The organism is Shewanella sp. SW24 (assembly GCF_025653395.1).
Classification (GTDB): domain Bacteria; phylum Pseudomonadota; class Gammaproteobacteria; order Enterobacterales; family Shewanellaceae; genus Shewanella; species Shewanella oncorhynchi.
This window is the reverse complement of the sequence record NZ_JAKKSH010000027.1, coordinates 1-57,671: the sequence shown is the minus strand read 5'-3', so window position 1 is coordinate 57,671 and position 57,671 is coordinate 1. Positions and strand designations below refer to the sequence as shown.

Below are 57,671 nucleotides of genomic sequence, written 5' to 3'. Positions count from 1 at the left end.
TATCGCCAATGCGTACCTCAGAGGTAACTGCGTCTGTTCCTTCGTTAGTACCGCCATTAATGGCGATATGCGAGTGTTCATCGACTATGCCGGCGGTGAGGTGTTTACCTGTTGCATCGAGGACTTGATAACCTGATGGTGTACTTAATTGTTGGCCAATTTTTTCGATGCGGCCATTGGCCATCAAGAGATCAGCATGTTCGAGAATGCCTTGCTTATCCGATGTCCACAGGGTGGCATTTTTGATGTGCAGCTTCTCCACCTTAGGTGCTTCGCTCAGTCCGTAAGCAACGTTAGGGAAGGTGAGGTGACTCACTAGGCTCGTGTTGGCTTCATTCTTGGGAGCATGATTGCTTGCTTGGTCTGCTTTTTTGAGCTTTGCAGTTTGAGTCATAGCGACACCGGCAACATTTGTAGTGCGACTTTTTGCATCGACCATACGACCTTGAATGCCGTCATCGGCCATCCACAGCGTAAAGCGGCTAAGGCCATTAATGCCTGCGGCGCTCAAATCGGCAGTAAAGCTCAATCTCCCGTTATCATCTAACTTAAGTTGAGTGAGTAAGATACTTTGTTCGCCACTGCTTAAATTGCCTTGGATGTTGGGTTTATCACTTTTACTTTCATCATGTAGCGATAAATCTAGCGTGAGGTTATTGAGGCTTAATTGGTAATCTCCCAGTAATCGTGCTTGGGGAAGTGAGCGCAGACTTTGCTCCTGACCTTGCAACCAAACACTGTAGATCTGGCCATCTTTAAAGATATTGCCTTTAGTGATAACAAAGTCAGCCATATAACCGGGCGCGAGTTTACCGGTAAAGTCGGCGGTGCCTGTCATCTCTGCGGCTTGGGTGGTGAGTGCCGCGAGAGCGTTTTCTTCACTTAAACCTTGGGCAATGGCTTGGCGTAGGCGCGGCCAGAAGGCATCGGTCTTAATCCCAAACTGCGTTAACGCAAAGGGGATTCCTGCGTTAGCTACCGCCGCAGGGTTGGTCGGTGCACGTTCCCACTGTCTTAAATCCGCCAGTGATACTTCACGATCAGCGTCATCTGTCCCGACATCCGGTGCCTGCGGATAGTTTAAAGGCAAGATCAACGGATAGTTCAGCGCCTTTAACTCATTGATGCGTGAGTATTCTTGACCATTACCAAGTAGGTTGGCTGGCAGTTTATGTTCTTTGAGTAAATGGGCTGCACGTAATTGGTCGTTGAGATTTTTGGTTTCAAAGATAATTTGCTTATCGGCTAAATTATCTAAACGCTCAAAGGCGATATTAAATTCGACTTGATTGTTTATTGCGCCATTGGCAGGTTTGTTTTTATTTTGGTTATACCAATTTGCATCGGCAAAGGTTTGCCTAATAAGTGCAATGCTGCCCATTAATGATGAGGGATAATCTTGTTCAGACGAACCTTTATCAAATGCCATAAAAGGTTGACTGCGGGCGCGATAAATCACTTCATTAGCCGTTTTGTCCGCTAATGAAAGGCTGACACCCGTCCCACGGAAGATACCGTCGAGTTTGCTACTTTGCACACTGGTGAAACCATTATTAATCCACTCTTTTGCGCGTTCTTTATTGGGGTAAACGTAATTAAACCATTCTTTTTCAGAATGAATTGCACCATTTTCCGCATTACCACCGATACGCTTTATATCATAGACGGGGCGAGTGAGCTTAAGTTTGGGATATTCGAATTCAATCCCATAATCGGTAAAAGGATCGATAAATCCGGGATAAATTGTATAACCACTCAAATCGATTCTAAATGCGCCAGCGGGAATGTCGTTGTGCTCAATAATGGCTTTAATTTGATTATTTTCAATTAATAAAGTGGCATCGCTTAAACGCTTTCCCGGGGCAATAATTAATTCAGCATGGGTAAATGCAGTGAGTTTACTGGATGTTGTTCCAGTATTGAGTTGGGCAAATGTTGTTTGTGATACTAAGCTAGCGATTATGCTGCAGCTTATCATTATCTTATTGTTTATCTGCATTATTTTATTCAATCGAGTGAGGGTGAACAAAGAGTAACTGAAAGCAGATGTAAATACTAAGGCTGAATTGTAACGTAATTTGAGCGGGAGTGAGGTGCGGAATTAACGGCTGTTGTTTAAGTTTGAAACGATTGATGGATATAAAAAAGCTCGCAATTAATGCGAGCTTTTATGCAAACTTGTGTTGGCAAATTAGCGCCATCACACTTGGTTGGATTAGATTAAGAAATCTTCCATAGAACGACCTTTGTTGATCTCGTTCTTAAATACGGTAGGCATACGGCCTTGGCCAGTCCATTGAACCATTTCACCGTCAACTTCAATTTGGTATTTAGCTGGACGAGGAGCGCGTTTCTTCGCAGCAGCTTTAACAGCTACGCCACCTAAGTCATCAATTGATAAACCAACGGCTTCCATTTGTTGACGGATTTCTTCAATCTTAGCATTACGAGCTGCCATGGCTTGTTCTTCTTCCTCAGCCATAGACTCGCGTTCTACTAAAATTTTATCTAATTTGTCGGCTAAATCACGTAACTCTTCAACGCTAAGTTCTTTTACTGCAGCTTTAAAACGACGGCCGTGAGTTAATATCTCTAAAAATTCGCTCATATCTATTTTCGTCCCACTCTATTTTTAATACAGGATAATGGTGAACAACACCTAAATGATAGAAACTAATATAGCTCGAATCAAATAAAATTATGCGTTTTAAGGAAATTAAATATTATTTATTTTTTGAACTTTTCTTATTCCCTCAAATAAGTGTCCAAAAAAGTGGCCGTTGCAGCGGATTAAAAAATACAAACAGGCGTTTGACTTTGGTTGACGTTAACGTTAACAGGACGTAAAGTTGCTCTATCCTGCATTGGTATTAACCAATGTTTTGTCCATGTACATGAAAGTGTAGGAAGGAAACCCTATGAAAGTATTGGTGCCCGTTAAGCGCGTTGTTGATGCCAATGTGAAGGTCAGGGTCAAAGCTGACAATACAAGTGTTGACACTGCAAACCTAAAAATGGCGTTGAACCCTTTTTGTGAAATCGCAGTAGAAGAAGCGGTTCGTTTAAAAGAAGCGGGTAGCGCTACTGAAGTGGTTGTTGTCAGTATTGGTAATAAAGCCGTGCAAGAACAACTGCGTACCGCGCTTGCATTAGGCGCAGATCGTGCAATTCATATCGATACTGAAGAAGAGCTCGTGCCAGTGTCTATCGCCAAATTGCTCAAAGCGGTACAAGACAAAGAACAAGCAGAGCTGGTGATTTTTGGTAAGCAATCCATCGATGGTGATAATAACCAAACTGGCCAAATGTTTGCCGCGTTAATGGATATGCCACAGGCGACCTTTGCTTCAGAAATCAAATTAGAAGCGAATACATTACAAGTCACCCGTGAAATTGACGGCGGCATGCAAACTCTCAAATTACCTTTACCTGCTGTCGTGACCGCCGATTTACGTTTGAACGAACCCCGTTACGCTTCATTGCCTAACATAATGAAAGCCAAGCGTAAGCCATTAGAAGTATTTACTGTGGCAGACTTAGGCGTGACGTTAAAGAGTCACCAAACGATTGTGAAGGTCACTCCGCCAGCTGAACGTAAAGCGGGCATCATGGTAGCGTCGGTAGCTGAGCTAGTTGAAAAGTTAAAAAATGAAGCGAAGGTGATCTAAATGGCCATTTTAGTATTAGCTGAACATGATAATGCTGCACTGAAACTCGATACGGCAAAAATTGTTACCGCCGCCCGTGCCATAGGCGATGAAGTACATGTCTTAGTTGCGGGTCACCAATGTGGCGCGGTTGTCCAAGCGGCGCAGGCACTACAAGGTGTTAGCCAAGTACTCGTTGCTGATGCCAGCGTGTATGAAGCGCATTTAGCGGAAAATTTTGCCAAATTGCTGGTGGACTTAGCGCCAAACTATGGTCACATTCTGGCCTCGGCTTCAAGTTTAGGTAAGGACACGCTTCCGCGCGTTGCAGCATTATTAGATGTCGCGCAAATCTCAGAAGTTATTACCGTCGTCAATGCCGATACCTTTGTGCGCCCTGTGTATGCGGGTAACGCCTTAGCGACAGTGCAAAGCCATGATGCCATTAAAGTGATAACAGTGCGCGCCAGTGCGTTTGACGCTGCGCCAGAAGGTAACAGTGCAGCTGTGACGACACTTGATAAAGTGTTTGAAGCGAGAACTCAGTTTGTTTCTCAATCGCTGACAGTTTCTGCCCGTCCAGAGTTAGGCAATGCTGGCATTATTGTATCTGGTGGCCGAGGCATGGGCAGTGGTGAAAACTTCGGCATGTTAGAGCAACTTGCTGACAAGCTCGGTGCAGCAGTTGGCGCATCACGCGCCGCAGTTGACGCAGGTTTTGTGCCTAACGATTTACAAGTAGGTCAAACCGGTAAAATCGTTGCGCCAAACTTGTATATTGCCGTCGGTATTTCTGGCGCGATTCAACATTTAGCCGGCATGAAAGACGCTAAAGTCATCGTTGCAATCAACAAAGATCCTGAAGCGCCGATTTTTCAAGTTGCCGATTATGGACTCGTTGCTGATCTGTTTGAGGCGGTTCCTGAGCTGATTACAAGTCTCAGTTGATTTTATCTGTGATCTAGGTCACATTAAGTGGCTTTGCGGTAGCATCTGCTAAGCCGCTTATGTTTTTATGTGCCTCACGCCCGTGCAAGGGCGTTCTTAGAAGTAGAGGCGCGCCAAATATTAGTAGTGATCAGTAGGGTGATTCCGTTGATCGATTGCGAAAGGATTTGGTGCCGAAGTGGTTCGATTTATCACGATCAACTGCTGGGGTTGTACCTAATAGGTGCAGCACTGCCATAGTATTTTCCGATATGGATTTTGGGAATAGTTACTATGGAGCGCTACTGATAGGACAGGTGACCTTGGGTATCTATTGCCTTTTCCCACCAGTTCAGTCGCCCTCCATTCGTATTTAACGAAGATAATAATCAATGACTGTTATGAATTATGCCGATTCGGCACTTTCCTTGTTGCCGCCTGCGGTGGCTATCGTGTTGGCGATCTTGACTCGCCGTGTACTGCTTTCTTTGGGGTTAGGTATTTTAATTGGTGCTTTATTGCTCAATCAATTTTCACCTTTAGCAACGGGTGAGTTTGTATTTAATGGCGTTAAAGGGCTTTTTTGGACTGATAAAGGTCTAAATTCGTGGAACTTATATATTCTCGGTTTCTTAATTGTACTGGGAATGATTACAGCGTTAATTACCGTAAGTGGCAGCGCGCGGGCTTTTGCCGATTGGGCTCGTTTACATATACGTAATAAACGTGATGCTAAACTATTGACCATGTTTTTAGGTTGCGTAGTTTTTATTGATGATTATTTCAATAGTTTAGTTGTTGGTTCGGTCGCTCGACCTGTTACCGATCGTTATTATGTTTCCCGTGCTAAGTTAGCTTATTTATTAGATTCTACTGCCGCGCCTGTGTGCGTTATTTCTCCAGTTTCGAGCTGGGGCGCTTATATTATCGCACTCATTGGCGGGATATTAACTGCCCATGGTTTTGCTGATACGGGTCATTTGAGTATTTTTATTCAAATGATCCCAATGAACTTTTACGCAATCTTCTCCTTGTTATTATTACTTTTTGTTGTCTTTATGGGATTAGATGTTGGGCCAATGCGTGAGCATGAGCTCAATGCCCAACGTGGTAATTTATACGATGAGTCTAAAGGATTACCGCCTGGGGCTAACGCGGATTTACCTGAAGCCGAAACCGGTAAGATTTTAGGTCTATTTCTGCCGATTACCGTGTTGGTATTTGCAACCCTCTATTTTATGATTAACAGTGGCGCTCAAGTACTCGCGGCGGAAGGGATTGAATTTAATATTATTTCTGCTTTTGAGAAAACCGATGTCAGTTCATCACTTTTCTTTGGTGCATTAATTGGTCTAGCGGTTTCGCTGATATTGAATTTAGTGCAAGGCGTTGAGAAATTGATGATAGTCAAAGGTATAGTGCAGGGCGCTCGCTCTATGCTGCCGGCGATTTACATCCTGTTATTTGCTTGGACAATCGCAGGTGTGATTGGTCAACTCGAAACCGGTAAGTTTATGGCGAGTTTAGCAACAGGAAATATTCCGTTCGCGTTTTTACCCGCCTTAATGTTTGTGCTAGCAGGTATTACCGCGTTCTCAACTGGTACTAGCTGGGGTACGTTCGGGATCATGTTGCCGATTGCTGCTGATATGGCGATGGGAAGTCACACTGGCATGATGTTGCCTATGCTTGCCTCTGTGCTGGCGGGTGCTGTATTTGGCGATCATTGCTCGCCGATTTCCGACACGACTATCTTGTCGTCTACGGGCGCCAGTTGCCACCACATCGACCATGTGGTGACTCAGCTACCTTATGCACTCATTGCGGCGTTTATTAGCTTAGTGGGTTATGTGGCACTTGGATTTACCGAGTCTGTTGTCGCTGGTTTAGTGGCTTGTAGTGTGGCATTTGTGATCAGTATTATCGTACTTAAAATCAAATCTAAAGGCGCAATTAGCTAGACGTTAATTGAAACCTTTCACTGCAAACGTTCACGACAAATAAGTCAAAATAAATCAGCCAGCATTATGCTGGCTGATTTTTTTGGTTAAGGCTGAGTTTGTCTTTATCTATAGCCTATCGCATTAAGGCTATCAACTCTTAGCTTAGCGTGCTTGATCTAGACCGCGGCGTTTAAGTAAGCCTTCTGTGGTGGGTTCTTGTCCGCGGAAGTTTTTGTAGGCGTCCATTGGCGCTATGCTATTACCCACTTCACGGATCGTTTTGCGGTACTTCATGCCGATTTCACGATTGAGCCCGCCTTGGGTTTGTACATAGGCAAACGCATCCGCCGCTAAAATCTCACTCCACATATAAGCGTAATAACTTGCCGAGTAACCGCCGGGGAAGGCGTGGGCAAAATAGGTCGACTTATAACGCGGAGGTACGGCACTAATGTTTAAGCCGTGCTTTTTCAAAGCATTGGCTTCAAAGGTTGGTACATCTTGCAGCGGGGTATCTGGGCTTAATGAATGCCATTCCATGTCTACTAATGCAGCGGCCATGTATTCCAGTGTGTCAAAGCCTTGGTTGAAACTGCCAGATTTCAGTAGTTTTTGCAGCAGTTCATCGGGAATGGGTTTGCCCGTTTCGTAGTGTTTCGCGTAGTTCGCTAACACTTTTGGATGGGCTGCCCAATCTTCTTCAAACGTCGATGGAAATTCGACAAAGTCGCGTGAAACCGAGGTACCCGCCAGACTTGGATAAGTCACTTTAGAGAACATGCCGTGGGTGCCGTGACCCATTTCATGGAACATAGTGGTGACTTCGTTATAGCTGACGAAGGTGGGTTGACCTTCGGGCGCTTTCTTTATGTTCATCACGTTGACGACCACAGGTTTAGTGCCTTCGAGGAAGGATTGACCGACGAACGAACTCATCCAAGCGCCACCACGTTTACCTTCACGGGCAAAATAGTCGGCGTAGAAAATGGCCATGCTTGAGCCATCGGCATCAAACATTTCGTAGGCTTTCACATCGGGATGGTAAACCGGTAAATCTGGGCGTGGTTTTAAGGTGACGCCATAGAGTTCTTTGAGTGTGTAGAATACGCCGTCTTCGAGCACACGGTTAAACTCGAAGTATGGGCGAATGCTATTGGCATCGAGGGCGTATTTTTCTTGGCGAACTTTTTCTGCGTAAAACTCCCAGTCCCACGGTGCCAGTTCAAATTTCCCACCGGTTTTAGTGATCATGGCTTGAATGTCGGCCGCTTCTTTCTCTGTGTTAGCAACTACCGCAGGCACCATTGAACCAAACATGCTGTAAACCGCTTCGGGTGTTTTGGCCATTTGCGGTGCTAATCGATAACTTGCCCAGTTTTCATAGCCTAATAGTGTTGCGCGCTCGGCTCTGAGTTTCGCTAAACGAGATACGAGTGACGCAGTTTCGTTTTCACCAGTTAAGCCACGGTTCGCTGAGGCTTCCCAAATACGCTGGCGTAGCTCACGGTTTTCCAGTGATGCCAACACAGGTTGGCGAGTGGTGTTGGTGATGTTAATCAGATACTTGCCATCGTGACCGGCCGCTTTGGCATCGTTCGCGGCTGAAGCTATTTCACCGTCGGTTAATCCAGCAAGTTCACTTTTTGAATCCACCACAACGGCGATTTCTTTGGTTAAGCGTAATAAACGCTGAGAGAACTCATTCGTTAGTGTTGATTGTTCTTCATTTAACGCGCGGATTTTAACTTTTTGTTCATCGGTAAGTTTAGCGCCAGCCATGATAAAGCGTTGGTGATACACCTCAACCAAACGCACGGCTTCTGGGGTTAACCCTAAGTTGGTGCGGTCGTTATAGATGGCTTCGATACGGGCAAATAGCGCTGGGTTTAAGTTGATATTATCTGAGTGGGCCGCCATTTTTGGCGCCATTTCGCCTTGGATTTTACGCAGTTCTGGATTGCTGTTTGACCCTGCTAAATTATAAAACACGCTTGATGCACGGTTGAGTAGGGCGCCGCTTTTCTCCATAGCCACAATCGTATTATCGAAGGTTGCTGCTGCCGGATTATTGGCTATTGCGAGAATTTCTTGGTACTGCTCTGCCATGCCTTGCTCTAGGGCTGGCGCGAAGTGCTCATTCTTAATGAGGCTAAAATCGGGTGCTTGATATTGCAGGTTACTGGCTTGGAACAGCGGATTTTGGTTTTGTACCGAGATAACGTTAGGTGCTTTAGTTTCTGTGCTGCTGCAACCTGCCATGAATCCGGCGGTGAGAGTGGCGCCGATGGCGATGGCAATAAAACTTTTACGCATAATTGAGTGACTTCCTTTGAATTGTTGTTTTTTAGGACTGTAACGTTAGTAACTTAAATAGGGCTGAAAATGGCTTGTTATCGGGAATGTCTAAGTAAAAAAGGAGCCTCGCATTAGCGAGACTCCTTTGGCTATTTCCTTGCAGGGAAAATAGGTACCGCTTTTTACTTACTTCTTAATCACGCGATGATGAGATGATTAATTAGCGAGTAAACTTGTGGTATTTATCAATACCAGAACTTCTACCTGTGTCATGACATACTGCACAGGATTCAGAGGTCGGTTGTTTAAACCAGTCAGCAACCTTTGGTATGCTGATTTCACCACCGTTGCTTGCCATATGCGCCTTAGCTGAATCGCTAGTGTGGCAGGCATAACAGTTAGCGGTGACTGGGCTTGTCATTTTGCTACCTGGCTCAGCGATGTATTGATTTGGCACTTTGCTTAAATCAATCGCTTTTTCATGACAGGCAACGCAGCTAGTAGAGGCTTCAATCGCGCCTGCACCGTTAGCGGTTTGCGCTTGAGTTCCATCAGCTTTAACTTCACCGACTTTAGCGCCATTACCCCAGTGCCAGCTGTGCACCATAGGACCAAAACCTGCGCCTAAGGCTGCTGAAGTACGTTCCATGCCGTTGTCATGGCAGGCGATACAAGCTTTACCACCTTCATCGAAGGCACCATTTTTGTGGAACGCAGTGGCATCGTTGTGACAAGTAGTACAGCTGTTAGTACTCGCTATCTCACGACGTTCGAAGCCAGAGACCTTTTGAGTGGTGACAGGGTTAACGACATCTGAGTAAGCCGTAAAGGATATGCCCATAGAACCATCATAACCTGTCGCTCTTAGGTTGCCATTACTTTGGTAGCGTTGCTTGCCATCATATTCCATCCAACCAGCGGTACTGAATGTCACGCGGGCAGAATAAACATAGTTAGCATTCACTGCGCTGATATCTGTCAGTAAATGACAGATATTTTTAGTGCCGTCAGTGTTGTAACCATAGTAGTAGTTAGTACGGTTACCTGGGCGACCCACTAAGCTGCCATTTTCATAGGAATGTAAATAAGCGCCCGCATAAACTACGGGTTTCTTAGCGTCATATACTAGCGGGCTAGAATAGTTAAAGTTGTCTTTAATGCTAAAGACGTTACCATCGGTGTCTTTCACTGTCAGCGTTGTACACCAGCCTGGGGCGGTTACTGCAGCCGCAGCACCTGTCGGCGCATAGTGGTCTGTCTTGGTAGAAATATCATCTACTTTAACAGGTGTTGATAGACTCAATTTATACTTAGCGCGAATCGCTTGGCGTTCGGTTATACCCGCTTTGCTTTCGTGCATAATGCGCAGATCCGCACCATTACTTGGGATAATAGCCCCTGGTACGCCACCACTGTCATGGCAATCAATACAACCTGGTCCAGCTACGTTGATGTTTTTAGGTGCTTCAACGTGACAAGATGTACAGTTTTGTACTGAAAAGTCTTTAGTAAAATCTTGGTGATTGATATGACCAATTTTAGATAGGGTGTTTGTCGCATAGCCACCCGTAGAGAAACCTTCAGCATTGACAACTGCGCGGCTAACTGAGCCGTGACACACTAAACAGCCTTCCACGAAGGTGACTTCGCTGTCCATGCCAGTAGCGACATAGCTTGCATGACGACGAGGACTTGTTGAGTAGTCGATATGGCAAGAGTAACAACTATCAGTTGTGGTTGAATGGGTGCCTTCAGGTTTGTTAACGACCAGAGGTTTAGAGGTCGCAATACCATTATTACCACCGACACGTAACCAAACGATACCTTCAGTGCTTGGATTAACCCCTTTCATTGGTACTTTAAATTGGTAATGACCATCAGCTAAAGCGGTCAATTCAGCACCGACGGTTGCTTGAGTTGCTTCACCGCCAATATGGACGTTATCTGTAACACCATTTTTATCAGCTTCGGTGCGGTTAGTGATGAAGCCTTTATCTGTTAGTGCCGCCACTTTGGCTTGAGCATTTAACAGTCCGTTGATTAGGTTATTGTTTTGATCTGTAATTTCAAATTCGTAAGTGATACTGCCTTCGCCAAAGCTATAGTTGATCACTTTGACGTTAGTCATAGTAGAACTGGTGACAGGGGGCGGTGTTCCAGGCTCACCGGGTGTTCCAGGTTCACCAGGTGTTCCAGGGATACCGGGCGTTCCTGGTGCTCCATCTACACCATCTTTACCATCATCGCCACAGCCAACAAGGGCGCCAGTTAGTGCTAAGGCAACTAAATATGCCAGTTTTCTAGAGGTGAAAATTCTCATCATAATCTCCATTTGATCCAATATGCGAATAAAGGACGGAGTGGAGCACTAAAGTTTGCAGGGTAGATTAGTGCTTTGACCGTTGGTCTCAATTTGCAAGCTATCGAATACTTTTCTTTTTTTAATTGAGCACGTTTTGTCTCGAATGAAATATTACTGTTAAATTTGTGTTTGTTTTTTGAGCGCAAGCCCATTTATACCTATTACTTTGGAGGTAGATCGCACTTTTTAAATTTAACTTTTACTAATTTTTCCTTATGAAACAACATTTAAGTTTCAGTTAAGCTTTCATTAACAATTGAACGGCATCGGGGCGTTTTTTATGTTTTTTGCAGGGAAGAGTATTAAATGAAGTGGACTAGAAATATTTCAGGAGGCGATTGGGGATTAAAATGATTGATAAGTTGGTGTCATTGCAGAATTTCATGATAAAAGCTTAGCGGCTGCTAGTGTTCTGATGTGAAGCGCAATGTTAGACTAGCGCTCAATTTGGCTCTGGTAGCAGACGCGTAAGCGATAACGTTTTTAAAGGGTATAAGTCTTGGCTCAATTGTATTTTTATTATTCGGCAATGAACGCGGGTAAATCCACTTCCCTATTACAGTCATCCTATAACTACCGTGAACGCGGTATGAATACTTTGGTCATGACAGCCTCCATAGATGACAGATATGGCAAAGGTAAAGTGGCCTCACGTATTGGCATTGAAACCGAAGCACAGGTATTTAGTAGCCAAGATGATTTGACTCAAATGATTAGCGATGTGCATCAAGCGACGCCATTAAGTTGTGTGCTGGTGGATGAGTGTCAGTTTTTGAGTAAAGAACAGGTTAAGCAGCTGACGCATGTGGTCGATAATATTGATATTCCTGTACTCTGCTATGGCCTAAGAACGGACTTTCAAGGCGAACTTTTTAGCGGCAGTCATTATTTATTAGCTTGGGCCGATAAATTAGTTGAGCTGAAGACTATTTGTCATTGTGGGCGTAAGGCTAACATGGTGGTGCGTCTTGATGGTGAAGGCAAGGTGATGCGCGAGGGTGAGCAAGTGGCGATTGGCGGTAATGAAAGTTACGAGTCTGTTTGTCGCAAACATTTTCGTGAATTTATCTGGGATGCGCATGAATATGTGGGATGAGGCTGAGTTAATAGCGTGTAATTATTGAGCGACTCATTCTTTTTATGCGACTTAAATTAGCTCGTTTTGTTTTTAAGTCATACTGTCTGTTGCCTTAATCGCTGAAAATACCTTGATATCAACAAATTAATATTTGGCAAAATGTACTATCAGCTTAACATTAGTATTGATTAGTGGCGGTTGTGGGTCACAGGCCCCCTTCTTTACAGTGAAGTTAGGTTTGATAAAGTTGGGTACTAAGACTAATTAATAGAGCCGGATAATGGCTAGATGAGTTTGATATCTTGCTTGACTGAGTGGCAACGGATTTGCTGAGTTGCATGAAAGATGAATATTTTAGTGTTTTTTTGGAGCTGTTTTGCCTAATTCCACATCAGAGATGAAGTTCGAAAATTATCGTCCTCGTCCACCACAACCTGAGCCTAAAGCTAAGGTTAAGCCGCCGCGTAAAGCCAGATCAAAGGGCAGGGTCTGGTTCTTATTTTTTATTCTGATTTGCTGCGCTGCATTGCTGATTGGACTTGAGGTTAAAACTTCGTTTTACCAAGCAAAATTCATCAATCAATATGCTAAGACGCTCACCTATGAATTAGAAAGCTCACCGAGCCAAGCGGTTATTTATCCTAGTTATGGTCCTTTTGATGAGCGCCATGGCTACAGTAAGTTACCTCAGTATATTGATAGGTTATTGCAACGGAATTTTCAGGTAACGCAACAAGTGGCGTTTTCGCCAGCGTTGCAGGAATACGCTCAACTTGGATTTTTTCCGCCTTACCATGAAAAGGCTCAATCTGGGTTGACGCTGCTCGATTGCCGCAATACTGATTTATACGAATTTGCCTATCCTAAACGGGTTTATCAGGACGACGATAAGATCCCCAATGAAATCGTTAATACTTTACTGTTTATTGAAAACCGCGAGTTATGGACGACGGAAGAGAAACTCAATCCTGTGATCGACTGGCCACGTTTTGTGGTGGCAGGCATGAGCCAAATTGCTGAAATGGTTGGTATGAATGTCTCTACCGCGGGTGGCAGTACACTTGCGACTCAGATTGAGAAATTCCGCCATTCTTCCCAAGGTTTAACCTTGAGTATTAAAGATAAGTTACTGCAAATTGGCTCGGCCAGTGTGCGCGTGTACCAACAAGGTGAAAACACTGAACCTGCTCGTAAGCGCATCGTTCAAGATTACCTGAATACCGTTCCATTATCTTCGGCGCCAAATCATGGTGAAGTTCATGGTATTGGTGATGGACTGTGGGCGTGGTTTGGTACCGATTTCGATACTGCAAACAAGCTGTTAGCATCGCCGCAGATCAAAGGTAATGCCACCAAGCGCGGACAAGTATTCCGACAAGTGGTTGCCTTGATGATCGCCCAACGTCGTCCGTCTTACTATCTATTGCAAGGTCATGAAGATCTTGAAAACTTAGTCGATAGCCATATCCGTTTACTCGGCCAGTATTATTTGATTGATCGTGGCCTACGTGATGCTGCACTCGCGCAGAAATTGCAGTTTAAGGTCGCCAAGCCGCAGCGTAATACCCAATCTGGCGCAGATAAGGGCGTGAACACAGTTCGCATTCGCACCGCAGGCATGTTAAATGTGGGGCTGTATGATTTAGACAGGCTCGATTTGACGGTCAATAGTAGCTTACACAGTGACTTACAGCAGAAAGTCAGTCACTACTTACGCAGTCTGGCGCAAGTGCCTACCGCGGAGCAAGTGGGTCTGCTTGGCGAACGGTTACTCGACCCAAGTCAACTGCAAAACGTACTGTATAGCTTTACGCTTTATGAGCGCACTGATACCGCCAACCGAGTTAGAGTGCAGACGGATAGTACCGATCAGCCTTTTGATATTAACGAGGGCAGTAAGTTGGAATTGGGCTCAACCGCTAAATTGCGGGTGATGGCGACCTACTTAGAAATCATTGCCGAGATCCACGACAAGTATTCCAAGAAACATGGGATTGAATTGGAATCCATCATTATCGAACCAAGGGATCATTTAACACGTTGGGCGATTGATTACTTGATTTTGAATCCCGACAGACGTTTAGACCGCATGTTAGATGCGGCGTTACAGCGAGAATATTCGGCCTCAACTAGTGAACAGTTTTTTACCGGTGGTGGGTTGCATGTGTTTAATAACTTTAAAAAAACAGAAGATTTAAAAACGCCAACACTTTACCAAGCCCTGCAGGATTCGGTTAACTTGCCGTTTGTGCGCCTCATGCGCGATATCGTGAATTACAGCAGTAGTATGCAAAACGAGGGCAATATGGCCCAGTTGCTGCGTAATGATAAAGATCCGCGCCGTGACGAATATCTGCGGGTATTTGCTGATAGAGAAGGTAATACCTTCGTTACTAAGTTTTATCGCAAGTACAAAAAAGTGGCTGCGAATGAGCGTTTCGACATGTTTTTTGACGGTTTGTCCCAGTCGGAGCAGCAGTTGACGGCGGCGTATCGCTATTTACTGCCCGATGAACCTATGGCGGCATTTAAGGCTTTCTTGAAGCAAAGATTGCCGCAGGTAAGCTATACCGATGGTCGTATTAAGAGCTTATATAACAAGTACGGTCCGGATAAATATAATTTGCCAGATCAAGGCTATATCGCACGGGTGCATCCTTTGGAATTGTGGGTGCTGGATTATCTTAATCATAATCCTGATGCCAACTTGAACGATGTTAAGCAGGCGAGTGAAGCACAACGTCAAGAGGTTTACCGTTGGTTGTTTAGGACGCGGCATAAAAACGCTCGTGATGTTCGAGTGCAAGTGATGCTTGAAGTTGAAGCCTTCCTCGACATACATCAACGTTGGGCGCGTTTAGGTTATCCCTTTGATTCTATGGTGCCATCCTTAGGCTCAGCGCTGGGTAGCTCGGGTGACCGACCCGCAGCCTTAGCCGAGCTGATGGGCATTATTCAAAACGACGGCTATCGTTTGCCCACAGTGCGTATCAATCAGCTGCATTTCGCCGCAGATACGCCCTATGAAGTGAGATTACAGAATCAGAACACCCAAGGTGAGCGGGTAATGCGCCATGAAGTAGCACAAGCCTTAAAAGCGGCGCTGGCGAACGTAGTGCAAAACGGCACCGCACGTCGTTTAAAGGGCATTTTTACCGATGAAAAAGGTGGCATGTTAGCCATAGGCGGGAAAACCGGCACCGGTGATAACCGTATTGTGACTCAGATGCAGCAAGGTAAAAAAGTGGCGACTACGGCGATGAACCGCACCGCGACCTTCGTGTTTTATCTAGGTGACAAATACTTCGGTACTTTGACCGCCTTCGTGCCAGGCAGTAAATCCGATGATTTTAGTTTTACCTCGGCGCTGCCATTGCAGGTGATGAAGGGCATGATGCCTATTTTAGCTCCCTATGTACAAACCGAGCAGGGCATGTGTGTGGTGAACGAATAAAGGCATGAATTAATAAGTGCCACGCCAACGACAAAGAGTGTTCCTGATGAACACTTTTTGTCGTTTTAAGGCTTAAATTTTCTATCGATTGAGCTTATTGCTGTGGTTAAGGTGCTTTAGTTAAAGCGCTCTATTTAAAGTGCAGCGATTAAGATTACTGCGGCGATAACTGGTAAATTTTTGATTTAGCTTCATCGGTTACGAGATAAATCAGTCCATCTGGCCCTTGCACGACTGAGCGCAATCTTTGCCCTAATTCAGTTTTCAGTAGCCGCTCTTCTTTAATTATCTTGTCGCCATCAAGCACTAAACGCACCAGTGTTTTTCCCTTTAGGCTGGCGAGTAACAGATTATTTTGCCACTGTGGAAATTTATCACCTGTGTAAAACATAAAGCCCGCCGTGGCAATCGAGGGCACCCATTTGTAGACGGGTTGCTCCATTCCTGTCTTATGAGTGCCTTCGCCAATTTTGCCGCCGCCGTAATTCTCACCATAGGTAATCACAGGCCAGCCATAGTTTTTGCCCGCCTCATCAATATTGAGTTCATCGCCGCCCTGAGGTCCATGCTCGCCAGTCCACAAGACTTTGCTGATGGGATTAATCGCCGCGCCCTGCATATTGCGATGACCAATAGACCAGATCTCGGGTAAGGCGCCAGCCGTATTGGCGAAGGGGTTATCCTTAGGCACTGAGCCATCGGCATGAATACGCACCACTTTGCCTAAATGATTGTCCAATGTTTGGGCGCTATCTTTTTCGCTGTAGCGATCGCCGAGTGTGATAAACAGTGTGCCATCAGGCGCCCACACTAAACGAGATCCAAAATGGTGGCCGCTGTTGATTTTGGGTTGTTGACTAAAAACGCGGGTGAGATTTTCAAGCTTGTTACCATTGAGCGTGGCAAAACTGACCGCTGTGCTATTGAGCTCGCTTGCATCACCTTCAGCGGGTTCTGAATAACTGAAATAGATTTTTTTGCTGCTGGCAAAATCTGGCGCAAGCACGACATCAAGTAAACCACCTTGACCTTTGGCATACATCGGCGGTAAACCCGTTAAGGGTTCACCCACTTTGCCTGCCGTGCTGACAATGCGCATTCTGCCAGCGCGTTCAGTCACGAGCATACTGCCATCGGGTAAGAATGCCATACCCCAGACATTCTCTAACCCTTGGGCTATGGTTTTTACCTGAATATTACCCGTTTCCGTTTTGACGCTAATGGTTGCTGCGCTAGCGGTTTCGGTGTAAATAGCCGGTGAGCATGCAATAAGACACAGGGCAAGATTTAAGGTGCTTAGCTTCAAGGTCTTTGGCATTAATTTACTCAGTCTTAAGGTCCTCAGCTTCAAGGTCATCAGTTTCATCGCTATCCTTAATCACACTGTTCTCCTATAGGATGGATCAGAGTAACAAGTCAGTCACATAAGGGCAATTTATCGGTGAGACCTTGTATCGAAAACTCGCCTGTCCAGCTTTTATGAGTTTAAGCTTCACAAATCAAAAGCCTAACGTATGAAAACTAACGCATGAAAAACTAGCGCATGAAAAAGCCTAAAGCCATCGCTAAACCGACGATCACAATAAAGCCGCGTAGCAAGGGCTGTGAAATACGGTAGGCCAGCGCCGCCCCCACATAACCACCGACAATCGCCATAACGGCAAGCAGCAACAGATATTGCCCATCGATAACATTGCCCGCGGCATAAACCACAACGGCAATGGCGGTGAGCAGGGCTGAAATCAGATTTTTAAGTCCGTTCATCCCATGTAGATTGGTTTGCCCCATCAGGCCAAAACTTGCGAGTAGTATGATGCCTAAGCCACCATTAAAATAACCGCCATAGATACACACAGCCGACAGCATTATCAGTGCCGTTATCGGACTTAACATTGGCGTAGAGGTGTTTTCGCCTTGCTCTGCGATTCTTCGTTTGAGCAACCAAGGGCCAACAATAAAGGCCGCGGTGGCCAGTAGAATCAGCCAAGGGATCAGCTTTGCGAAGACTTGCTCGCTGGTGGTCAGCAAAATACCCGCGCCAATACTGCCGCCAATTAAAGCAATTAAGATCAGATTCTTAAGGCTAACACTCGCCGGATATTCGATATCCTTTCTAAAACGCCATGCGCTGGCGATATAACCAGGCAGCAGCGCGGCTGTCCCCGTGGCATTCGCCGCAATCGGTGGAACCCCGACAAACACTAACGCTAATAGGGTAATAAAACTGCCTCCACCGGCAACTGCATTGAGCATGCCGCCTAAAAAGCCCGCGAGTGCAATAATAAGCCAGTCCATAGATACCGCTCCTTTGGACAATGAGAGAGTTAAACAGAGCGCTCAAAATGTGTCTGTTATTATGAGTCAATCTAAGCACTCACCCTAACAGGATGATTTCGATATTGAAAGTCGCGTAATGATTCGTTACATATCGCCATTCGTGAAGGTGAAGATATAGGATGAGTGAGCAGGCTTTTACTTGCTTAGTGCTAGTGGACTTGATCCCAAATGCCTGACATAAAAATAACCGCAGCTATGGCTTCACTTTGCTCGGTAAAAACATCTTCTCCCCAGCAGTTTTGTCCACGTTCTTGGTAATAAACATGAAAGGTACTGAGCATAGGTGTTCGAATGCAATACCAACCATCGAAGGTATTCTTAGCAAAATTGACCCAATACTGCGCATCAGCAGTTTGGATTTGCTGAATGAGTAATTCATTTTGCGATAGCAAAGCCACAAGTTCATTCTGGGTGGTTATTTGATGCTCGGCTTTTATAGCCTCGAGAAGATTTTTAAGTTTTATCATGGGATCCTTTTCATTCATCGAGAGTATCTACATCACTTTTAACGAATGGCCGCGGAGATGGAGGATTGGATTAATGCTTCAAAAATATCTGTTTGCCCAGCAGGAATAAGCTGCCTGTGAATTTCGCGGCGTTTCGCACTGTCGAATAAGCACTCCGCAACCCAGCCGGTTAAATAGAGTGAGGACAAGCAGCCACCCGCAGTGGCAATATTGCCATTAATCACGAGGGCGCAGTCTTCTACATCGACGCCCATGGCAACTAGGGCAGGTTTTGCATCGGGGTGAGTCGTTGCTGAAAGATTGTCGAGTAGCCCTAATTTGGCAAAGAAGAATGACCCCGCGCAGATACTGCCAAGCAATTGTCGTGTGGGATCTAATTTAAGGGCGGATATAAACTCAGTATCAGCAAGTGCCGCAGGTACGCCTTTGTAACCACTGCTGAATAATACCACGTCGGCATCAGCGACTTCGGCCACATGACCATCGGTTGCAACCGTCATCCCCAAACTCGACCTGTGGCTAGGCTTTGTCCCGAGAACTTTTACTGTCCAATCGGTTTTTGTACGGCCGAGAATATCGCGCATTAAGAAGAAATCGATATCGGTAAATTCATCAAATATCACAATCGCAATCTGGTACATAAGCTTTCCTCTGGCTTTGTGCGGATAGTTTTTAGGTGTTATTTTGGCATTGTTTAATATATACAATTAGTTAGTGTTTTATAGGACTTAAGGTATTCGTTCCGCATCCTTATCACGAACTGCAATGAGCTATAGCCTACAATTTGGCGCGTATTATCGCTTTTTCAAGAGGTCATTTGCTCAAATCTAATGAGTTAATCAGGTAATTCATATCTAATGAATGAGTTGTGCAATTGACTAGGATTAGCTCTCAAGTCGCAGCGTTAACTAATTGCTAGATAAACAAAAAGCTCAGAATTATCTTCTGAGCTTTAATATATAAAACTTGAGCAGTGATGTTAAGAAGCAAAGCTAAACTGAACGCTTAAAACACCATTTCTGGTACATGCTCTGGCACGATTAACTTGCCAGCAGTTTTGCTGACGATTTCTTCGACGCTGACACCTGATGCGCGCTCGAGTAAATGGAATGCGCCATCTTTGATTTCGATAAAGGCTAAATCTGTGACAACGCGTTTAATGCAGCCATAACCTGTCAGTGGCAATTCGCATACGGGCAGTAGCTTAGAATTACCGTATTTATCGGCGTGCATCATAGTCACGATAATGTTTTCGGCGCCGGCGACTAAATCCATCGCGCCGCCCATGCCTTTGATGAGTTTGCCTGGGATCATCCACGAGGCGATAGAACCATTGACATCGACTTCAAAGGCGCCGAGTACGGTTAAATCCACATGGCCGCCACGGATCATGGCAAAGCTTTCCGCCGATGAGAAAAACGAGGCGCCTTTCACTGCGGTAACGGTTTGTTTGCCCGCATTGATTAAATCCGGATCTATGGTGTCTTCGGTGGGGAATTCGCCCATGCCGAGTAGACCATTTTCCGATTGCAACATGACTTCCATGCCTTCGGGAATGTAGTTGGCCACCAGTGTTGGAATGCCAATGCCGAGGTTAACGTAGTAGCCATCTTTTAATTCTTTGGCGACGCGCTGAGCTAGTTGTTCTCTTGATAATGCCATGATATCTATCCTTTCTATTTGGCTTTGACGCTTTGGTCTTTATTCTTAGGTTTTTACCCTTAGTTTTTACTTTAGGGAGCTAAGTGCCAATTGCGTTAACTGTGTTTCAAGGTTTTGCCAGCGCCTTTTATTTCGCGGCTTTTACCGTGCGCTGCTCGATACGTTTCTCGAACTTGCCTTGAATAACGCGGTCAACATAGATGCCCGGCGTGTGGATATGATCTGGGTCTAGCTCGCCCGGCTCAACAATAAACTCGGCTTCAACCACAGTGATTTTGCCCGCGGTCGCCATCATAGGGTTAAAGTTGGCGGCGGTTTTACGGAATACCAAATTACCCATGGTATCGGCTTTCCATGCACGCACTAAGGCAAAATCTGCGGTCAGCGACTCTTCTAATACGTAATGGCGACCTTTGATTTCGCGGGTTTCTTTGCCATCAGCGACTGGCGTGCCGTAGCCTGTAGCGGTGAAAAATGCCGGAATACCTGCGCCGCCTGCGCGGATCTTTTCCGCCAGCGTGCCTTGGGGCGTTAAAATCACGTTCAGTTCGCCAGAGAGCATTTGCTGTTCAAAGGTGGCATTTTCACCCACGTAAGAGGCGATCATAGTGGCGATTTGGCGATGTTTTAACAGTAAGCCAAGGCCGAAATCGTCAACGCCCGCGTTGTTTGATATCGCCGTTAAGCCGTTAACGCCCATCTTAACCATTTGATTGATTAAGCCTTCTGGAATGCCGCATAGGCCAAAGCCGCCGACCATAATGGTCATGTCGTTCGATAAGCCAGCTAACGCTTCTTCATAGCTGCTGACGACTTTATTGAGTCCTGCCATTGTGATGTCCTTTTATGCTTTAGAAAACGCGCGGGAAATAACGCGCGTTTTTAATAACGGTTGTTGGTGTCGTTAATGGTTTTTGTTTTATTTTGCTAACAGGGCTGTGGCCACTTTCGAACCGTTTTTACGATTCAACTGCGTGCTGATGGCTTGACCTGCTAACGCGAGTTTTTGTAAATCGATACCCGTTTCGAATCCCATGCCGTGCAGCATATACACTAAGTCTTCGGTGGCAAGATTGCCCGATGCGCCTTTGGCATAGGGGCAGCCGCCAAGACCCGCAACCGAGGAGTCAAACACCCGCACACCTAAGTCTAAGCAGGCCAAAATGTTGGCTAATGCTTGGCCATAGGTGTCGTGAAAGTGTAGCGCCAGTTTTTCGACTGGGACGCGCTCAGCCACTGTTTGCAGCATTCTACGGGCTTTTTGCGGCGTGCCTACACCAATAGTGTCGCCGAGCGATATTTCGTAGCAGCCCATTTTGTAAAGGATTTCAGACACACGGGCCACTTCACTGACCGCTATCTCACCTTCGTAGGGGCAGCCGAGCACACAAGACACATAACCGCGCACCGGAATATTGTGTTTTTTTGCTAATTCCATCAAAGGGATAAAGCGTTCAATCGACTCTTCTATCAAGCAGTTGATATTGCGCTGACTAAAGCTTTGTGAGGCGGCGCCAAATATTGCCACCTCACTCGCTTTTGCATCCAGTGCCAGTTCAAAGCCTTTGACGTTGGGTGTGAGCGCGCTATACACCACGCCGCTTTGACGCTGTATTTGCTTGAGCACATCGGCAGAATCAGCCATTTGTGGCACCCATTTAGGTGACACAAAGCTGCCGGCTTCGATACGCTTAAGCCCCGCACCTGCCAGCGATTCAATCAAGGCGATTTTAGCTGCCGTCGGCACTGCGACTTCGTTTTGCAGGCCGTCGCGTGCGCCCATCTCGAAGATATTGACCCTGTCTTTGGCGTTCGCTGCTTGGCTTAGATTGGCTAACGACATCTTAGGCTTCCTTGATCGCGGTTGGCTCGTCTGTCTCTAGCGGCTCAACGTTAAGCAAGGTTGCACCATCGGTGACCAGCTCGCCCGCCTTAAAGTAGAATTCAGTGACGATACCATCAAAGGGTGCTTCTATGGTGTATTCCATCTTCATGGCTTCCATCACTAGCAAACCTTGGCCCGCTTTCACTTGTGTGCCGACATCGACTAAATGGGTCACTACCGTACCGTTCATCGGTGCTTTTAACTTGTCAGCATTGCTGGCTTGTTCTTCGACCACGAGTGTTTGCACTGCTTTAAAGTGGTAACTGCCAGAGGATAAAAACAGCGTAAAGTCATCACCTTGGGCACTAACGGGCACTTTACTCTTATGGCCGTTGATTTCTGCGAGCAGTAAATCTTGTTTCAGCTCGCCATTTAGTAACCAATCTTGACCGTGCAGCGGTAGCTGATACATGCCGCCTAAATCGAGCATCACTAACTGCTGCAATTCATGGGCATCATCGAGCAGGGCAATATTGTGCTGACTGCAACTGTTGAGTCTAAATCCGCTGACTTGACCCCAAGGCGAGTAAGGATCGGCGCTGTTGACAGCTTGCGCTTTGGCGGCTTCTTTACGGGCAAGCACTTGATACAGCGCGGCAAAGGCAAGGGCAGTGTCAGCTTCGCTTGAAGCTGTGCCAATTAAGGTGTCGCCATAACGGCCAATAAAGTCAGTGCTAAAGTCGGCATTGGCAAACGCTGGGTGTTCGGCAATGTTCGCTAAAAACTCAATGTTGTGCTTAAGACCGCTGATTTGATACGACTCTAAGGCATGCACTAAACGTTGCAGGGCGCGCGGGCGCGATTCATCCCACACAATAAGCTTGGCAATCATAGGATCGTAGAAGTTACTGATCACATCATTTTCGCGAATACCCGAATCGATACGCACGTATTTGCTTTGCTCGGGTTCACGCAAAAAGTTGAGTTTACCGCTGGCGGGTAAAAACTCATTTTGTGGATCTTCGGCATAAATTCGCACTTCAAAAGAATGGCCGTGAATACGCACTTCATCTTGCTTAAGGGGCAGTGGCTGACCACTGGCGACCATCAATTGCCATTTCACTAAATCTTGGCCTGTGACCATCTCAGTCACTGGATGCTCAACCTGCAGACGGGTGTTCATCTCCATGAAATAGAAGCTATTGTCTGTGTCGAGCAGAAACTCCACAGTGCCTGCGCCAACATAATCGATGGCTTTGGCTGCCGCGACGGCCGCTTCACCCATTTGGGTGCGCAGTGCATCGCTTAAACCGGGCGCAGGCGCCTCTTCGACCACTTTTTGGTGGCGACGTTGAATCGAACAATCGCGATCCGATAAGTAAATCGCGTTGCCAAAGGTGTCGGCAAACACTTGCACTTCGACGTGGCGCGGCTGGCGTAAATAACGCTCCATCAATAACTTATCGTTACCAAAAGAAGAGGCCGCTTCACGGCGCGCCGAGTTAACGGCTTCCATGATTTCGCCTTTATTCTCGACGATACGCATGCCTTTACCGCCGCCGCCATAAGCCGCTTTAATCAGCATAGGGAAGCCGATTTTCAGAGCCTCCGCTTTTAAGGTCGCATCGGTTTGGTCATCGCCGTGATAACCCGGCACTAAGGGCACGTTTGCCGCAGTCATAATAGATTTGGCGGCGCTTTTGCTGCCCATGGCATCGATAGCATCACTGCCTGGGCCAACAAAGGCGATGCCAGCGGCTTCACATTTACGGGCAAAGTCGGCATTTTCAGACAAGAAACCGTAACCAGGGTGAATGGCTTGGGCGCCCGCTTTTTTGGCGATGTCGATAATCAAATCGCCCTTTAAATAGGAGTCTGCCGGCGCACTGCCGCCTAAGTAGAAGGATTCGTCGGCCATGGCGACATGGCGTGCTTCTTTATCGGCATCGGAATATAAGGCAACGGTGCGAACGCCCATGGCATGGGCAGTTTTGATGATGCGACAGGCGATTTCACCGCGGTTAGCAATCAATAGTTTGGTAAACATGTGCTTGGTCAACATCAAAGGGCTCCTTGGGTATCACTTGGCTTTTGCATGGGTTTGGAGGGCATTGAGTACGCTTGTTGCCAGTTAGGCTGACGTTTCTCAAAAAAGGCGTTTAAGCCCTCTTGGCCCTCGGTCGATACCCGAATGCGGGCGATACGCTCGCTAGTGTAATCAATGGTGTTTTGGTCTATCACGCCATCTTCAAGATGCGACAGTAGTGTTTTTACCCATGCCATGCCTTGCGGGCTATTGGCTAGCAACGCCTCAATCATCGGCTTTGCGGCGGCGTCTAAGTCATCGCTGATCTCATGAATGACATTAAGCTTTAATGCGGTTTCTGCACTAAAACGCTCGGCGGTCAGCATGTAGCGGCGCGATGCGCGGTTACCCATAGCGCGGGCAACATAAGGGCTAATTACTGCTGGAATTAATCCGAGTTTCACTTCGCTCAAGCAAAAGCTGGCGCGCGTCGTGGCGATAGCGATATCGCAGGCGCAAATCAGCCCCAGTGCGCCGCCAAAGGCTGCACCTTGCACTAATGCAATAGTGGGTTTTGGAAAGGTATCAAGATCCTGCATCAGTTTTGCTAAGGCTTTGGCATCATTTAGATTTTGCTCAAAGTCCATTTTGGCTTGCTTGCGCATCCAATTGAGATCGGCGCCGGCGCTGAAGTTTTTGCCGTTCGCTTTGAGTACCAGCACTTGGCATTGCTTGTGCTCAGCAAAATAGCTAAGCAAAGCAATCATCTCGCTAATCATCACTTCATCGAAGGCGTTGTGCACATCGCTGCGATCTAAAATAAGCTCGGCAACTCCGTTATTGAGTGCATGGCTCACGTGCTGTAAGTTGCTTAAATCCTTTGCGTCGCTAGCGCTGTTTAATGTGTCTGTCATTATTTTTTTCCTATCTTCTTGTGTGGCATATGTTTTTCACATGTGCCTTTTACATACGGAACACACCAAAGCGGGTGTCTTCGATAGGAGCATTTAATGCTGCCGATAGGGCAAGGCCGACCACATCGCGGGTTTGCGCCGGGTCAATAATGCCGTCATCCCATAAGCGGGCGCTGGCATGATACGGATGACCTTCTTTATCGTACTGGGCGACAATCGGCGCTTTAAAGGCTTTTTCATCCTCAAGTGACCATTCTTCACCTTTACGGGCTAAACCGTCGCGGCGTACTGTGGCGAGAACGCCTGCGGCTTGCTCTCCGCCCATCACAGAAATACGGGCATTAGGCCACATCCACATCATGGTCGGTTCGAACGCGCGGCCACACATGCCGTAGTTACCCGCGCCGTAGCTGCCGCCGATAATCACAGTGAATTTAGGTACATTGGCACAAGAAACCGCGGTCACCATCTTAGCGCCGTGTTTGGCTATGCCTTCGTGTTCGTACTTTTTACCCACCATAAAGCCAGTGATGTTTTGCAGGAACAGCAGCGGAATTTTGCGTTGGCAGCATAGCTCAATAAAGTGCGCGCCTTTTTGCGCCGACTCAGAGAACAGAATGCCGTTGTTAGCGACAATGCCGACGGGGTAGCCGTGAATACGGGCAAAACCGCATACTAAGGTTGCGCCATAGTTGGCTTTAAACTCATCAAAATCAGAATTATCGACGATACGGGCGATCACTTCTTTAACATCAAAGGGCTTTTTCAAGTCGGTGCCGACAATGCCGTACAGTTCGCTAATGTCGAACTTCGGTGGTTTGACAGGACTTAAGAGTGATTTGATTTCTTTTTGATGATTCAGGCGTGATACCGCGCGGCGGGCAAGCTCTAACGCGTGCTCATCGTTTTGGGCTAAATGATCGGCTACGCCGGAAATTTTAGTGTGCACTTCGGCGCCGCCGAGTTCTTCGGCGCTGACTTCTTCACCTGTGGCCGCTTTGACTAATGGCGGGCCGGCTAAGAAGATAGTGCCTTGATCTTTTACGATAATCGATTCATCCGCCATGGCCGGCACATAGGCGCCGCCTGCAGTACATAAGCCCATCACCACTGCAATTTGCGGTATGCCTTTAGCGGACATTTGCGCTTGATTGTAAAAGATGCGGCCGAAATGGTCGCGGTCGGGGAAGACTTCATCCTGGCGGGGCAGGTTAGCGCCGCCTGAGTCGACTAAATAGATACAAGGCAAGTGACAACGGCTGGCAATATCTTGGGCGCGTAGGTGTTTTTTAACGGTAATCGGGTAGTAAGTGCCGCCTTTAACTGTAGCGTCGTTGGCGATGATCATGCATTCGACACCACTCACACGGCCGATACCAGCGATAATGCCCGCTGCGGGCACTTCTTCGTCATAGACTTCAAACGCCGCAAATTGCGATAGCTCTAAAAAGGGCGAGCCCGCATCGAGCAGCTTTTCAACCCGTTGACGTGGCAATAATTTACCGCGGGATAAATGACGCTCTAGCGCCACAGGGCCGCCGCCGAGTTCGATTTTATTGAGTTTAGTTTTGAGATCGGCCACTAGGGCGGCCATATCGTCGGATTTTGCTTTAAATTCATCGCTACGGGCGTTGATACGACTGCTTATTTGCGTCACTTTGATTGTCCTTATAAAGCGGAAACTCGGTATCACCTTGCTCGAATGGGTGGCGCAAACTGTAAGTTACAGTGAGGTGCTACCCATTCACTTGTGAGAGATTATTTAAACTCGCGTTATTTCGACTCATTGAACAGTTCGCGGCCAATCAGCATGCGGCGAATTTCTGAGGTGCCGGCGCCGATTTCATACAGCTTGGCATCACGCAGTAAGCGGCCAGTGGCGTATTCGTTGACATAGCCATTGCCGCCCAGCAGTTGAATGGCATCCAGTGCCATTTTGGTGGCGAGTTCTGCACTATAAAGAATGGCGCCTGCGGCATCTTTACGGGTGGTTTCACCGCGATCGCAGGATTTTGCCACGTTATAGACATAGGATTTGGCGGCATTCATACCTGTGTACATGTCGGCTAACTTGCCTTGTACCAGTTGGAATTCACCAATCGATTTACCAAATTGCTCACGCTCGTGGATGTAAGGCACAACGATATCCATACAGGCATTCATGATCCCCAGCGGACCGCCAGACAGTACGACGCGCTCGTAATCGAGGCCGCTCATCAGCACTTTTACGCCGTTATTGAGGCCGCCTAAAATGTTTTCTTCTGGTACTTCTACATCTTCAAACACCAGTTCGCAGGTGTTAGAGCCGCGCATGCCGAGTTTGTCGAGCTTTTGCGCTTGGCTAAAACCTTTCGAATCACGTTCAACGATAAAGGCGGTAATACCGTGTGCGCCTTTGGTTAAGTTGGTTTTCGCGTAAATGACATAGGTGTGTGCATCTGGACCGTTGGTGATCCACATTTTGTTGCCGTTTAAGATGAATCGGTCGCCTTCTTTACGGGCATGCAGCTTCATCGAAACCACGTCAGAACCTGCGTTTGGCTCACTCATGGCCAGCGCGCCAATATGCTCACCGCTCACCAGTTTTGGCAGGTACTTGGCTTTTTGCGCGGCATTACCGTTACGGTTGATTTGATTGACACACAGGTTTGAGTGGGCGCCATAACTTAGGCCGATAGAAGCTGATGCACGGGAGATTTCTTCCATTGCAACGACGTGGGCTAGGTAGCCCATGTTCGCGCCGCCGAACTCTTCGGGTACAGTTACTCCGAGCAGTCCCATTCCTCCAAGCACAGGCCAAAGTTCATTGGGAAAGGCATTGTCGTGATCCACTTTCGCGGCAATTGGGGCGATTTCATTCGCGGCAAAATCCTGCACTGCATCGCGCAGCATATCGACGTCTTCGCCTAGGCCAAAATTTAGACTTGTGTAGAGAGAGTTCATTGCTTGTGTCCTTTCAGATGTTCTAATTTCAGATTGTTATAGTTTTTATGATTTTTAGGTGCTTGAGTCTTTTAAATCTTGTACTTAAATCCGTAGTCGTTATCGCCATCAAATTGATTTGATTTTGTGTCAACGGGGATTTAGGCTTTTGCCGTTTTGTTATCTTCTAAGGCTAAACGGCACTGCTGCTCGGCGGAATTGAGTTCCATCAATACGACTTTGATGTCGTCCATTTGCTGTTGTAGTGCGGACTTCTTTTCTTCCACTAGCGCCAGCATGGTATTGAGTTGTGAAGTGCTGCTCTTGTCGGCATCGTATAATTCGAACAAACGACGGGTTTCTGCCAAAGAAAAGCCCAAGCGTTTACCGCGAAGAATGAGCTTGAGACGCACCCTGTCTTTGAGGCTATAAATACGGGTTTGGCCGCGGCGTTTAGGTTTAAGCAAACCTTGGTCTTCGTAAAAACGAATACTACGAGTAGTGATATCAAACTCTTTTGAGAGATCACTGATCGAGTAAGTCGTTTGTGGTGTGTTCGTTGCGCTCATTCATGCACCCTAAATAATCAGTTTTAAGCAAGATATATGAAGTTTACGTAAAGGTAAAGATTTTGGCTTTTATTCTGTTGGCAAAAAAGTGTCAATCCCAATTGCCATAAGCCTGTGCAGCGAGATTAAAACGTATGCTTTAAATTAGTGTTCTCACATAAAACCACAAATATCTTCTGGTTATAGGCTAACGTCTAATAGTGGGCTTTAGACCTCCTTGCTAATAATAGAAGCAGGAAGGGGTAGTTATTGCGGCTGACGATGTGAGTCGCAGTCCTGATTGGAGGACATATGTTGACCGAACAGCAAAATGCATCTGTAGCGCAAGCCACAAATCAAAAACAGAACCAACAAAAACATCAAGCGTTGCACCAAGCATCCTTGCTTAATAAAGCCGAATTCTGGGGAGAAGCGGCGAAGACGCTCGATTGGATTAAACCGGCGCAAACGGTGCTCGATGAATCGCAGGCACCGTTTTATCACTGGTTCGTCGATGGTGAGATGAACACTTGTTATAACGCCGTTGACCGCCATGTGTTGGCTGGACGCGGTGACCAAGTGGCTATCCAGTATGTGAGTCCTGTTACTGATACTGAATACGGCATTAGCTACGGGGAGTTACAGGCTCAAGTGAGCCGACTCGCGGGCTTTATGCAATCTATTGGTATAGGGAAGGGCGACCGTGTGGTGATTTATATGCCTATGGTGCCGGAAACCGCCTTCGCTATGCTGGCCTGTGCCCGCATAGGTGCGATTCATTCTGTGGTTTTTGGTGGCTTTGCCGCCAATGAACTCGCGACTCGGATCAATGATGCTAAGCCTAAATTGGTCTTGTCGGCATCTTGCGGTATCGAACCCTCAGGTGTCATTCCTTATAAACCTCTGTTAGATAAAGCGTTAGCGCAGTCAGTGCATCAGGTTGATCACTGCCTAATTTTGAATCGTAGCCAGTATCAGGCCGATTTACTTGAGGGTCGTGACTTAGATTGGCAAGCCGCATTAGCAACTGCACCTAAGGCCGATTGTGTCGCCCTCAAGGCTACCGATCCCTTGTATGTGCTTTATACCTCAGGCACCACGGGGCAGCCTAAAGGTGTGGTACGCGATAATGGTGGCCATGCCGTGGCTCTGGCTTGGTCGATGCAGCATATTTACGATATTCAAGCGGGTGATGTGTTTTGGGCTGCGTCCGATGTGGGCTGGGTTGTGGGTCATTCTTACATTGTGTATGGGCCACTGCTGGTGGGCGCCACCACCTTAATGTATGAAGGCAAACCTGTGGGAACGCCAGATCCCGGCGCATTTTGGCGCACGATTGCCAAATATAAGGTCAAAAGCTTCTTCACCGCGCCGACGGCTATTCGCGCAATCAAGCGTGAAGATCCTGACGGTGAATATCTACAAGGTGTTGATTTAAATTGTCTTAAAAATGTGTTTTTGGCGGGGGAACGTTGCGATCCCGATACCTTAGTTTGGGCACACACTAAGCTCGCTAAACCTGTTATTGATCACTGGTGGCAAACCGAAACGGGCTGGCCTGTCGCGGCAAACTTGATGGGTACAGCACCGGTTACCATTAAACCGGGTTCGCCAGCTTTACCTGTGCCGGGTTATGCGGTTGAAGTACTGGATGAATTAGGTGAGCAAGTTGCGGCCAATACTTCGGGAAATGTAGTGATTAAATTGCCTCTACCGCCGGGGACATTGACGACACTGTGGAAAAATGATCAACGCTATCAAGATAGTTACTTGTCTATGTATCCGGGTTACTACTTAACTGGCGATGCGGGTTATACCGATGAAGACGGCTATCTCTACATTATGAGTCGTATCGATGACATCATAAATGTAGCGGGGCACAGGTTATCGACGGGACGCTTCGAAGAAGTGTTATGTCAACACCCTGATGTGGCCGAAGCCGCGGTAATTGGGGTCGATGATGTGCTTAAGGGCCAAGTTCCCCTCGGATTAGTGGTACTCAAGAAAGGCGTGACGATCAGTGATGAAGAGTTGCATAAACAGTTAATAACCCTGGTACGCCAAGAAATTGGTCCCGTCGCCTCCTTTAGGTTAGTGAGTGCGATTCAAAAATTACCTAAAACGCGCTCGGGTAAAATTTTACGCGGTACTATGCGAAAAATTGCCGATAATCAGCAATATACTGCGCCAGCGACCATAGAAGATCCACAGACCTTAGAGTTAGTGCGTACCGCGCTCACTCGCATGGGTTATGCCGATGCCTTAGTGTAAGAAATAGAGCGTAAAGGCTTTTATAGAAAGAGTGTAAAGGTCTTATAGAGAGTTGAAATATCAAGGCGATAGTAAACTGACTGGATCTGGCTGGACGATACTGTGACATCGCAAATAGAGAGTTGAAATATCAAGGCGATAGTAAACTGACCAAGCTTGCTATCGCCTTTTTGCGCATGGCATTTCTTATTTCGGCAAAATCAAAGATTGAAATTTTCACCTCAAATTTGCTAGTCTTGCATTCTCATCACGTACAGTTATCACGCACAGCTATATCACCTACAGTTTTACTGTAATCAAATGGCTTAGGGACGACCCTAAATACGCCTAATCTAACATGGGGACGACCCCTTTATGGGAGTTCACTATGAGTTGGTTTTTATTAGTTCTTGCGGGTTTATTTGAAATTGGTTGGGCTATAGGGCTTAAATATACCGACGGTTTTACGCGTTTGTGGCCAAGTATCTTTACAGTGGCGTCGATGGCAGTGAGTGTGTTGCTACTCGGACTCGCGGTTAAGCAACTGCCTATCGGTACTGCTTACGGTGTGTGGGTCGGTATTGGCGCCATGGGTACCGCAATTGCGGGAATTATCCTGTTAGGAGAAGGCGTTAGCTTACTGAAAATCGCCAGTTTGATACTGATATTACTGGGTGTTTTAGGGCTTAAACTTGCCCATTAATTGACGGTTCTATTAGGGTGTGTTGACGTTTCGAGATTAAATTTTGTTCGCTCTGGCAAGCTCGTGATCACGAAACGAGGAGTGACGTGTAGTTATTCTACTCAAATGACGAGTGACAAAGAGCAAGAGCTTGCCAGACGAACCCTTCGGGCAGCGTTTGGCTGGCGTTTTTGCTGCGTTATCAACCGTTTATGTAGAATAACTACACTGCACGGGCTTTGCCTTGCATAAAAGCCAGCCAACTCGCTGCAAAAACAACCCTGAAACGTCAACACGCCCTAGATAAAATGAGACCTAAACGATTGGTACTTTCGGCACAATCGAAATTGCTAATCGTATGTCTCTGGTAATTAAGTTACAAAGATCGGTATAATTACGCCTCAAAATTGGTTAGCTCTAACCTCTGTGACCCGTGGGAATAATATAATGCAAAACCACAGCAATCTTAATGATATCGGCGTAATTGGCCTTGGTGTTATGGGTAAAAACCTTGCGCTAAACATCGCAGATAACCAATATCACGTCAGCGCGTTTGACCTCGATCCTGTTAAAGTTAATGGTGTAATACAGCAAGAAAAACAGGAACGTGCTGGACTTGAGTCTCGCATTCTTGGCTGTGCTAATCTTACCGAAATGTTAGCCAGTCTCACAAAACCCCGTATTTTTGTGCTTTCTGTTCCCGCGGGTGCACCCGTCGATGGTGTCTGTAGTGCTTTGATTTCTGCCGGAATTGAGTCCGATGATATTGTGATCGATACTGGTAACAGCCTATGGACTGACACTGTTGAGCGTGAAGCGCGCTACAAAGGGCAGTTTGTATTTTTCAGCTCTGCAGTTTCGGGCGGCGAAGTCGGTGCGCGTTTTGGACCCTCACTTATGCCTAGCGGTGATATCGATGCATGGCACCATGTTGCGCCGATTTGGAAAGCGATTGCCGCTAAGGTTGATGCCAAAACTGGGCTACCTATCGAACGTTTCGAGCCGGGTAATCCCGTGACAGAAGGCGAGCCATGCACGACTTATATTGGTCCTGCGGGTTCTGGCCATTATGTGAAGATGGTGCATAACGGTATTGAATACGCTGACATGCAGTTGATTTGCGAAGCCTATCAAATGCTGCATGACGGTTTAGGCATGAGCGCTGCAGAAGTGGGCGATGTGTTTGAACGCTGGAACAAAGGTAGTTTAAACAGCTATTTGATGGGGATCAGTGCCGAAGTATTAAAACAGGCCGATCCATTAACGGGTAAACCGCTGGTGGAAATGATCTTAGATAAAGCGGGCCAAAAAGGCACGGGTTTGTGGACGGCCGTGAGCAGTTTACAAATTGGTTGTCCGGCGCCGACGATTGCTGAAGCTGTATATGCTCGCGCCGTAAGTACCCAAAAATCCTTACGTTTACAACTTAGCCAGAAATTGGCTGGGCCAAATGCACCTGCTATCGATGATGCGCAAAAAGCGCAGTTGATTGAAGCCCTTGAAAGCGCGTTATATTGCGCGAAAGTGTGTTGTTATGCCCAAGGCTTCCAGTTGATGGCGATGACGGCTCATGAACAAAAATGGCAGTTAGACTTTGCTGAAATTGCAAAAATTTGGCGTGCGGGTTGTATTATTCGCGCGACTTTCTTGCAATCAATCACTCAAGCCTATGAAGACAAATCTGATCTTAGCAATCTGTTGATGGCGGACAGTTTTGCGTCTGCCTTGTCTGAAAAGCAAGGCCTATGGCGTACCGCAGTCGCGACTGCGGTGATGCAAGGCATTCCAGCACCGTGTATTAGCTCGGCTCTGGCGTATTACGACAGTTACCGCTGCGAAACATTACCGGCAAACTTGCTCCAAGGTCAGCGTGACTTTTTCGGTTCCCATACATTTGAGCGTATCGATACCCCAGCTGGCGAGAAATATCACTTAGATTGGAGCGCCAAAGAGCGCACCTTAGCTAAGGTTTAGCCTGTTATCAAAATGAAAAACGCTCCTTGATAAGGGGCGTTTTTGTTTATGGTCGATGATTTTATAACGGCTTATAACTTTTTGACTTCAATTCATTTTAAGTCACTAAGTTAAATCTTAAGCTTGAATTCCTAAGTATTCAGCTCAGATGAAAAGGCGATCAGCTTTTGCCAGAGTGCTTGGGCGACGGGGCCTAAAGGTGAGTGGGGTTTTCGCATCACATAGTAATCGAGTTGAATGTTGTTTTGCCTTTCACGCAGATCCAGTGCAATCAATGCGCCCTGTTTGAGTGAATCTTCAATCATATAGTGCGGCAGTTTGCCCCAGCCCATACCACTTTGAATAAGCATTTTTTTGGTGTAAAAATCATTAACATACCAACGTCGTTGCCCCGCCTGTACCCCAAACTCAATATTCGCAGTGCCTGAGCCTGTATCTTGGATCACGATTTGGTATTCATTAACGAGCTCTCGTGCGTAGGTCAGTGTCGGATGACGCTCAAGCATGCGCGGTGCGGCAACATCGAGAAGGCTACCGGAAAAAAGATAGGCTAATTCTAAATGGCTCGAACGTATGGGTTCAATTCCGCCTGCGGAGATGATGATTTCAGCTTTATCTTGATTCAGCGCTTCGAGTGCACCAGTTAAAAACTCTTGTTTGAGAATAATTTGGGTATAGGGAAACTCATTTTGAGTCAGCTCTAAAATCGGCAAAATTCGAGCGAGATTAAAGGAGGCTTCAAAAGCTAAGGTGATGCTTGCTTCGTTACCTTTGGCTAAATGCTTCGCTACTTGCTTCATTTCTTGCGCTTCATTCAGTACCCGCAGGGTATGTTGCAGCAGTTTTCGACCTTGCTCAGTGATGGCGAGTCGATAACCTTCGCGATTAAACAGGATAAGATCGAGTTGGGATTCTAACTGTTTGATACTTTGGCTAATGGCGGGTTGGGTTTTGTGCAGTTTGTCACTGGCGGCTTTGAGTGAGCCCGCCTCAGCTACGGTTTTAAACATCAGCAGTTGGTCTAAGGTCACAAGGATTGCTCGCAAGTTATAAATTATTAGTTTAGTAGATATTAGATTTTATTCCATATTTATTTATCTTTTATCGGCTCATAATCGATTCCATTCTCGCTCGTCGTCTGCGAATTTATGCCCAAGACTGACGGCAATATCACGTTTAATGGGGTGTGTGCGATGCGATTTTCAAACTTATGTGATACTAAGGGTTCAAGTATCAATGGCTTAGTTGCAGAGGTTGATACACAGAAGTTATTCCTTTGTGCCAATACACTCAATCGCGCCGCTGCAACCGTCACATTGGCGATGAGCATAGTGTTTTTCATCTCGGGATTTGCCAAGTTATTTAGCGTGTCTATGTTCCATGTTCCGTTTACTTTGATGAATCTTCCCACCGGATTTGGCTATTTTATTGGTTTGATGGAAGTGATTGGTGCCCTTGGGTTGTGTCTACGTGACTACCGAGTGCTATCGGCGAGCGGTTTACTGGCGATTATGCTGGGGGCGATTTATTTCCACTTTAACTATGAAGCGCCGATTAATGCACTGCCGGCATTGAGCTTATCGGCAGGACTCTTTCTGATTATTAAACTCGATGAAATTGTTGAGCGTTTAGTGCGATTTCAGCGGCAGTTGGTGCAGAGTCGTTCCGCATTTTAAGCGTGCATTGAAGTGTTATGTAGAACCGTGAGTTAAGTGAGAAATGCTGAGTTTAAAGCCAGTAGTACAGATATAAGTTAATCAACACGAGAGGATTATGATGCAAGTTAACGCGAGTCGTATGCCTGTGCTATTTGTGCCCCATGGTGGTGGCCCTATGCCTTTGCTCAATGATGTTAATCATAGGGAGTTGCGTGCATTTTTAACTTCAGTAACAGCGCCAATGCCAACTCCGAAGGCGATTGTGTTGATCACTGCCCATTGGGAAGAATCTGTGGTGACTTTGTCGAGTAGCCCAAAGCCAAGTATTTTGTATGATTACTATGGATTTCCACCTGAGGCTTATCAGCTGACATATCCTGCACCCGGTGAGCCAGAATTAGCCGCACAGATTGCGAATATGCTATCGGATAAGGGCATCGCCGCCCGCTTAGATAGCGAACGCGCATTTGATCACGGTACTTTTGTACCACTTAAGTTGATGTATCCTGAGGCGAATATTCCCGTGGTGCAGATGTCGTTAGTCCACAGCCTCGATCCTAAAATCCATATAGCGATTGGGGAGGCTTTAGCGCCGCTGCGGGATCAAGGGGTGTTGATCGTGGGGTCTGGCATGTCGTTTCACAATATGCGGGCATTTTTCTCAAGCGATCTCACAGTGCAAAGACGCAGTGCAGAATTTGATTATTGGTTGACGCAAACTTTAACGGCAAGAGTTAGTTCTGCCGAGGTAAAAACAGCATTAACTCATTGGCAATCAGCCCCTGAAGCGCGTTTTAGTCATCCGCGGGAAGAACATTTATTACCGCTACATGTGTGTTTTGGTGCAGGCCATAATGGTTCATCCCATGCCGAACGCAACTTTAATGGTATTTTGTTAAACACTTTGATCTCTGGTTATATCTGGCAATAAATGGAGGGTAGGATTTCCCTCGTCGATAATAAGCCAAATTGAAGTTGTGCTGCGGCCAATAAAAAAGGTTCGTATCTATCGAAGATATGAACCTTTTTATATTCAGCATTGAGCTGTGGTGTAGCACTAGCTTAGCGGATTTACTCTTATGCGGTAAAAACTAAACCCACGCTAAACAAGGTACTAAAAATCATGGTTAACTTAGCTGTACGGCCGAGTAACGGATTTAAGGCTTCACCAGAAACGGCATAAAAATCGCTACTGAGTTTGCGGGCAATAAGCAGAGATAATCCCGCAAGTAGTACTGGTAAACCGGGTAGAATACCGAATAAAAAGCCAGCGATGACTAGACCAAAGGGCAAATAGATTAAGGCTTGATAAAGCACTTTTGCCTGAGCTTCGCCGATACGTACTGCTAGAGTATGCTTGCCCGCTTGGGTGTCGGTACGGATGTCGCGAGTGTTATTCACCAACATAATCGCAGCGTTAAATAAGCCAATCGCACAACCTAATAACCAAGCATTAACAGTCGTATCGCCCGCCTGCAGATAATAACTGCCCACCACTGCCACTAACCCAAAAAAGACAAATGCCGCTACTTCACCGAGCCCATGGGAGGCGAGGGGATAGGGGCCACCACTGTAGCCAAGAGCACCTAAAATAGCGGCTGCGGCGAGAATGGCGATGGGCCAGCCTCCGTGCCAAATCAGATATGATCCCACGGCAAGCGCCATTAAGAGACAAAATATCATGGCATTGCGAACGCTTGTTGGTGAAATTAACCCACTTTGAGTCACGCGAACGGGCCCTAAGCGCTCGTCTGTATCTATGCCGTTTTTAAAATCAAAATAGTCGTTAGCGAGGTTGACGGCGATTTGTAATAAGACAGCACACAACATTGAAGTGGCAGCGATTAACCAGCTGTAACTCTCAAGATGCAGGGCGAGAATGTTGCCTATCAGTAGGGGACCTATGGCCGCGGGTAGCGTACGGGGTCTTATTGCTAAAATCCAAGGATTCATGGCGTCCAGTCGTTATTGGTAAATAGAAATGGTACCGAGCAAGGGCTCAATTAGCGCATAGCATAACAAGATTTAACACGAAAGTGAGCACTATCTAATAAACGCATTTAACAGAGTTTGAATTGGCGCACATATGTTCACTGATGCAGGATGAGATTTGTCGTTAAGTTCAAAGAAAATCAAAAAAGTCTGTGTTTCCATAGTTAATGTCGATGGAGGCTTTGTGCTGTCCATGACATAGGCGTAACGCTAAATACTCTGTTTAGTAGATAGCATAGGCGGTTGTTACCCTATGCTCGTTATTTTTTGCCGCTACAACAATGCCGATAAGGACATATTTGGATGCGTTTTGACAATCAGGTGGCGTTAGTCACTGGGGCTGCGGCTGGGTTAGGTCGAGCGTATGCCATCATGTTGGCTGAACGGGGGGCAAAAGTGATACTCGTCGACCAGCCGTTATCGTCCTATGAGTCAGTTTCCACCGACGGTGCTCAGATGAGCCACGCCAACTTAGAATTAATGCAGACCTATTGCAGCATTATTAAACTCGGTGGAGATTGCATTTATTTTGTGCTTGATGTGAGTCAGCGAAATGAAGTAAACAGCATGATCGAAGAGGTGATCCTACGCTGGCATCGCATTGATATCTTGATTAATAACGCGGGCGTTTATGGTGCTTGTCCCTTTGAGCACATTAAACTTGAGCAGTGGCAACGGCAATTGGATGTCGATCTCAATGGCAGCTTTTATCTCACACAAGCTGTTTGGCCTTATATGCAACAACAGCATTTTGGCCGGATAATGATGACAACGGGAGTTTCGGCCTTGTTCGGTGACTTGCATCAAGTTAGTTTTAGTGCGAGCAAGATGGCGCTGGTCGGCATGGTGAATAGCTTATCATTAGAAGGTGAAATCCATAATATTCGAGTCAATAGTTTATGCCCTCAGGCCGTAACCGCGATGACGGCCAAACATTTAGCGAGTGCGATTCAGCCGCTATTTTCCTTTGAATCATTAACGGCTACTACGGCTTTCTTGGTGAGTGAACCGGCGCCAAATGGTCAACATCTACTCGCCGGAGCGGGCAGTGTTAGCCACGGCATGTTTGTCGAATTTCAGCCTATGTATTTTAATGAAGGTCTTTTTACGCCAGATAACCTCGCGCAGCAGTGGCCACAGTTACACCAATCCTTCCCCGTGACTTTGCACTCCTGTGGAGAGGATAAAGTGTTGTCTTGGTCTAAGTTAAGTGCGCTAGAACATCACATTAAAATCGATTGATTCATCATGCTTGTATTTGAACTAAGCCTGCATCTATAGCGATTTAAATGCAGTAAGTGGCTCAATAAAGCCGTAAATGCTAACCACAATAAATAACATAGACACTCCAGCGTGCCTCGTTTAATTCCTCACCGTTGGAGTGATGATTTGATTGTGAATAATCGATAGAAGACTGGTCAGCTTAAGGCTAACTGAGTTACCCTTTAAGATTAATTGCTAATTACGCAGTAGGATCCCATGAGTCAGGTATTAGACGATCTTTTATCATTACTTTCCCTTGAGCAAATTGAAATTGGCCTCTTTCGTGGTCAAAGCCAAGATCTGGGTTTTGGGCATGTGTTTGGTGGTCAGGTGATGGGTCAAGCACTGAGCGCCGCAAAACAGACTGTAGCTGCTGAGCGTAAGATCCATTCATTACACTCCTACTTTTTACGTGCAGGTGACGAGAAGTTGCCGATTGTTTATGAAGTAGAAAATATGCGTGATGGCGGTAGTTTTAGCGCTCGTCGGGTTAGTGCTATTCAAAAAGGTCGCCCCATTTTTCATATGACCTGCTCCTTCCAAGAACCTGAGGAAGGCTTTAGTCATCAAGCCGCTATGCCGCAAGTGCCCGGACCTGAAGGTTTGTTGAATCAGCAGGAATTGGCGCTGACGATGCGGGATAAAGTACCGCCGAGCATACTTGAAAAGTTTATGGCCGATGCGCCAATTGAGATGCGATTGGTCAATCCACTGCACCCTTTTGCGCCTAAAGAAACCGAGCCGTACCGTTATGTTTGGATGAGGGCTAATGGCCCTATGCCAAATGATGCCCATATCCATGAATATTTACTCGCCTATGCCTCAGACTTTAACTTTTTAGTCACGGCAGCTCAGCCCCACGGTGTATCCTTCTTAAGTCCAGGGGTACGAATGGCGACGATCGACCACGCGATGTGGTTCCACCGCCCGATTAATATGGGGGAGTGGTTGCTTTACAGTATCGATAGCCCTAATGCTAGCGGTGGCAGAGGTTACGTCAGAGGGCAGTTTTTCAATCAACAAGGCGAGTTAGTGGCTTCTTCTACCCAAGAAGGCCTGATACGCATGGTAAAAGGACGTTAGTATGTATCTGAAAATAAAATCGTTTATATTGTTCTCTCTCATGGCTGTCTTGCTCAATGGCTGCGTGACTGTAACACCTGAACAACCGATTATCATCAATGGCGCAGCTGGCTATCTAGAGAAGATCCCATTACCTCAAGGCTGCCAAATCATTATTGCCATTATTGATTTGAATACTCCAGGCGTCATCGTCGCACAAAAAACCTTCAATATCGCCAGAGCACCTGTGCCATTTAAATTTACACTGCCCGCTAAATCGATCGATAAAAGTATCCAATATGGGGTGGTGGCGATGATCAAGTTTCAAGACCAAGTGATTTTCCAAACCTATGACAGGTTCCCAGTTATCAATAATGATAAGTTCACGACAGAAGTGCTAATGAAAGCGGTTATGGCGAATTAACCACTGGCCATAACTGCAATAATATTGTTTTTATATTGATGAAGATTTAGCCCTTTCAATTCGATATTGAAAGGGCTTTTTTGTGGTCAATAATCCGCTTGCTATGCTGTAAATGTGAGATTAAGTATTAATTTGCTCTATACAGGATTAAGAATATTAATGCATAAGTTAGTTAATTTTTATAAGGGGTATCATTTTGTAAAATATTATACAAATACAAAATGCATACAATTTGTTAATTTAACGTTTCTTTTTTTGTGCTCTATTATTTCAATTTATGGTGTTTTGTGTTTATTTTGTAACTAATGATATTTATAAAAAAGAGTATTTATTTACGGGGATTTATTCTGTTTAACCTAATGCTATTTTTGAGCCGACACTTAAAGGTTAATTTTAACGCTATGATTTAATGTTTATTATTTGTTTTTATCGACTTTATACTACGACTTATCGTTGGGACATAAAACAGTCTGATAAAGGTTCTATGGATTTATTTTAACAAGGTATGAGGTTGTTCATCATTTACTGAATTGCGTTCTGTTAATTTGCTGTTTTAATTTGTATCATCGCGTGTTACAAATTGTCGCGATAAAACTCAGTGATCATCATCACAGTAAATTGAATGGTTATTCATAAAAAATGTCAGTTACGGGTGATGTTTTTGGTTGTCGCAGCGTTTTCATGCCACCCAAACCTGAGTTTTATAAATCATACAACTTATAAGAATTAGGGAAGTTACAATGAAAACTAAAATAGCATTAGCAGTGTCTATGGCACTGTTATCGTCGGCGGCAAATGCACAAACCGTATTATCACCTACGGGTGAAACCTTGCAGTTAGATATTCCAAGTGAATTACAAGTCACTTCATTACGCGGTAACGCTGCCGGAGCTGAGGTTAAGTTTGTACCAGAAGCAGATTTAGGTGAGGGTGAATATACTTATATCGTTCGTTTACGCGATAGTTCGGTTGCTAATTACCAAGGAACTATTCCAGGATTGAAAGCGACTAGTTCACAAAGAGTGCAGGTAAACGGTACTTCAAAAGTTGCTGTGAACGGCAAACTTGATGCTTCTAAAGCTGAAGTCAAAAGTTATGTTAGTTATTTGAAAGTAAAACAGAACCGATTTTTAGCTAACGCGAGTGCTGCTATTGGCACCAATCTGCAACCATTAACGACATATCAGTATGCGTTAAACGGTATGGCGGTTCGCATGACTCAAGCTCAAGCGAAGAAAATGGCTGAGTTACCTGAGGTTGCGTTTGTTGAGCGCGAGCGCATGGAGCAAATGGAAACCGATGTCAGTCAAGCGCTTATCGGTTCTCCTAATGTATGGGATGGCAGTGCGACGGGCACGAAAGCCATGGGGGAAGGCGTGATCGTCGGTATTATCGACTCAGGTATTAACTCAGATCATGCTTCATTCGCTGATGTTGGCCAAGATGGCTATGACCACACAAACCCATTAGGTCAAGGCATCTATATTGGTGATTGTAAAACTGATTTCGCGAGCATGTGTAATGACAAGTTGATTGGAGTTCGCAGTTACTCTGAGATAACAAATAACTACGACGATGCAAAAGTGTTTGGTGACACCCCTCCAGCTAAAAATGGTGAGGATTACGGTGGGCATGGTACTCACGTTGCGAGTACCGCAGCAGGTAACATCCTAGTGAATGTGCCTTATGTGCAAGGTGAAACAGGTAAGTTAGAAAGCGATGGCATTGCGACAGGCCTTGAATTTAAACAAATCTCAGGTGTTGCACCACATGCAAACATTATAGCTTATCAAATTTGTAATCCGGGTAATGCGGGCGACACTTATTCTGGCTGCCCGACCGCACCGATTTTAAAAGCCTTAGATGATGCGATTAAAGATGGCGTCGATGTGCTGAACTTTTCTATCAGTGGCGGTGGAAACCCGTGGAATAGTGCGACGGAACAAGGCTTTTTAGCCGCGCGTAATGCGGGGATTTTTGCTGCAGTGGCTGCGGGTAACACACGTGCCGCGACAAACACGAGCCCTGCGATTAATCAAATACCTTACTCTACGCCTAAAAATGCACCTTGGTATACTTCGGTCGCTAACTCGACTCATAACCGTGACATAGTACGCGCCGTGGAATTTAATGGTAAAAACTATCATTACACTGCTGGTTCTGGTCCGGTTCAAACTGAAGTGCTCAAAGGTGTTCCCCTTTATGCTGGCGCAATTGATGCGACCAATTTTGAAGCCTGTAAACCGTTCCCAGCAGATGCCTTTAAAGACAAGATCGCCGTTTTAAGACGCGGTGTTTGCTCATTCGATATCAAAGTGGCCGCAGCAATGGCCGCTGGCGCTAAGGGTGTGATTGTTTTCAATAGAGATGGTGAAAATAATGCGCGTCTGACTATGTCGGGGCTGGATAAATTGAATATTCCAGCGGTATTTATTGGTGATATTGATGGCTTAGAATTGATTGCTGCTATGGCGGCAAATCCTGCTCTTGAAATCACGCTGTCTCCAACCCCTAAAGTTGCCAGTAAAGAAGCGGATGTTTTATCTGCCAGTTCATTGATTGGACCTAACCTGACTAACGATGTACTCGTACCCTATGTCGCTGCACCGGGCAGTGACATCTACGCTGCTTATTCCGACCAACAGTTTGGCCATGATGAAACAGGTACAGATCCTGCTGATTTCACTTTGATGTCAGGTACTTCAATGGCGAGTCCTCACGTTGCCGGTGCTGGTGCGTTACTTAAATCGCTGCATAAGGATTGGACGCCAGACAATATTCGTTCTGCGCTAATGATGACGTCAACGACAGCCCAAGCCATGAAAAAAGCCGATGGTAAAACCGTTGCTGATCCGTTTGACGTAGGAGCCGGTCGTATTCGTGTTGATTTAGCGGCAAAAACGGGCTTAGTGATGGATGAAAGTGCCCTAAACTACGAGATTGCTAATCCTTCGACAGGTGGCGATCCACGTAAGCTAAACATTCCAAGCATGGCTGATTCACGTTGTATCGATACTTGTACTTGGACACGTACTGTCACTGCAACGGCTGATGGTAGCTGGACTGCAAAAGGCGTTTCCGCAACGGATAAATTCGCGTTAACTGTGACGCCAGAAAGCTTTAATCTCAAAAAAGGTGAAAGCCAAACGATTACAGTGACTGCGGATGTGACTGACGTCGGTGCAAGTTGGGGCTTTGGTAACTTAGTATTAACGTCCGATACTTTCCCAACGGCTAATATGCCGATCGTAGCTAAGATAGCTAAACGCGATTTACCTGTTTTGGTTAATGTTTCAGCCTCACGTGATGCAGATGAACGTAATTTGGCGCACTTGAAAGCGATTGATCTACCGGGTGTTGCGGCGACAGTGACTGCACTTAAATTAAGCGCTACTTATGAATCAAGTGTGAAACAGGATTCAAATACCGATAGTGCATTTGATGATTTGGCCGATGGCGTAAAAGTATTTAGCTTTAATGTTGAAGATAAAGCTTTATATTTCAATGCATCAATCGGTAATACAACCTCTCCTGACTTAGACATGTTTGTGATACTCGATAAGAAAGACGGTAGCAAGCTTTCTATCGCGGCATCTTCTGCGTTTGGCGGTTCAAAGGAAAGTGTATCCATTAAGAACCCAGTGAAGGGTGAGTATATTGTCGTTGTACAAAACTATCAGGCATCTGCAGCCGATGCGGATGATGCCTTTAGTTTGAAACAAGTAACCTTATACGATGAAGCGGGTGATAACTTAACTGCAAATCTTACGGGTGATCATAAAGATTTCAATGTCAACTTAGCATGGAAACAAGCGATGCTAGTGGGAGATGCTGGCATAGCTATGCTGACGCTGACCACCACTGATGACAAAGTCGCACCAGTTAAAATTCCGGTCGTATTTGAGCGCGTCAGTGATGACGTATTACCCCCTCTAGGCAGTACAGTTTCTGGTGAATTAACACCTGGCACCGCTAAAGTGATGAAGACGCGTATCGAAGCGAACAAAACGCAAGAAACCCGTGTTTACACCCTAGAGGCGTTATTACCAGAAGGTCACGAAGTGGCTAATATTAGCCATCAAGGTGCGCAAGTGGGCAATAAGATCACTTGGACTATCGAAATGGCCTCTGCTGCTGCGGCATTAGATGTCACGTTTGACTTAGTGCCACGTAAGGCGAGTCAAGGCAACATAGTGGCATTGACCAACAAAGTGAATAACGACTCGGCTGAAATCTTGAAGCAGGAGTATCAATTTGATGTTCCAGAAGTGGCGCCAGTAGCTGTGATTGAAGCTCCTGCCACTGTCCAAGAAGGTAAACCTTTGTTCATCGATGCGAGCAAGTCGTCGGATGCCAACAATGATCCTTTGACCTACAAATGGACTCAGTTAGGGGGCGCTAGCTTTAACTTTGACGCTAATGCGGCCAAGCTTAATCTCGTTGCACCAAACGTGAGTGGCTCTGCTCAGACGGTTTCATTCCAACTGACAGTATCTGATAACCACGGCAATAAAGATTCAAGTGTTGTGTCTGTATCTGTGACTGAAACACCAGCCAAGAAAGATGATGGTGGTGCCTTAGGTTGGTTAAGCTTGTTGTTGCTACCTTTTGCTTTTGGTCGTCGTAAACAAGGCTAAACCCTCAGAGTAAAATCGGAAGGTTTAATGGTAAGAGTGAAGGGCTGATATTGATATCAGCCCTTTTTGTATTTGCTGGTTTGGGTTAGCGATTTGACATTAAAAAATCGACAAATGCGCGGTCTGCTTGGCTGACGGGGCGCTGCTTTTTCCATGCAATATGGAGGTTTAAAAATACCGGTGGATCGAAGGGTTTGGCTAAAATGTCATCTTTTGAGCTTATCGCCATCTCAAGTACACTGGTGATCCCAAATCCTTGGGAAACAATCTGTTTAATCAGATTAATAAGATTGGTCTCGAAGGCAATATTGGGCTTTTTGCCTAATTCTTTGGCTTGAGATAGTATCCACTCACGGTGGAAATAACCTGTTTTGAACATCACTAATTCATGGTCGAAAAAGTCATGTAGACTCACAGCGCTATGTTCTGCTAAAGGGTGTTCAGCACCCATGGCGATCACCATTTGCTCACGGATCAACAGCTGACTATCAAATTCGGGTTGTAGGTCTTGGGCGGTAATGATCGCAATATCCACTTCTTCCTGTTGCAACATGCGCAGTGCATCCCGCGTCCCGCCTTCAAACAGTGATAGTTTCAACTCGGGGTATTTATGCCGAAAAGCCATTAAGCGCGAGGGGAGATAGAAAGAACCCAGCATGCCCGGCACGGCAATGCGGACCTCTCCCGAGGTGAGATTGGCCATGGCGCGGATTTGCGCTTCGGCCTGCTTAACTTGTTTTAGGATCAAAGTGGCGTGTTGATGCAGGACTATACCTTCGGCCGTGAGTGTGAGCAGTTTATCATTCTTGTTGCTCGTACGATTGACTAAGGTGACGCCGAGTGCGACCTCTAAGCGCTTGATACTTTGACTTAACGCGGGCTGAGCCATATTCAGTTTCTTGGCTGCGGCGGTAAAGCTGCCGGTATTGGCAAGGGCATCTAAATGTTTGAGTTGGCGAATATCCATTAATCGGGCTCGTACTATTTTATTAGTGGCAAGAAGTGTACTTTTGGTGCGCTATTTCTATAACAAAAATCAATGATTACGATAGATATTATCTATTATTGTTATGTTATGCCCAGTGATAATCTTTGTCTATCCTATGAGTGATACTTGGTTGAGGCTCCCGTGCAAGCCGTATTAGATACTATGATTGACAATAAACAGCGTGACACCCGATTGATGTGGGCGCTCTGCGTCGCTTCAGTGGTGGTCTATATCAACTTGTATTTAATGCAAGGCATGTTGCCGCTGATTGCGGAACATTTTGCGGTATCAGGCTCTAAAGCAACCTTGATCCTGTCGGTGACCAGTTTTTCCTTAGCCTTTTCATTGCTCTTGTATGCGGTACTGTCAGATCGTATCGGTCGACACACTCCAATTATTGTCAGCTTGTGGTTATTGGCATTGTCTAACTTACTATTAATTTGGGCACCGGATTTTAATGGGTTAGTGCTAGTACGATTGCTACAAGGTGCATTACTCGCTGCCGTACCTGCGATTGCCATGGCGTACTTTAAGGAGCAATTATCACCAAGCACTATGCTGAAAGCCGCAGGCATTTATATCATGGCGAACAGTATTGGCGGGATTGTTGGACGTCTGCTCGGTGGTTTAATGTCGCAGTTTTTATCTTGGCAAGAATCTATGTGGTTGCTGTTTCTAGTGACGTTAGCGGGGGTGGCTTTAGTGAACTATTTGCTGCCTTCACTTGCCGATGCGCAGTCGATGTCCCCCAGTAACACTGAGCCTTCCTTATCAAAACGCGTCCGTTTAGCGCAAGATCTTCATGGCTTTAGTCATCATCTCACCGATGCGCAAATGCGTTTGGTCTACGCGATTGGTGGCTTGACCTTTATGATGATGGTGAATCAATTTAGCTTTATTCAACTGCATTTGATGGCTCCACCCTATGAATGGAGTCGTTTCCAAGCCACCTTGATTTTTCTGTGTTATTCCAGCGGGACTGTCGCTTCGTATTTTACTGCAAAGTGGCTCGCCAAATTTGGTCAACATAAGTTGTATCAATGGTCTTGGTGCGTGATGTTACTCGGCAGTTTACTGACCCTGTTTGATACGACCTTAACCATTAGCTTAGGTTTTTTAATGACCGCCTGTGGGTTCTTCCTTACCCACAGTTGTTGTAATTCCTTTGTTGCAATGCGGGCCAGTCGTGATCGAGCTAAGGCAACGTCACTCTATTTATGTTGTTATTACTTAGGTGCTGCGATTGGCGGCCCTTATTTGATGATGTTTTGGCATGAGGCGCAGTGGCGAGGTGTGGTGATGGGGTCGTTAACCTTATTAGCCTTGATCGCCTTAGCTATCACCCGTTTGCATTACCATCAAACTCATGTCAAACGGGCGTTGGTCTAAAGCTTAAATATGCCTTTTAGTCATCGGAATTAATGTACTGTTTGCGGTCTAAATCGTATTTACGCATTTTGTCGTAGAGGGTTTTTCGGGGCAGTTCTAGCTGCTCCATGGTCTGCTTAATACTGCCCTTGTTGTGGCTAAGTGCTTCTTCAATCAGTACCCGTTCAAAAAACTCTACCCTTTGTAGCAGGGACATACTCGAGTGCAGGCTTGGAGTATTGCCTAACGTGCCAGCAAAGGCGGCTTCTCCGCCCAGCAGCACAAAGCGTTCGGCGAGATTACGTAACTCACGCACATTGCCTGGCCAGTCGTGGGAAGTAAGTATCGCGTTTTGCTCTGCATTTAAGGCGATAAGCGCTTTGTGATAGCGTGCCGATGCGACGCGGGCAAAGTGTAAAAAGAGTAACGGAATATCTTCACGGCGATCTCTCAGGGGAGGGATGGGTACAGTCACCAGATTTAAGCGATACAACAAGTCTTGGCGAAATTCCCCTGTGTCACACAGGCTCTTTAAATCTACTTTAGTGGCGGCGATTACCCGTATATCAAGGCTGATGCTTTTGTTTGACCCTAAACGTTCAACCTTACGATCTTCAAGCACTCGCAGCAGTTTTACTTGCAACGACAGTGGTGTACTTTCAATTTCATCTAAAAATAACGTGCCACCATTGGCATATTCAAATTTGCCAATGCGCATCTTATCGACGCCAGTAAAGGCCCCCGCTTCGGCGCCAAAGAGTTCACTTTCAATCAGGTTTTCGGGGATTGCACCACAGTTGATGGCGACAAAGTTAGCTTGGCTGCGGCTGCTGTGGTCGTGTAAATAGCGGGCAACAAGTTCTTTACCTGTACCTGTTTCGCCTTCAATTAACACATCCGCAGGCGTATCTATCACTTGCGTTATGATGTGGCGCATACGGTTGATGCCGACACTGTTGCCCAAAATACGAGGGCCCGGTACGCTTTGGCTTTCGAGATCCTTTTTAAGCTTGCGGTTCTCTAAGGTCAGACTGCGTTTTTCTAAGGCGCGTTTAACCACATCGAGTATATGTTCGTTATTAAAGGGTTTTTCGAGGAAGTCGTAGGCGCCTTGTTTTAACGCATTGACTGCCATGGCTATATCACCAAAACCAGTGAGTAGCACGACGGGGAGATCGGGATCTTGCAGACGGATTTGTTGCATTAAGCTGATGCCGTCTAATTGTGGCATGTTGACATCCGATATCACCATTCCCGCCCAATCTTTATGCAGCAACTTAGCGATACCTTTGGGTTCTGTGGTGGCGAGCGCCTTAATGCCCTCCAGTTCAAATAGTTGAACGAGAACTGTGCCTATGTGCGGCTCATCGTCGATGATGAGAACAGAATAATCTTGAATTGAATTGGGCACACTCATAAAACTAACGTTCCTCGAGCAAGTAAATAGGTAAAATAATCTGGAAAATAGCGCCACCCTCTTCGGCATTGGCAACGTTAATTTGGCCTTGCATGGATTCGATAATACGTTGTGAAATCGATAAGCCTAGCCCCAGTCCGTGCCGTTCGTTGGTGGTAAAGTAGGGTTCGAAGATTTTCTCCATTTGGCTTTCACGTACACCCGGGCCTGAATCTTGGATACTGATGCAAAACTTATCCTCACTGGTCACGCGGATAATCAATTGGCGTTTAACCGATTGTTGCATAGCGACAATGGCGTTGCTCATAATGTTGACAAACACTTGTTGTAATCTAACCTTATCGCCCCAAACCTGATAGTTGCCGTTGGGTAATTGCACATCGAGTTCAACACCCTGTTTATCAATTGCAGGTTGAACTATGGTCAGGGCTTGCTTGATACAGCGGCCAATATCGGTTGCGCTATCAGCGCCTTGGCTCTTGCGGGTAAAGCTTTTAAATTGCCCAACAATATCGGCTAATCTGTCGGTAAGTTCAATAATAATCTTGATATTATCCAGTGCCTTATCTTGCATATCACGGGCGAGAAAAGTTTGGGTATTTTGGGCATAGCTGCGAAGTGCCGCGAGTGGTTGATTGAGTTCATGGTTAATACTGGCGGATAAACTTCCGATCACTGTCAGTTTTGCCGCTTGGATCAGTTCATCTTGAGTATCTTTGAGCTGATTGTTAGCCTGTTGTAAGTCCTGAGTACGTTCTTCAACTCGCTGTTCTAACAGGCTTTGTGCTAGTTGCATTCGGTGTAGATTGCGACGGCGCTCGGCGTTAAATAGGATGCTGAGTGCCAGCAAAAGATAAATACTGGCTGACAGTAACATCAGTGCGGGCAAAGAGGTCAGTAAAGGTTTGATTGGCGCTAAGATGTGTACTCGCCAGCCTGCCTTCGCCATTGATTGGTGGATGTCCATGTATTGTTCATGGTCTGTACCCGTTTGCAGCTGGTAGAGCATAGCTTGACTACCACTTTCATAGGGCGGCTTCATCAACAACTCTCCTATGGGACGTTCTGCATAGCGTTTTGAGGCATTAAGGGCATATTGCTTGGCTTGGGTAAGCGGGGTTAGTGACTTTAACCGCCATTCATCGATACTGGAAATAAAGACGATATCTTCAGGATCACTGATAAGGAATTGATACTGACCCGCAATCGCAATACTGGTACTTTGTTGCTCTATGTCGGCAATATTAACTTTGACTATGATGGCTCCAAGTATGCCTTTACCACCTTGTTGATAAATAGGGTAAGAGAAATAAAATCCGCGCTTATCTGAGCTGGTACCCACTGCATAATAACGGCCTAGATTGCCCGAGATAGCATCTGTGTAATAGGGTCTAAAGGAGTAGTCCTTGCCTATAAAGGAAAAACTTTGTTGCCAGTTACTGGCGGCAATGGCGATACCTAAGGCATCAATCAGATAGATATCGGATGCTTCGGTGACATGCTGAATTTCTTCGAGATATAAATTAAGCTCTTGAACTTTATCTAGATTCTGCTGGTCGTTCAGGACATTGGCGAGCATTGGGTTAGTCGAGAGCACGTGGGGAATACTTTCGTAGCGCGATAGTGCACCATCGAGAAAACTGACTAATTCCTTTAGTTGTTTCTCCGATTGCTTTTGGATCTCGATTTTACCTTGATGCAAATGCACCCAGTAGGTCAGTTTGAGGGTTGCAAATAGGCCTGCAAGTAACACAACGGTCAGAAAGAGGCGTTTCTTGGCCTTAGGCGTCATGGGCAACATGGTGGTTATCCTGATAAAGCAACGGGATCAATAACTGATACTGCGCATAATAAAACAAAGCGAGCCTGACTAGGCTCGCTTAAAATCTATCTGTAATCAAGGGGTAATCTCACAACCTTGAATTGCAGACTAATATCCACGCATCGAATCCAACCATTCAGGTAAGAAGAGTGAAATCTGTGGTACGTAAGTAATCAGGGCTAAGAAGGCTAGCATCACGAGTAACCAAGGCAGAACCGACTGAATCACCCAACCAATACTGCGCCCTGTGATCCCAGCGGTGACAAAGAGATTGAGTCCCACCGGCGGCGTTAGCATACCGATCTCCATGTTCACGACCATGATGATACCCAAGTGGATAGGATCTATGCCTAATTGCGTTGCAATAGGGAACAGAATTGGCGCCATAATGAGTACAATCGCCGATGGCTCCATAAAGTTACCAGCAGCAAGCAACAGTAAGTTAACGATGATCAGGAATCCCCAAGCGGGTAAACCCATGCTAACAATATACTCAGCAATAATGTGAGGGATACGTTCTGTGGTTAATACATGCGCAAATAGCATAGCGTTAGCTATGATAAACAGCAGCATGATACTGACCTTGGCACCATCGCGCACAACATGACGTATGTCTTTGTCGATAGGCGTTTTAATCAGTCCTAAGAACATATGGCCTAAGTTACGCGCAGTTGCTTTGGCTAAGTTTTCACCTTGATTACGCCATGCCACGTCTTTTAATGGCCCGATATCACGGTAGCCAAATACCGCAATAAGGTAAGCATATACACAAGCCACAGCTGATGCTTCGGTTGGGCTAGCGACGCCACCATAGATAGAGCCTAATACGATAAAGATGAGTGCTAATCCACCCATTGCCTTGGCACTTGAAATCCCCAGTTGTTTAACGCCTGGAAAAGGACGTGAGGGCAAGTTTTTAAAGCGGGCAACGATATAAATGACGATCATCAATATAAATCCCATCATTAAACCTGGGATTAAGCCTGCCATAAACATTTTTGCAGCCGACACTTCCGTTGCTGCGGCATACACTAACATGACGATTGAAGGTGGGATCAAAATCCCGAGAGTGCCAGAGGTCGTGATCACGCCTGCAGCAAATTTTTCGGGATAACCTGCTTTTACCATGCCGACTATGACGATAGAACCAATTGCCGCAACAGTCGCAGGAGATGATCCAGAAACCGCAGCAAACAGCATACACGCCATAACGGATGCCATCGCTAATCCACCACGGACATGTCCAATACTGTCCATGGCAAAATCGATAATCCGTCTAGCGACACCACCCGTTGATAGGAAGGCGGATGACAGAATAAAGAAGGGGATTGCGAGTAAAGTGTAATGCTCTGATGAAGACTCATACAGCTTGAGTGCAACTGAAGCTAAGGAGTCATTCGAGAACAATAAAATCGTCAGCATGCTGGAAAAACCTAATGCGATAGCGATAGGCATACCGAGAAACATACATACGAATAGGGCGGTAAATAGGGTTGCAATAGCCATTATTTAGCCTCCTTTTGGTCAGAGACTGGATCTACTTTAGCGTTTTTAGCGCTCTCATCGATTAAATGCATACTTTCTTTCGCTTCATCGGCAAATTGGAAGCCTGAGACTTGGTCACGCAGAATGGCGATAAAGAGTTCGACGAAACGCCAAGTCAACATAAAAAAGCCAATAATTAAAATACTTTGAGATAACCAAATCGGTATTGCGCCATCTTCAATATCGATTTTTAAAGTGTTCCAAGCAAAATCTGGATCGAGGCTTTTTAATATAAATTGTGGGAAATGTATGTCTTCCATAGGCAAACCGATTTGATACATCTGGCTTAAGTAATCCCAACTGCCTTTTAAAAAGAGTCCGCAATAGACGATACAAACAAAGGCGGTAATAAGAGATACTATCTTTTTAGCCTTTGGCGCTAAATTTTTAACAAACGCATCGACACCAATATGGGCACCGACTTTAACCCCATAGGACATACCAAATAACACAAACCAACCGCAAAAGGTTAATGTAAGTTCTTGGATCCAAAGAAAACCCGTGTTGAAGAAGAAGCGAGCGACGACTTCTGAAAACACTAACAGCGTCATCAGAGTGATCAATAAATTGAGCACACCTTCTTCAATATAACCAAATATTCGCGATATCACAGCCATAATCCCCTCGCTGAAATGGCCGCCTAAGCTCGGTTGAGCTTAAGCGGCTATCATCATTATTATTTATTTGCAGCTACAGCAGCATCAATCACATCTTTTCCGATTTGATCTTCAAACTTAGCCCAAACAGGTTTCATTACCTCAACCCATTTTTGACGTTCAGCAGGAGACAGAGTCACTAACTGTGAACGTTTAGAATCAAGGATTAACTGTTTGTCTTCATTGTCTTTTTCAGCAGCAATCTTGTTACCTAATGCGATAGATTCGTCTAAAGCTTCTTTGATGATCTTACGTTTGTCAGCAGGTAGACCTTTCCAGAAAGTGTCAGAGGTCACGACCATATAGTCGAGAACACCGTGATTACTTTCAGTGATTTGGCTTTGCACTTCATAGAACTTTTGTGAATAAGTATTTGACCAAGTGTTTTCTTGACCATCGATAGCGCGGGTTTGAAGTAGGGTAAATACTTCAGAGAAAGGTTTTTTCACAGGGATTGCACCAACAGCATCAAACTGGGCTGCTAGAACATCAGATGCCATAACGCGGAATTTCAAGCCTTTTGCATCAGCAGGATTTTTAAGTGGTGTGTTAGATGAGAACTGTTTCATACCATTGTGTAAATAACCCAGACCGACAATTCCTTTACGGCTCATGGAGTTCAGTAATGTTTGACCAGCTTCACCTTGTTGGAAACGATTCACGGCATCCATATCATTGAATAGGAAAGGTAAATCGAATATTTGTAGACGTTTAGTGTAACGCTCAAACTTTGAGAGTGAAGGCGCGACAAATTGTACGTCGTTTAACAGCAGTGCCGCTAGTTCGTTGTTATCCCCAAATAACTGTGAGCTAGGAAATACACTGACTTTGTATTCACCTGGTAAACGTTGTTCAACGAGTTCTTTAAATTTAAGTGCCATTTGGCCTTTAGGTGTGTTTTCTGCCACTACGTGTGAAAACTTAATTTCAATCGGTTCTGCAAATACGTTAAAACTGGTCGCAAATACGGAGGCAACAGCGAGCATTTTGACTAAGGTTTTGAGTGGACGGGTCAATCCAGTTTGTTGATTCAATATCATCTTGAGTTCCTTTTTCTGTTGTTAGGATTTGTCCTCAGTCTTGGTTAGTTTGTTACCAAGTTTGAGTAGGAATACAGCCTTGATTTCCCTGAGGTCTGTCTTACTAAAGGCAAATACCACGCCAACTTACACTGGCTTCTGTAAGTGTTTGGTTACTAAAGTGTAGTTCATTTGATGTTTGTCACACTTTTAGTTTGGTGGGTGAGATCTCGCTCACAGTGATTTTGTGTTTGGGTGGAAACCCACCCATAGTGAAGATCGGCCCCAAATTGACGGCTCTTGTCGTTGCAGATAAATTAAACAAACTTAGTTATTTTGAGATCAAAAAAAGCCGTAAAAGTATGCGATATAACGACAAATATTGTGGTGGGCTGCTTTAGGAGAAGAAGTGTAGGTGAGATGTGAAGTCTATGGAGGTTAAGTCGATAGCTATCGTAGTCAATCAAGACACAATTCATTTGATGCTGTTAGTTATCCTCTAAAAGAATACGTTTAAGGATAGCATCGCTAGGTAACAAGGCTAAATGGCCTTGTTCATCAAAGTACCAACCGGTAATAAAGCCTTTTTGGCGCATGCTGACGAGATTATGCATGACTTCCCGCGCTTCTTTTAGAGCCGTTTGCTCATTGCAGGCGTGGGTATGCTTTAAATAAGTGGCGATATTGGCAAGAGAAGCGGATTGACTGACGCTGGCCATAATGTTGATCTCCAAAAATGCTAAAGCAGAATGAAATCAGGCTGAGTGTCGATAGTGCTTAGTATTTAACGAAATATAAAATGCCGAACAGCATAATTTAGCACTCGCTGATTGAGATCAATCATAGTTGAGTAAGCGCGTGGGTAAAGTTTATTGGTGGTAAAATATGGTGGTCGCTGCTGGGCTCGAACCAGTGACCCCCTCCTTGTAAGGGAGGTGCTCTCCCAGCTGAGCTAAGCGACCTGGGATATAACGTGTGTATTGCAGAATATGGTGGTCGCTACTGGGCTCGAACCAGTGACCCCCTCCTTGTAAGGGAGGTGCTCTCCCAGCTGAGCTAAGCGACCTGGGATATAACATGTGTATTGCAGAATGTGGTGGTCGCTACTGGGCTCGAACCAGTGACCCCCTCCTTGTAAGGGAGGTGCTCTCCCAGCTGAGCTAAGCGACCTGGGCATTCTTAAATTACACATTTTTAAGTCATTCTTCACTAAAGAATGGTGGTCGCTACTGGGCTCGAACCAGTGACCCCCTCCTTGTAAGGGAGGTGCTCTCCCAGCTGAGCTAAGCGACCTGGGAATGACTTTTACACATTAATACATCAAGCTATATGGTGGTCGCTACTGGGCTCGAACCAGTGACCCCCTCCTTGTAAGGGAGGTGCTCTCCCAGCTGAGCTAAGCGACCTGGGATATAACATTTTGTATGCCATAATTTCTTTGTAGAAAATATGGTGGTCGATACTGGGCTCGAACCAGTGACCCCCTCCTTGTAAGGGAGGTGCTCTCCCAGCTGAGCTAATCGACCTCGCTGTGTGGAGCCGTATTATAGGGAGGTTCGATCTAGTGTCAACGCTTTTTAGTGAAAAAAGCATTGGTCGCGCTATTTTTGTCCACATTGGCTTAATGCTAATCACGCCGCCGATCAAAGTGTTATTTAATTCGCCAGTCAATGGTACGTAATTTGGACGCTCGCGATTAAATACGGGTTGAACTCATCCCATTCACCTGACTTTTTTGTGGTAAAAGTGCTGAGGAAGTGAGTGATTTATAAAAATTAGCGCACTAAATAGTATGAGTGCATTGATAGTGTATAGATGAGCGTGTTCGATGGCGCAGATATTTATAGTCGAAGGAATATAGGTGTAGAGATTTAGGGTTGGAATATAAAGCCTGAAAATCATCTCAAGTGTTAGCATTAATCAATGGTGGTGATAGCAATAGTGCCACCTTTATATATCGCTTTATATTGGCTTCCCTATATAAAGGAGAGGGATTAGCGACACGATTTAACTAGATAAGTGATACTGTGAAGCTTGTCCCATTTGCAGCGCCTGCTTTGACTGTTAGAATAAGCCCACTTTTTTTATCGTGATTGTCTTTATCTAGACGACTTTATATAGGTTAGTGTCCCATTATGACAACTAAGACGCGTTTTGCCCCTAGTCCTACCGGTTTCTTGCATGTTGGTGGTGCCCGTACTGCACTTTATTCTTGGTTACAAGCCCGTGCCAATAACGGTGAGTTTGTATTACGTATTGAAGACACTGATATTGAGCGTTCGACTCAAGCCGCTTGCGATGCGATTTTAGAAGGCATGAATTGGCTAGGTTTGACATGGGACGAGGGCCCATATTACCAAACTAAGCGTTTTGACCGTTATAACGAAATCATTGCTCAAATGTTAGAAAAGGGCACAGCGTACAAATGTTACTGTTCACGTGAGCGAATCGATGCCTTAAGAGAATCACAGGCCGCTAACGGTGAAGCACAAAAGTATGATGGTTGCTGTCGCGACTTACCCGCTCGCGAGACTGATGAACCATTTGTAGTGCGTTTTAAAAATCCAATCGGTGGTTCAGTGGTATTTGATGATCATGTTCGTGGTCGGATTGAATTTTCTAACGATGCATTAGATGACTTGATCATCGCCCGTACCGACGGCGTGCCAACCTATAACTTCTGTGTGGTGGTTGACGATTGGGATATGGGGATCACTTGTGTGGTGCGTGGTGAAGACCATATCAACAATACCCCGCGTCAAATCAACATTCTTAAAGCATTAGGGGCGCCGATCCCAGAATATGCACACGTATCTATGATTCTAGGTGATGACGGCGCTAAGTTGTCTAAGCGCCATGGCGCTGTTAGCGTAATGCAGTACCGTGACGATGGCTATTTACCAGAAGCACTGCTGAACTATTTAGTGCGTTTAGGTTGGTCACATGGCGACCAAGAGATTTTCTCATTAGAAGAAATGAAGCAATTCTTTAAGTTGAGTGACATCAACAAAGCCGCTTCTGCTTTTAATACCGATAAACTGGTGTGGTTGAACCAACACTATATAAAGAGCCTAGATCCAGAATATGTGGCAACACACTTACAATGGCACATGGACGATCAAAAAATTGATCTGTCAAATGGCCCAGCATTAGCTGAAGTGGTCACTGCATTAGCTGAGCGCGCTAAGACTCTAAAAGAGTTAGCTGCATCTAGCCGCTATTTCTATGAAGATTTTGCTGAGTTTGATGAAGCACAGGCGAAAAAGCATTTACGCGGTGTTGCGTTAGAGCCATTGCAACTGGTGCAACAGAAATTATCAGCATTAACTGAGTGGACAGCTGAAGCTATTCATCAGGCAATTGAAGATACTGCGACTGAATTAGATGTGGGTATGGGTAAGGTCGGTATGCCTTTACGTGTTGCAGTAACAGGGGCAGGGCAGTCTCCAGGCTTAGATATCACACTATTTTTAATTGGAAGAAGCCGTTCTGAGCAAAGAATATCCAAAGCGATTGAATTTGTAGCAGATAGAATAAATTCCTAAAAAAACGAGTTGACACTTTTAGGTGCGCTGCATAGAATGCGCCACGCAGTTGAGACACAGTCGAGCAAATGCTTGCAGTGCACTTAAATGTAGTTCGATAGGTTTGGGGTTATAGCTCAGCTGGGAGAGCGCTTGCATGGCATGCAAGAGGTCCACGGTTCGATCCCGTGTAGCTCCACCAAACTTACCGTAGATGTTAAACGGGAACCTTTTCTAGTGAAAAGTTCAAATTAATATGTCCGGGGTCCCCTTCGTCTAGAGGCCTAGGACACCGCCCTTTCACGGCGGTAACAGGGGTTCGAATCCCCTAGGGGATACCAAATATTGGTTCCTAGCGAATAACTAACGAGTTATTTGGTAAGAACAAAATCTAAATTTCTGCTGATACATATACTGCTAAAGTTAGCTGTGTTGACAAAAATTTGGGGCTATAGCTCAGCTGGGAGAGCGCTTGCATGGCATGCAAGAGGTCCACGGTTCGATCCCGTGTAGCTCCACCAATTTACTGCCTTATTAAGCAGAAACGAAAGTTTAAATTAATGCACCCAGGCACAATTCGTTATTTAGAAGAGTGCATATGAGGCCGTAGATGTTAAACGGGAACGTTAGGTTCAAATTAATATGTCCGGGTCCCCTTCGTCTAGAGGCCTAGGACACCGCCCTTTCACGGCGGTAACAGGGGTTCGAATCCCCTAGGGGATACCACATTTGGGTTCCTAGCAAATAACTAACGAGTTGTTTGGTAAGAACAAGGCATTTGCTTCCTAGCCTACTGAAGTGAATGTGTTACAAARCTCGGTTACGAGTTAAAACATAAGTCCGGGTCCCCTTCGTCTAGAGGCCTAGGACACCGCCCTTTCACGGCGGTAACAGGGGTTCGAATCCCCTAGGGGATACCATCTATATTTTATAGAGAGTGGTTCCTAGCAAATAACTAACGAGTTGTTTGGTAAGAACAAGGC

General features: G+C 45.7%; 41 protein-coding genes, 11 tRNA genes and 1 riboswitch (1 of these 53 running past the window's edge). Of the genes, 21 read left to right on the top strand and 31 right to left on the bottom strand.

Translation table 11 applies throughout. The features are described 5' to 3' along the window. On the bottom strand, positions 1-1,999 hold the 5' portion of the coding sequence (locus tag L5M17_RS18420) for an amidohydrolase family protein (protein ID WP_263148769.1). It extends 1,091 nt beyond the left edge of the window; 1,999 of the gene's 3,090 nt are visible here — the first part of the coding sequence; its start codon is at positions 1,997-1,999; its stop codon lies beyond the left edge, outside the window. Positions 2,000-2,215: 216 nt separating this feature from the next. Continuing rightward, positions 2,216-2,608 (bottom strand): H-NS family nucleoid-associated regulatory protein, encoded by a 393-nt coding sequence (locus L5M17_RS18415; protein WP_028761125.1) that lies wholly within the window; start codon positions 2,606-2,608, stop codon positions 2,216-2,218. Between the two features lie 310 nt (positions 2,609-2,918). Here L5M17_RS18415 and L5M17_RS18410 point away from each other — a divergent pair, with 310 nt between their 5' ends. The 3 genes from L5M17_RS18410 to L5M17_RS18400 all read left to right on the top strand — a co-directional run bounded on the left by L5M17_RS18410 (position 2,919) and on the right by L5M17_RS18400 (position 6,535). Continuing rightward, positions 2,919-3,668 carry an electron transfer flavoprotein subunit beta/FixA family protein gene (locus tag L5M17_RS18410; RefSeq protein ID WP_028761124.1) on the top strand — a complete coding sequence of 250 codons (750 nt, stop codon included), beginning with the start codon at positions 2,919-2,921 and terminating at the stop codon, positions 3,666-3,668. Next, entirely contained in the window at positions 3,669-4,595 is a 927-nt protein-coding gene (locus L5M17_RS18405; RefSeq protein WP_131523133.1) for an electron transfer flavoprotein subunit alpha/FixB family protein, read from the top strand. A 95-nt stretch (positions 4,596-4,690) separates the two neighbouring features. Then, a riboswitch (Lysine riboswitch) is annotated at positions 4,691-4,887 on the top strand. Positions 4,888-4,966: 79 nt separating this feature from the next. After that, positions 4,967-6,535, top strand: a complete 1,569-nt coding sequence (locus L5M17_RS18400; protein WP_028761122.1) for a Na+/H+ antiporter NhaC family protein — start codon at positions 4,967-4,969, stop codon at positions 6,533-6,535. Between the two features lie 144 nt (positions 6,536-6,679). Here the strand turns inward: L5M17_RS18400 and L5M17_RS18395 are convergent, their stop codons facing one another. Both L5M17_RS18395 and L5M17_RS18390 read right to left on the bottom strand, forming a co-directional pair. Continuing rightward, entirely contained in the window at positions 6,680-8,830 is a 2,151-nt protein-coding gene (locus L5M17_RS18395) for a M3 family metallopeptidase (protein ID WP_263148768.1), read from the bottom strand. Between the two features lie 202 nt (positions 8,831-9,032). Beyond that, positions 9,033-11,132, bottom strand: coding sequence for a multiheme c-type cytochrome (locus tag L5M17_RS18390; protein WP_263148767.1), 2,100 nt, complete (start codon positions 11,130-11,132; stop codon positions 9,033-9,035). A gap of 541 nt (positions 11,133-11,673) precedes the next feature. Between L5M17_RS18390 and L5M17_RS18385 the strand changes: the two genes are divergently transcribed. Then, on the top strand, positions 11,674-12,270 hold the full coding sequence (locus tag L5M17_RS18385; RefSeq protein ID WP_028761119.1) for a thymidine kinase: 597 nt from the start codon (positions 11,674-11,676) through the stop codon (positions 12,268-12,270). A gap of 358 nt (positions 12,271-12,628) precedes the next feature. Further along, positions 12,629-15,706, top strand: coding sequence for a transglycosylase domain-containing protein (locus tag L5M17_RS18380; RefSeq protein ID WP_131523137.1), 3,078 nt, complete (start codon positions 12,629-12,631; stop codon positions 15,704-15,706). Positions 15,707-15,860: 154 nt separating this feature from the next. Here the strand turns inward: L5M17_RS18380 and L5M17_RS18375 are convergent, their stop codons facing one another. The 12 genes from L5M17_RS18375 to L5M17_RS18320 all read right to left on the bottom strand — a co-directional run bounded on the left by L5M17_RS18375 (position 15,861) and on the right by L5M17_RS18320 (position 28,428). Beyond that, positions 15,861-17,072, bottom strand: coding sequence for a PQQ-dependent sugar dehydrogenase (locus L5M17_RS18375; protein WP_263148766.1), 1,212 nt, complete (start codon positions 17,070-17,072; stop codon positions 15,861-15,863). A gap of 170 nt (positions 17,073-17,242) precedes the next feature. After that, positions 17,243-18,001 (bottom strand): sulfite exporter TauE/SafE family protein, encoded by a 759-nt coding sequence (locus tag L5M17_RS18370; RefSeq protein WP_263148765.1) that lies wholly within the window; start codon positions 17,999-18,001, stop codon positions 17,243-17,245. Positions 18,002-18,192: 191 nt separating this feature from the next. Continuing rightward, positions 18,193-18,510 (bottom strand): cytoplasmic protein, encoded by a 318-nt coding sequence (locus L5M17_RS18365; protein ID WP_263148764.1) that lies wholly within the window; start codon positions 18,508-18,510, stop codon positions 18,193-18,195. Between the two features lie 38 nt (positions 18,511-18,548). Further along, positions 18,549-19,151 (bottom strand): DJ-1/PfpI family protein, encoded by a 603-nt coding sequence (locus L5M17_RS18360; RefSeq protein WP_263148763.1) that lies wholly within the window; start codon positions 19,149-19,151, stop codon positions 18,549-18,551. 364 nt (positions 19,152-19,515) lie between these two features. Further along, on the bottom strand, positions 19,516-20,172 hold the full coding sequence (locus L5M17_RS18355) for a 3-oxoacid CoA-transferase subunit B (RefSeq protein WP_263148762.1): 657 nt from the start codon (positions 20,170-20,172) through the stop codon (positions 19,516-19,518). A gap of 127 nt (positions 20,173-20,299) precedes the next feature. After that, a complete protein-coding gene (locus L5M17_RS18350) occupies positions 20,300-21,004 on the bottom strand; it encodes a CoA transferase subunit A (protein ID WP_198573826.1) in 705 nt (234 codons plus the stop codon). 87 nt (positions 21,005-21,091) lie between these two features. Next, a complete protein-coding gene (locus L5M17_RS18345; RefSeq protein WP_263148761.1) occupies positions 21,092-22,015 on the bottom strand; it encodes a hydroxymethylglutaryl-CoA lyase in 924 nt (307 codons plus the stop codon). Position 22,016: 1 nt separating this feature from the next. Then, positions 22,017-24,059 carry an acetyl/propionyl/methylcrotonyl-CoA carboxylase subunit alpha gene (locus tag L5M17_RS18340; RefSeq protein ID WP_263148760.1) on the bottom strand — a complete coding sequence of 681 codons (2,043 nt, stop codon included), beginning with the start codon at positions 24,057-24,059 and terminating at the stop codon, positions 22,017-22,019. Beyond that, a complete protein-coding gene (locus tag L5M17_RS18335) occupies positions 24,059-24,937 on the bottom strand; it encodes an enoyl-CoA hydratase-related protein (protein ID WP_263148759.1) in 879 nt (292 codons plus the stop codon). Before L5M17_RS18335 ends, L5M17_RS18340 begins: the two co-directional genes overlap by 1 nt. Before the next feature lie 49 nt (positions 24,938-24,986). After that, a complete protein-coding gene (locus tag L5M17_RS18330; RefSeq protein WP_263148758.1) occupies positions 24,987-26,594 on the bottom strand; it encodes a carboxyl transferase domain-containing protein in 1,608 nt (535 codons plus the stop codon). Between the two features lie 116 nt (positions 26,595-26,710). Next, positions 26,711-27,880 (bottom strand): isovaleryl-CoA dehydrogenase, encoded by a 1,170-nt coding sequence (locus tag L5M17_RS18325; RefSeq protein ID WP_263148757.1) that lies wholly within the window; start codon positions 27,878-27,880, stop codon positions 26,711-26,713. Between the two features lie 140 nt (positions 27,881-28,020). Next, positions 28,021-28,428: a MerR family transcriptional regulator gene (locus L5M17_RS18320; protein ID WP_006082318.1), complete on the bottom strand. Its 408-nt coding sequence runs from the start codon at positions 28,426-28,428 to the stop codon at positions 28,021-28,023. Between the two features lie 291 nt (positions 28,429-28,719). Between L5M17_RS18320 and L5M17_RS18315 the strand changes: the two genes are divergently transcribed. The 3 genes from L5M17_RS18315 (at position 28,720) to gndA (ending at position 33,313) form a co-directional block, all read left to right on the top strand. Then, the gene (locus tag L5M17_RS18315) at positions 28,720-30,678 is read left to right on the top strand and encodes a propionyl-CoA synthetase (protein ID WP_263148756.1); all 1,959 of its coding nucleotides are present in this window, start codon (positions 28,720-28,722) and stop codon (positions 30,676-30,678) included. Positions 30,679-31,045: 367 nt separating this feature from the next. After that, the gene (sugE, locus tag L5M17_RS18310) at positions 31,046-31,360 is read left to right on the top strand and encodes a quaternary ammonium compound efflux SMR transporter SugE (protein WP_028761104.1); all 315 of its coding nucleotides are present in this window, start codon (positions 31,046-31,048) and stop codon (positions 31,358-31,360) included. Positions 31,361-31,786: 426 nt separating this feature from the next. After that, entirely contained in the window at positions 31,787-33,313 is a 1,527-nt protein-coding gene (gndA, locus tag L5M17_RS18305; RefSeq protein WP_263148755.1) for an NADP-dependent phosphogluconate dehydrogenase, read from the top strand. A gap of 131 nt (positions 33,314-33,444) precedes the next feature. Here gndA and L5M17_RS18300 read toward each other — a convergent pair whose 3' ends face one another. Then, entirely contained in the window at positions 33,445-34,344 is a 900-nt protein-coding gene (locus L5M17_RS18300; RefSeq protein ID WP_028761102.1) for a LysR family transcriptional regulator, read from the bottom strand. A 162-nt stretch (positions 34,345-34,506) separates the two neighbouring features. Here L5M17_RS18300 and L5M17_RS18295 point away from each other — a divergent pair, with 162 nt between their 5' ends. Then, positions 34,507-34,989, top strand: coding sequence for a DoxX family protein (locus L5M17_RS18295; protein ID WP_212600842.1), 483 nt, complete (start codon positions 34,507-34,509; stop codon positions 34,987-34,989). A 97-nt stretch (positions 34,990-35,086) separates the two neighbouring features. Further along, positions 35,087-35,902, top strand: a complete 816-nt coding sequence (locus tag L5M17_RS18290) for a DODA-type extradiol aromatic ring-opening family dioxygenase (protein WP_263148754.1) — start codon at positions 35,087-35,089, stop codon at positions 35,900-35,902. A 146-nt stretch (positions 35,903-36,048) separates the two neighbouring features. Here the strand turns inward: L5M17_RS18290 and L5M17_RS18285 are convergent, their stop codons facing one another. Next, a complete protein-coding gene (locus L5M17_RS18285) occupies positions 36,049-36,924 on the bottom strand; it encodes a 1,4-dihydroxy-2-naphthoate polyprenyltransferase (protein ID WP_173243963.1) in 876 nt (291 codons plus the stop codon). 342 nt (positions 36,925-37,266) lie between these two features. Here L5M17_RS18285 and L5M17_RS18280 point away from each other — a divergent pair, with 342 nt between their 5' ends. From L5M17_RS18280 to L5M17_RS18265, 4 genes are all read left to right on the top strand, one after another. Continuing rightward, the gene (locus L5M17_RS18280; protein WP_263148753.1) at positions 37,267-38,205 is read left to right on the top strand and encodes an SDR family NAD(P)-dependent oxidoreductase; all 939 of its coding nucleotides are present in this window, start codon (positions 37,267-37,269) and stop codon (positions 38,203-38,205) included. A gap of 237 nt (positions 38,206-38,442) precedes the next feature. After that, positions 38,443-39,309, top strand: coding sequence for an acyl-CoA thioesterase II (tesB, locus tag L5M17_RS18275; protein ID WP_028761097.1), 867 nt, complete (start codon positions 38,443-38,445; stop codon positions 39,307-39,309). 1 nt (position 39,310) lies between these two features. Continuing rightward, complete coding sequence (locus L5M17_RS18270) at positions 39,311-39,712, top strand: YbaY family lipoprotein (RefSeq protein WP_131523152.1); 402 nt, start codon at positions 39,311-39,313, stop codon at positions 39,710-39,712. Between the two features lie 740 nt (positions 39,713-40,452). Continuing rightward, positions 40,453-44,349 (top strand): S8 family serine peptidase, encoded by a 3,897-nt coding sequence (locus tag L5M17_RS18265; protein ID WP_263148752.1) that lies wholly within the window; start codon positions 40,453-40,455, stop codon positions 44,347-44,349. Between the two features lie 85 nt (positions 44,350-44,434). Here L5M17_RS18265 and L5M17_RS18260 read toward each other — a convergent pair whose 3' ends face one another. Further along, a complete protein-coding gene (locus L5M17_RS18260; protein WP_028761094.1) occupies positions 44,435-45,316 on the bottom strand; it encodes a LysR family transcriptional regulator in 882 nt (293 codons plus the stop codon). Positions 45,317-45,478: 162 nt separating this feature from the next. Between L5M17_RS18260 and L5M17_RS18255 the strand changes: the two genes are divergently transcribed. Beyond that, entirely contained in the window at positions 45,479-46,726 is a 1,248-nt protein-coding gene (locus tag L5M17_RS18255; protein ID WP_263148775.1) for an MFS transporter, read from the top strand. Between the two features lie 16 nt (positions 46,727-46,742). Here the strand turns inward: L5M17_RS18255 and L5M17_RS18250 are convergent, their stop codons facing one another. The 12 genes from L5M17_RS18250 to L5M17_RS18195 all read right to left on the bottom strand — a co-directional run bounded on the left by L5M17_RS18250 (position 46,743) and on the right by L5M17_RS18195 (position 54,690). Then, a complete protein-coding gene (locus tag L5M17_RS18250; protein WP_173497699.1) occupies positions 46,743-48,122 on the bottom strand; it encodes a sigma-54-dependent transcriptional regulator in 1,380 nt (459 codons plus the stop codon). Positions 48,123-48,126: 4 nt separating this feature from the next. Beyond that, positions 48,127-49,923, bottom strand: a complete 1,797-nt coding sequence (locus L5M17_RS18245) for an ATP-binding protein (RefSeq protein ID WP_263148751.1) — start codon at positions 49,921-49,923, stop codon at positions 48,127-48,129. Positions 49,924-50,052: 129 nt separating this feature from the next. Continuing rightward, on the bottom strand, positions 50,053-51,450 hold the full coding sequence (locus tag L5M17_RS18240; protein ID WP_028761090.1) for a TRAP transporter large permease: 1,398 nt from the start codon (positions 51,448-51,450) through the stop codon (positions 50,053-50,055). After that, positions 51,450-52,106, bottom strand: a complete 657-nt coding sequence (locus L5M17_RS18235; RefSeq protein ID WP_173497702.1) for a TRAP transporter small permease — start codon at positions 52,104-52,106, stop codon at positions 51,450-51,452. The genes L5M17_RS18240 and L5M17_RS18235 overlap by 1 nt, the downstream gene beginning before the upstream one ends. A 59-nt stretch (positions 52,107-52,165) precedes the next feature. Next, the gene (locus tag L5M17_RS18230) at positions 52,166-53,185 is read right to left on the bottom strand and encodes a TRAP transporter substrate-binding protein (protein ID WP_113941003.1); all 1,020 of its coding nucleotides are present in this window, start codon (positions 53,183-53,185) and stop codon (positions 52,166-52,168) included. A gap of 467 nt (positions 53,186-53,652) precedes the next feature. Then, a complete protein-coding gene (locus tag L5M17_RS18225; RefSeq protein ID WP_263148750.1) occupies positions 53,653-53,883 on the bottom strand; it encodes a hypothetical protein in 231 nt (76 codons plus the stop codon). A gap of 167 nt (positions 53,884-54,050) precedes the next feature. After that, positions 54,051-54,126, bottom strand: a tRNA-Val gene (locus L5M17_RS18220). Between the two features lie 28 nt (positions 54,127-54,154). Next, positions 54,155-54,230 (bottom strand) — tRNA-Val (locus L5M17_RS18215). A 28-nt stretch (positions 54,231-54,258) separates the two neighbouring features. Further along, positions 54,259-54,334, bottom strand: a tRNA-Val gene (locus tag L5M17_RS18210). Positions 54,335-54,381: 47 nt separating this feature from the next. Beyond that, positions 54,382-54,457 (bottom strand) — tRNA-Val (locus L5M17_RS18205). Between the two features lie 37 nt (positions 54,458-54,494). Beyond that, positions 54,495-54,570, bottom strand: a tRNA-Val gene (locus L5M17_RS18200). A 44-nt stretch (positions 54,571-54,614) separates the two neighbouring features. Beyond that, positions 54,615-54,690: transfer RNA gene (locus L5M17_RS18195), tRNA-Val, on the bottom strand. Positions 54,691-55,299: 609 nt separating this feature from the next. Here L5M17_RS18195 and gltX point away from each other — a divergent pair. The 6 genes from gltX to L5M17_RS18165 all read left to right on the top strand — a co-directional run bounded on the left by gltX (position 55,300) and on the right by L5M17_RS18165 (position 57,608). Continuing rightward, positions 55,300-56,709: a glutamate--tRNA ligase gene (gene gltX / locus L5M17_RS18190; RefSeq protein WP_105252064.1), complete on the top strand. Its 1,410-nt coding sequence runs from the start codon at positions 55,300-55,302 to the stop codon at positions 56,707-56,709. Positions 56,710-56,814: 105 nt separating this feature from the next. Then, positions 56,815-56,890: transfer RNA gene (locus tag L5M17_RS18185), tRNA-Ala, on the top strand. A 63-nt stretch (positions 56,891-56,953) separates the two neighbouring features. Next, positions 56,954-57,029 (top strand) — tRNA-Glu (locus L5M17_RS18180). 104 nt (positions 57,030-57,133) lie between these two features. After that, positions 57,134-57,209 (top strand) — tRNA-Ala (locus tag L5M17_RS18175). 129 nt (positions 57,210-57,338) lie between these two features. Then, positions 57,339-57,414, top strand: a tRNA-Glu gene (locus L5M17_RS18170). A gap of 118 nt (positions 57,415-57,532) precedes the next feature. Continuing rightward, positions 57,533-57,608: transfer RNA gene (locus L5M17_RS18165), tRNA-Glu, on the top strand. The last annotated feature ends 63 nt before the right edge of the window (positions 57,609-57,671 follow it).

Bases quoted from the DNA above. Each gene is read 5' to 3' on its own strand.
- L5M17_RS18415 (WP_028761125.1), bottom strand. From the start codon at position 2,608: ATGAGCGAATTTTTAGAGATATTAACTCACGGCCGTCGTTTTAAAGCT.
- L5M17_RS18410 (WP_028761124.1), top strand. From the start codon at position 2,919: ATGAAAGTATTGGTGCCCGTTAAGCGCGTTGTTGATGCCAATGTGAAG.
- L5M17_RS18405 (WP_131523133.1), top strand. From the start codon at position 3,669: ATGGCCATTTTAGTATTAGCTGAACATGATAATGCTGCACTGAAACTC.
- L5M17_RS18400 (WP_028761122.1), top strand. From the start codon at position 4,967: ATGACTGTTATGAATTATGCCGATTCGGCACTTTCCTTGTTGCCGCCT.
- L5M17_RS18395 (WP_263148768.1), bottom strand. From the start codon at position 8,830: ATGCGTAAAAGTTTTATTGCCATCGCCATCGGCGCCACTCTCACCGCC.
- L5M17_RS18390 (WP_263148767.1), bottom strand. From the start codon at position 11,132: ATGAGAATTTTCACCTCTAGAAAACTGGCATATTTAGTTGCCTTAGCA.
- L5M17_RS18375 (WP_263148766.1), bottom strand. From the start codon at position 17,072: ATGAAACTGATGACCTTGAAGCTGAGGACCTTAAGACTGAGTAAATTA.
- L5M17_RS18370 (WP_263148765.1), bottom strand. From the start codon at position 18,001: ATGGACTGGCTTATTATTGCACTCGCGGGCTTTTTAGGCGGCATGCTC.
- L5M17_RS18365 (WP_263148764.1), bottom strand. From the start codon at position 18,510: ATGATAAAACTTAAAAATCTTCTCGAGGCTATAAAAGCCGAGCATCAA.
- L5M17_RS18360 (WP_263148763.1), bottom strand. From the start codon at position 19,151: ATGTACCAGATTGCGATTGTGATATTTGATGAATTTACCGATATCGAT.
- L5M17_RS18355 (WP_263148762.1), bottom strand. From the start codon at position 20,172: ATGGCATTATCAAGAGAACAACTAGCTCAGCGCGTCGCCAAAGAATTA.
- L5M17_RS18350 (WP_198573826.1), bottom strand. From the start codon at position 21,004: ATGGCAGGACTCAATAAAGTCGTCAGCAGCTATGAAGAAGCGTTAGCT.
- L5M17_RS18345 (WP_263148761.1), bottom strand. From the start codon at position 22,015: ATGTCGTTAGCCAATCTAAGCCAAGCAGCGAACGCCAAAGACAGGGTC.
- L5M17_RS18340 (WP_263148760.1), bottom strand. From the start codon at position 24,059: ATGTTGACCAAGCACATGTTTACCAAACTATTGATTGCTAACCGCGGT.
- L5M17_RS18335 (WP_263148759.1), bottom strand. From the start codon at position 24,937: ATGACAGACACATTAAACAGCGCTAGCGACGCAAAGGATTTAAGCAAC.
- L5M17_RS18325 (WP_263148757.1), bottom strand. From the start codon at position 27,880: ATGAACTCTCTCTACACAAGTCTAAATTTTGGCCTAGGCGAAGACGTC.
- L5M17_RS18320 (WP_006082318.1), bottom strand. From the start codon at position 28,428: ATGAGCGCAACGAACACACCACAAACGACTTACTCGATCAGTGATCTC.
- L5M17_RS18315 (WP_263148756.1), top strand. From the start codon at position 28,720: ATGTTGACCGAACAGCAAAATGCATCTGTAGCGCAAGCCACAAATCAA.
- sugE (WP_028761104.1), top strand. From the start codon at position 31,046: ATGAGTTGGTTTTTATTAGTTCTTGCGGGTTTATTTGAAATTGGTTGG.
- gndA (WP_263148755.1), top strand. From the start codon at position 31,787: ATGCAAAACCACAGCAATCTTAATGATATCGGCGTAATTGGCCTTGGT.
- L5M17_RS18295 (WP_212600842.1), top strand. From the start codon at position 34,507: ATGCGATTTTCAAACTTATGTGATACTAAGGGTTCAAGTATCAATGGC.
- L5M17_RS18290 (WP_263148754.1), top strand. From the start codon at position 35,087: ATGATGCAAGTTAACGCGAGTCGTATGCCTGTGCTATTTGTGCCCCAT.
- L5M17_RS18285 (WP_173243963.1), bottom strand. From the start codon at position 36,924: ATGAATCCTTGGATTTTAGCAATAAGACCCCGTACGCTACCCGCGGCC.
- L5M17_RS18280 (WP_263148753.1), top strand. From the start codon at position 37,267: ATGCGTTTTGACAATCAGGTGGCGTTAGTCACTGGGGCTGCGGCTGGG.
- tesB (WP_028761097.1), top strand. From the start codon at position 38,443: ATGAGTCAGGTATTAGACGATCTTTTATCATTACTTTCCCTTGAGCAA.
- L5M17_RS18270 (WP_131523152.1), top strand. From the start codon at position 39,311: ATGTATCTGAAAATAAAATCGTTTATATTGTTCTCTCTCATGGCTGTC.
- L5M17_RS18265 (WP_263148752.1), top strand. From the start codon at position 40,453: ATGAAAACTAAAATAGCATTAGCAGTGTCTATGGCACTGTTATCGTCG.
- L5M17_RS18260 (WP_028761094.1), bottom strand. From the start codon at position 45,316: ATGGATATTCGCCAACTCAAACATTTAGATGCCCTTGCCAATACCGGC.
- L5M17_RS18250 (WP_173497699.1), bottom strand. From the start codon at position 48,122: ATGAGTGTGCCCAATTCAATTCAAGATTATTCTGTTCTCATCATCGAC.
- L5M17_RS18245 (WP_263148751.1), bottom strand. From the start codon at position 49,923: ATGTTGCCCATGACGCCTAAGGCCAAGAAACGCCTCTTTCTGACCGTT.
- L5M17_RS18240 (WP_028761090.1), bottom strand. From the start codon at position 51,450: ATGGCTATTGCAACCCTATTTACCGCCCTATTCGTATGTATGTTTCTC.
- L5M17_RS18235 (WP_173497702.1), bottom strand. From the start codon at position 52,106: ATGGCTGTGATATCGCGAATATTTGGTTATATTGAAGAAGGTGTGCTC.
- L5M17_RS18230 (WP_113941003.1), bottom strand. From the start codon at position 53,185: ATGATATTGAATCAACAAACTGGATTGACCCGTCCACTCAAAACCTTA.
- L5M17_RS18225 (WP_263148750.1), bottom strand. From the start codon at position 53,883: ATGGCCAGCGTCAGTCAATCCGCTTCTCTTGCCAATATCGCCACTTAT.
- gltX (WP_105252064.1), top strand. From the start codon at position 55,300: ATGACAACTAAGACGCGTTTTGCCCCTAGTCCTACCGGTTTCTTGCAT.